General features: G+C 31.2%; 63 protein-coding genes and 2 riboswitches (2 of these 65 cut by a window edge). Of the genes, 52 read left to right on the forward strand and 11 right to left on the reverse strand.

Annotated elements, in window-relative coordinates:
• From ABDZ69_RS05205 to ABDZ69_RS05255, 11 genes are all read left to right on the forward strand, one after another.
• Positions 1–496, forward strand: partial view of an anti-sigma factor domain-containing protein gene (locus tag ABDZ69_RS05205; RefSeq protein ID WP_343767358.1) — the 3' portion only. It extends 494 nt beyond the left edge of the window; 496 of the gene's 990 nt are visible here — the last part of the coding sequence; the start codon falls outside the window, past its left edge; it ends in the stop codon at positions 494–496.
• Positions 497–600: 104 nt separating this feature from the next.
• Entirely contained in the window at positions 601–1,821 is a 1,221-nt protein-coding gene (locus ABDZ69_RS05210) for a hypothetical protein (RefSeq protein WP_343767360.1), read from the forward strand.
• Between the two features lie 133 nt (positions 1,822–1,954).
• Positions 1,955–3,145, forward strand: coding sequence for a PucR family transcriptional regulator (locus tag ABDZ69_RS05215; RefSeq protein ID WP_343767362.1), 1,191 nt, complete (start codon positions 1,955–1,957; stop codon positions 3,143–3,145).
• A gap of 93 nt (positions 3,146–3,238) precedes the next feature.
• Positions 3,239–4,453 (forward strand): allantoate amidohydrolase, encoded by a 1,215-nt coding sequence (locus ABDZ69_RS05220; RefSeq protein WP_343767364.1) that lies wholly within the window; start codon positions 3,239–3,241, stop codon positions 4,451–4,453.
• Positions 4,454–5,719: a dihydroorotase gene (locus ABDZ69_RS05225; RefSeq protein ID WP_343767366.1), complete on the forward strand. Its 1,266-nt coding sequence runs from the start codon at positions 4,454–4,456 to the stop codon at positions 5,717–5,719.
• Between the two features lie 26 nt (positions 5,720–5,745).
• Positions 5,746–5,967 carry a hypothetical protein gene (locus ABDZ69_RS05230; RefSeq protein ID WP_343767368.1) on the forward strand — a complete coding sequence of 74 codons (222 nt, stop codon included), beginning with the start codon at positions 5,746–5,748 and terminating at the stop codon, positions 5,965–5,967.
• Entirely contained in the window at positions 5,967–7,421 is a 1,455-nt protein-coding gene (locus ABDZ69_RS05235) for a sodium/pantothenate symporter (RefSeq protein ID WP_343767370.1), read from the forward strand. Before ABDZ69_RS05230 ends, ABDZ69_RS05235 begins: the two co-directional genes overlap by 1 nt.
• Before the next feature lie 21 nt (positions 7,422–7,442).
• Positions 7,443–8,159 (forward strand): dihydroorotate dehydrogenase electron transfer subunit, encoded by a 717-nt coding sequence (locus ABDZ69_RS05240; RefSeq protein ID WP_425544625.1) that lies wholly within the window; start codon positions 7,443–7,445, stop codon positions 8,157–8,159.
• A complete protein-coding gene (locus tag ABDZ69_RS05245; protein WP_343767375.1) occupies positions 8,160–9,065 on the forward strand; it encodes a dihydroorotate dehydrogenase in 906 nt (301 codons plus the stop codon).
• On the forward strand, positions 9,062–10,474 hold the full coding sequence (locus tag ABDZ69_RS05250; RefSeq protein ID WP_343767377.1) for an aspartate ammonia-lyase: 1,413 nt from the start codon (positions 9,062–9,064) through the stop codon (positions 10,472–10,474). The genes ABDZ69_RS05245 and ABDZ69_RS05250 overlap by 4 nt, the downstream gene beginning before the upstream one ends.
• 21 nt (positions 10,475–10,495) lie before the next feature.
• Entirely contained in the window at positions 10,496–11,671 is a 1,176-nt protein-coding gene (locus tag ABDZ69_RS05255; RefSeq protein WP_343767380.1) for an NAD(P)-dependent malic enzyme, read from the forward strand.
• A 76-nt stretch (positions 11,672–11,747) separates the two neighbouring features.
• On the opposite strand, the gene ABDZ69_RS05260 is transcribed toward ABDZ69_RS05255, so the two are convergent.
• Positions 11,748–12,662: a DMT family transporter gene (locus ABDZ69_RS05260; protein ID WP_343767381.1), complete on the reverse strand. Its 915-nt coding sequence runs from the start codon at positions 12,660–12,662 to the stop codon at positions 11,748–11,750.
• 277 nt (positions 12,663–12,939) lie between these two features.
• Here ABDZ69_RS05260 and ABDZ69_RS05265 point away from each other — a divergent pair, with 277 nt between their 5' ends.
• On the forward strand, positions 12,940–13,623 hold the full coding sequence (locus ABDZ69_RS05265; RefSeq protein WP_343767383.1) for a phosphoribosylaminoimidazolesuccinocarboxamide synthase: 684 nt from the start codon (positions 12,940–12,942) through the stop codon (positions 13,621–13,623).
• A gap of 56 nt (positions 13,624–13,679) precedes the next feature.
• Here ABDZ69_RS05265 and ABDZ69_RS05270 read toward each other — a convergent pair whose 3' ends face one another.
• Positions 13,680–15,080, reverse strand: coding sequence for a M20/M25/M40 family metallo-hydrolase (locus ABDZ69_RS05270; RefSeq protein ID WP_343767385.1), 1,401 nt, complete (start codon positions 15,078–15,080; stop codon positions 13,680–13,682).
• Positions 15,081–15,232: 152 nt separating this feature from the next.
• Positions 15,233–15,637 carry a DUF2871 domain-containing protein gene (locus ABDZ69_RS05275; RefSeq protein WP_343767387.1) on the reverse strand — a complete coding sequence of 135 codons (405 nt, stop codon included), beginning with the start codon at positions 15,635–15,637 and terminating at the stop codon, positions 15,233–15,235.
• A 318-nt stretch (positions 15,638–15,955) separates the two neighbouring features.
• On the opposite strand from ABDZ69_RS05275, the gene ABDZ69_RS05280 reads away from it, so the two are divergent.
• The 12 genes from ABDZ69_RS05280 (at position 15,956) to ABDZ69_RS05335 (ending at position 28,796) form a co-directional block, all read left to right on the forward strand.
• On the forward strand, positions 15,956–16,660 hold the full coding sequence (locus tag ABDZ69_RS05280) for a response regulator transcription factor (RefSeq protein ID WP_343767389.1): 705 nt from the start codon (positions 15,956–15,958) through the stop codon (positions 16,658–16,660).
• On the forward strand, positions 16,657–18,099 hold the full coding sequence (locus tag ABDZ69_RS05285; protein WP_343767391.1) for a sensor histidine kinase: 1,443 nt from the start codon (positions 16,657–16,659) through the stop codon (positions 18,097–18,099). Before ABDZ69_RS05280 ends, ABDZ69_RS05285 begins: the two co-directional genes overlap by 4 nt.
• A 9-nt stretch (positions 18,100–18,108) precedes the next feature.
• Positions 18,109–19,215, forward strand: a complete 1,107-nt coding sequence (locus ABDZ69_RS05290; RefSeq protein ID WP_343767393.1) for a LolA family protein — start codon at positions 18,109–18,111, stop codon at positions 19,213–19,215.
• Positions 19,216–19,369: 154 nt separating this feature from the next.
• Positions 19,370–20,065: a FadR/GntR family transcriptional regulator gene (locus ABDZ69_RS05295; protein WP_343767395.1), complete on the forward strand. Its 696-nt coding sequence runs from the start codon at positions 19,370–19,372 to the stop codon at positions 20,063–20,065.
• 12 nt (positions 20,066–20,077) lie between these two features.
• Positions 20,078–21,439, forward strand: a complete 1,362-nt coding sequence (locus ABDZ69_RS05300) for an acyclic terpene utilization AtuA family protein (protein ID WP_343767398.1) — start codon at positions 20,078–20,080, stop codon at positions 21,437–21,439.
• A 2-nt stretch (positions 21,440–21,441) separates the two neighbouring features.
• Positions 21,442–21,750, forward strand: coding sequence for a DUF4387 domain-containing protein (locus tag ABDZ69_RS05305; protein ID WP_343767400.1), 309 nt, complete (start codon positions 21,442–21,444; stop codon positions 21,748–21,750).
• A 13-nt stretch (positions 21,751–21,763) separates the two neighbouring features.
• Positions 21,764–22,666 carry an ABC transporter permease gene (locus ABDZ69_RS05310; protein ID WP_343767402.1) on the forward strand — a complete coding sequence of 301 codons (903 nt, stop codon included), beginning with the start codon at positions 21,764–21,766 and terminating at the stop codon, positions 22,664–22,666.
• 10 nt (positions 22,667–22,676) lie between these two features.
• The gene (locus ABDZ69_RS05315) at positions 22,677–23,555 is read left to right on the forward strand and encodes a carbohydrate ABC transporter permease (RefSeq protein WP_343767404.1); all 879 of its coding nucleotides are present in this window, start codon (positions 22,677–22,679) and stop codon (positions 23,553–23,555) included.
• Positions 23,556–23,614: 59 nt separating this feature from the next.
• Complete coding sequence (locus tag ABDZ69_RS05320; protein ID WP_343767406.1) at positions 23,615–25,078, forward strand: extracellular solute-binding protein; 1,464 nt, start codon at positions 23,615–23,617, stop codon at positions 25,076–25,078.
• Between the two features lie 21 nt (positions 25,079–25,099).
• Positions 25,100–26,260, forward strand: a complete 1,161-nt coding sequence (locus ABDZ69_RS05325; protein WP_343767408.1) for an ADP-ribosylglycohydrolase family protein — start codon at positions 25,100–25,102, stop codon at positions 26,258–26,260.
• A gap of 10 nt (positions 26,261–26,270) precedes the next feature.
• Entirely contained in the window at positions 26,271–28,373 is a 2,103-nt protein-coding gene (locus ABDZ69_RS05330; RefSeq protein ID WP_343767410.1) for an ADP-ribosylglycohydrolase family protein, read from the forward strand.
• Positions 28,374–28,484: 111 nt separating this feature from the next.
• Positions 28,485–28,796, forward strand: coding sequence for a hypothetical protein (locus ABDZ69_RS05335; protein WP_343767412.1), 312 nt, complete (start codon positions 28,485–28,487; stop codon positions 28,794–28,796).
• A 67-nt stretch (positions 28,797–28,863) separates the two neighbouring features.
• On the opposite strand, the gene ABDZ69_RS05340 is transcribed toward ABDZ69_RS05335, so the two are convergent.
• The gene (locus ABDZ69_RS05340) at positions 28,864–29,673 is read right to left on the reverse strand and encodes a vanadium-dependent haloperoxidase (RefSeq protein ID WP_343767415.1); all 810 of its coding nucleotides are present in this window, start codon (positions 29,671–29,673) and stop codon (positions 28,864–28,866) included.
• Positions 29,674–29,970: 297 nt separating this feature from the next.
• Here ABDZ69_RS05340 and ABDZ69_RS05345 point away from each other — a divergent pair, with 297 nt between their 5' ends.
• Positions 29,971–30,138 carry a zinc-ribbon domain-containing protein gene (locus ABDZ69_RS05345; RefSeq protein ID WP_343767417.1) on the forward strand — a complete coding sequence of 56 codons (168 nt, stop codon included), beginning with the start codon at positions 29,971–29,973 and terminating at the stop codon, positions 30,136–30,138.
• A 170-nt stretch (positions 30,139–30,308) separates the two neighbouring features.
• Positions 30,309–32,132 carry a DUF2207 domain-containing protein gene (locus ABDZ69_RS05350; protein ID WP_343767419.1) on the forward strand — a complete coding sequence of 608 codons (1,824 nt, stop codon included), beginning with the start codon at positions 30,309–30,311 and terminating at the stop codon, positions 32,130–32,132.
• Positions 32,133–32,173: 41 nt separating this feature from the next.
• Here ABDZ69_RS05350 and ABDZ69_RS05355 read toward each other — a convergent pair whose 3' ends face one another.
• A complete protein-coding gene (locus ABDZ69_RS05355; RefSeq protein WP_343767421.1) occupies positions 32,174–33,001 on the reverse strand; it encodes a DUF1189 domain-containing protein in 828 nt (275 codons plus the stop codon).
• A gap of 160 nt (positions 33,002–33,161) precedes the next feature.
• On the opposite strand from ABDZ69_RS05355, the gene ABDZ69_RS05360 reads away from it, so the two are divergent.
• The 4 genes from ABDZ69_RS05360 to ABDZ69_RS05375 all read left to right on the forward strand — a co-directional run bounded on the left by ABDZ69_RS05360 (position 33,162) and on the right by ABDZ69_RS05375 (position 34,524).
• Entirely contained in the window at positions 33,162–33,701 is a 540-nt protein-coding gene (locus ABDZ69_RS05360) for a nitroreductase family protein (RefSeq protein WP_343767423.1), read from the forward strand.
• 136 nt (positions 33,702–33,837) lie between these two features.
• Positions 33,838–34,053: a hypothetical protein gene (locus ABDZ69_RS05365; protein WP_343767425.1), complete on the forward strand. Its 216-nt coding sequence runs from the start codon at positions 33,838–33,840 to the stop codon at positions 34,051–34,053.
• 3 nt (positions 34,054–34,056) lie between these two features.
• The gene (locus tag ABDZ69_RS05370; protein ID WP_343767427.1) at positions 34,057–34,362 is read left to right on the forward strand and encodes a spore coat protein; all 306 of its coding nucleotides are present in this window, start codon (positions 34,057–34,059) and stop codon (positions 34,360–34,362) included.
• 75 nt (positions 34,363–34,437) lie between these two features.
• A complete protein-coding gene (locus ABDZ69_RS05375) occupies positions 34,438–34,524 on the forward strand; it encodes an IS3 family transposase (protein ID WP_425544642.1) in 87 nt (28 codons plus the stop codon).
• Positions 34,525–34,552: 28 nt separating this feature from the next.
• Here ABDZ69_RS05375 and ABDZ69_RS05380 read toward each other — a convergent pair whose 3' ends face one another.
• Positions 34,553–35,014: a YgaP-like transmembrane domain gene (locus ABDZ69_RS05380; protein WP_343767429.1), complete on the reverse strand. Its 462-nt coding sequence runs from the start codon at positions 35,012–35,014 to the stop codon at positions 34,553–34,555.
• Between the two features lie 162 nt (positions 35,015–35,176).
• Between ABDZ69_RS05380 and ABDZ69_RS05385 the strand changes: the two genes are divergently transcribed.
• On the forward strand, positions 35,177–35,503 hold the full coding sequence (locus ABDZ69_RS05385) for a hypothetical protein (protein ID WP_343767431.1): 327 nt from the start codon (positions 35,177–35,179) through the stop codon (positions 35,501–35,503).
• A 54-nt stretch (positions 35,504–35,557) separates the two neighbouring features.
• On the opposite strand, the gene ABDZ69_RS05390 is transcribed toward ABDZ69_RS05385, so the two are convergent.
• A complete protein-coding gene (locus ABDZ69_RS05390) occupies positions 35,558–36,541 on the reverse strand; it encodes a resuscitation-promoting factor (protein WP_343767433.1) in 984 nt (327 codons plus the stop codon).
• Between the two features lie 187 nt (positions 36,542–36,728).
• Here ABDZ69_RS05390 and nagA point away from each other — a divergent pair, with 187 nt between their 5' ends.
• The 4 genes from nagA to speE all read left to right on the forward strand — a co-directional run bounded on the left by nagA (position 36,729) and on the right by speE (position 41,040).
• On the forward strand, positions 36,729–37,889 hold the full coding sequence (nagA, locus tag ABDZ69_RS05395; protein ID WP_343767436.1) for an N-acetylglucosamine-6-phosphate deacetylase: 1,161 nt from the start codon (positions 36,729–36,731) through the stop codon (positions 37,887–37,889).
• Positions 37,890–37,921: 32 nt separating this feature from the next.
• A riboswitch (purine riboswitch) is annotated at positions 37,922–38,021 on the forward strand.
• A 65-nt stretch (positions 38,022–38,086) separates the two neighbouring features.
• Positions 38,087–39,082: an adenosine deaminase gene (gene add / locus ABDZ69_RS05400; RefSeq protein WP_343767438.1), complete on the forward strand. Its 996-nt coding sequence runs from the start codon at positions 38,087–38,089 to the stop codon at positions 39,080–39,082.
• 246 nt (positions 39,083–39,328) lie between these two features.
• Positions 39,329–40,144, forward strand: a complete 816-nt coding sequence (gene speD, locus ABDZ69_RS05405) for an adenosylmethionine decarboxylase (protein WP_343767440.1) — start codon at positions 39,329–39,331, stop codon at positions 40,142–40,144.
• Between the two features lie 41 nt (positions 40,145–40,185).
• Positions 40,186–41,040, forward strand: coding sequence for a polyamine aminopropyltransferase (speE, locus tag ABDZ69_RS05410; RefSeq protein ID WP_343767442.1), 855 nt, complete (start codon positions 40,186–40,188; stop codon positions 41,038–41,040).
• A 46-nt stretch (positions 41,041–41,086) separates the two neighbouring features.
• Here the strand turns inward: speE and ABDZ69_RS05415 are convergent, their stop codons facing one another.
• Both ABDZ69_RS05415 and ABDZ69_RS05420 read right to left on the reverse strand, forming a co-directional pair.
• Complete coding sequence (locus ABDZ69_RS05415; protein ID WP_343767444.1) at positions 41,087–42,364, reverse strand: glycoside hydrolase family 18 protein; 1,278 nt, start codon at positions 42,362–42,364, stop codon at positions 41,087–41,089.
• Between the two features lie 90 nt (positions 42,365–42,454).
• Positions 42,455–42,910 carry a helix-turn-helix domain-containing protein gene (locus ABDZ69_RS05420; RefSeq protein ID WP_343767446.1) on the reverse strand — a complete coding sequence of 152 codons (456 nt, stop codon included), beginning with the start codon at positions 42,908–42,910 and terminating at the stop codon, positions 42,455–42,457.
• 481 nt (positions 42,911–43,391) lie between these two features.
• Between ABDZ69_RS05420 and ABDZ69_RS05425 the strand changes: the two genes are divergently transcribed.
• The 12 genes from ABDZ69_RS05425 (at position 43,392) to ABDZ69_RS05480 (ending at position 53,071) form a co-directional block, all read left to right on the forward strand.
• Positions 43,392–44,345: an ABC transporter permease gene (locus tag ABDZ69_RS05425; RefSeq protein ID WP_343767448.1), complete on the forward strand. Its 954-nt coding sequence runs from the start codon at positions 43,392–43,394 to the stop codon at positions 44,343–44,345.
• On the forward strand, positions 44,335–45,285 hold the full coding sequence (locus tag ABDZ69_RS05430; RefSeq protein WP_343767451.1) for an iron chelate uptake ABC transporter family permease subunit: 951 nt from the start codon (positions 44,335–44,337) through the stop codon (positions 45,283–45,285). Before ABDZ69_RS05425 ends, ABDZ69_RS05430 begins: the two co-directional genes overlap by 11 nt.
• On the forward strand, positions 45,282–46,040 hold the full coding sequence (locus tag ABDZ69_RS05435; protein ID WP_343767453.1) for an iron ABC transporter ATP-binding protein: 759 nt from the start codon (positions 45,282–45,284) through the stop codon (positions 46,038–46,040). The genes ABDZ69_RS05430 and ABDZ69_RS05435 overlap by 4 nt, the downstream gene beginning before the upstream one ends.
• A gap of 25 nt (positions 46,041–46,065) precedes the next feature.
• Positions 46,066–47,004 (forward strand): siderophore ABC transporter substrate-binding protein, encoded by a 939-nt coding sequence (locus ABDZ69_RS05440; protein ID WP_343767455.1) that lies wholly within the window; start codon positions 46,066–46,068, stop codon positions 47,002–47,004.
• Between the two features lie 88 nt (positions 47,005–47,092).
• Positions 47,093–47,194, forward strand: a riboswitch (TPP riboswitch).
• A 67-nt stretch (positions 47,195–47,261) separates the two neighbouring features.
• A complete protein-coding gene (locus tag ABDZ69_RS05445) occupies positions 47,262–47,999 on the forward strand; it encodes a TatD family hydrolase (protein WP_343767457.1) in 738 nt (245 codons plus the stop codon).
• A 23-nt stretch (positions 48,000–48,022) separates the two neighbouring features.
• On the forward strand, positions 48,023–48,310 hold the full coding sequence (locus ABDZ69_RS05450; RefSeq protein WP_343767460.1) for a thiamine-binding protein: 288 nt from the start codon (positions 48,023–48,025) through the stop codon (positions 48,308–48,310).
• Positions 48,285–49,037 (forward strand): ABC transporter permease, encoded by a 753-nt coding sequence (locus ABDZ69_RS05455; RefSeq protein WP_343767463.1) that lies wholly within the window; start codon positions 48,285–48,287, stop codon positions 49,035–49,037. The genes ABDZ69_RS05450 and ABDZ69_RS05455 overlap by 26 nt, the downstream gene beginning before the upstream one ends.
• A 19-nt stretch (positions 49,038–49,056) precedes the next feature.
• Positions 49,057–50,061: an ABC transporter substrate-binding protein gene (locus tag ABDZ69_RS05460; protein ID WP_343767465.1), complete on the forward strand. Its 1,005-nt coding sequence runs from the start codon at positions 49,057–49,059 to the stop codon at positions 50,059–50,061.
• Positions 50,030–50,782, forward strand: a complete 753-nt coding sequence (locus ABDZ69_RS05465; RefSeq protein WP_343769589.1) for an ABC transporter ATP-binding protein — start codon at positions 50,030–50,032, stop codon at positions 50,780–50,782. The genes ABDZ69_RS05460 and ABDZ69_RS05465 overlap by 32 nt, the downstream gene beginning before the upstream one ends.
• Positions 50,783–50,854: 72 nt before the next feature.
• Complete coding sequence (locus ABDZ69_RS05470) at positions 50,855–52,324, forward strand: flotillin family protein (RefSeq protein WP_343767467.1); 1,470 nt, start codon at positions 50,855–50,857, stop codon at positions 52,322–52,324.
• A 160-nt stretch (positions 52,325–52,484) separates the two neighbouring features.
• Positions 52,485–52,664 carry a hypothetical protein gene (locus ABDZ69_RS05475; protein WP_343767468.1) on the forward strand — a complete coding sequence of 60 codons (180 nt, stop codon included), beginning with the start codon at positions 52,485–52,487 and terminating at the stop codon, positions 52,662–52,664.
• A 41-nt stretch (positions 52,665–52,705) separates the two neighbouring features.
• On the forward strand, positions 52,706–53,071 hold the full coding sequence (locus tag ABDZ69_RS05480; RefSeq protein ID WP_343767471.1) for a hypothetical protein: 366 nt from the start codon (positions 52,706–52,708) through the stop codon (positions 53,069–53,071).
• Positions 53,072–53,187: 116 nt separating this feature from the next.
• On the opposite strand, the gene ABDZ69_RS05485 is transcribed toward ABDZ69_RS05480, so the two are convergent.
• Entirely contained in the window at positions 53,188–53,622 is a 435-nt protein-coding gene (locus ABDZ69_RS05485) for a GNAT family N-acetyltransferase (RefSeq protein ID WP_343769590.1), read from the reverse strand.
• 320 nt (positions 53,623–53,942) lie between these two features.
• Between ABDZ69_RS05485 and ABDZ69_RS05490 the strand changes: the two genes are divergently transcribed.
• Both ABDZ69_RS05490 and ABDZ69_RS05495 read left to right on the forward strand, forming a co-directional pair.
• Positions 53,943–54,425: a helix-turn-helix domain-containing protein gene (locus tag ABDZ69_RS05490; protein WP_343767473.1), complete on the forward strand. Its 483-nt coding sequence runs from the start codon at positions 53,943–53,945 to the stop codon at positions 54,423–54,425.
• A 20-nt stretch (positions 54,426–54,445) separates the two neighbouring features.
• Positions 54,446–54,817, forward strand: a complete 372-nt coding sequence (locus ABDZ69_RS05495; RefSeq protein WP_343767475.1) for a DUF4180 domain-containing protein — start codon at positions 54,446–54,448, stop codon at positions 54,815–54,817.
• Between the two features lie 73 nt (positions 54,818–54,890).
• On the opposite strand, the gene ABDZ69_RS05500 is transcribed toward ABDZ69_RS05495, so the two are convergent.
• Positions 54,891–55,517 (reverse strand): hypothetical protein, encoded by a 627-nt coding sequence (locus tag ABDZ69_RS05500; protein WP_343767477.1) that lies wholly within the window; start codon positions 55,515–55,517, stop codon positions 54,891–54,893.
• A 158-nt stretch (positions 55,518–55,675) separates the two neighbouring features.
• On the opposite strand from ABDZ69_RS05500, the gene ABDZ69_RS05505 reads away from it, so the two are divergent.
• The 3 genes from ABDZ69_RS05505 to ABDZ69_RS05515 form a co-directional block, all read left to right on the forward strand.
• A complete protein-coding gene (locus ABDZ69_RS05505) occupies positions 55,676–56,155 on the forward strand; it encodes a flavodoxin family protein (protein WP_343767478.1) in 480 nt (159 codons plus the stop codon).
• A 270-nt stretch (positions 56,156–56,425) separates the two neighbouring features.
• Positions 56,426–57,199 (forward strand): glycoside hydrolase family 16 protein, encoded by a 774-nt coding sequence (locus ABDZ69_RS05510; protein ID WP_343767480.1) that lies wholly within the window; start codon positions 56,426–56,428, stop codon positions 57,197–57,199.
• A gap of 6 nt (positions 57,200–57,205) precedes the next feature.
• Positions 57,206–57,671 carry the 5' portion of a glycosyltransferase family 2 protein gene (locus tag ABDZ69_RS05515; RefSeq protein ID WP_343767483.1) on the forward strand. It continues 821 nt past the right edge of the window, so the window shows 466 of its 1,287 coding nt (coding positions 1–466); the start codon lies at positions 57,206–57,208; its stop codon lies beyond the right edge, outside the window.

Here is a 57,671-nt window from a genome sequence, read left to right on the forward strand (position 1 = left end):
AAAAGAGGATAAGGTCTTAGAAGAAATACTCATAGAAGGAAAGAAAAAAATAGAAACTTTATATATTGAGAAGGGACAAAAAATTGAAGTTGTCACTATGGAATCTGATAAAGAAACATTAAGCAAAGCAAAGGAAGAACATATCTCAGTAGGTAAGATGGAAGTTTATGAAAAAACTAAGGAGAACTATAGAAATAAGGATAAAAATAAGGATGAAGATGAAGATAGAGAAAAAGATGAAGATAAGGATAAGAAAGAAATAAAGGAATTAAAAGATAAAAAGGTAAAAGAGATTATAAAGGAAATTGAGAAAAATAAAGACCAAAAGGTTAACAACGGTAAAGTAGATAAAAAGGAAAAACCTACAAAAGAAGACAAGGAAGATAGTAAGGATAAAGAAAAGAATTCTAATAAAGAAAATAAATACAAAGAAAAGGATAAAGAAAAAGACAAAAATAAAAATAAGAATAAGGATAAGAAGCCAAAGAAGCCCTAATTTTAGGGCTTTTTTTAATAGTAAATATAAATTTCCCATAAGGGTTCCCTAAAAATTTAGAATAGTCGTAATAATATAATATAAATAACAGGAGGTATGGTAAAATGAAAAAATTGATAAGCAAATTAACTATCTTATGTTTAGCATTTATACTAGGGAGCTCTACTGTAAGTGCTTCTACCCCACCAGGATTGGATAAAAAGGGAGGATTGCCCCCAGGAATACAAAAACGATTTATTCAACAAGAAAAAAACACAAAGGAATATTACACAGTTGTGAAGGACATATATGCAGAGCAAAGAAGAATAGTTATTGAGGACGGAACAGCAATTCTTAATTTGCTTGTAGCTGACAAAGCTAAAATAGAGATAAATAAGAAATCGGCAAAGTTTGAGGATATTAGGAAAAATGACGAAGTTTACTTTAAGCTAGATAAAAACAATACCATTACTGAGCTTAAGATTACTAGAGAAAAAGAAACCCTATATACTGTGGAAGGAACGTTGTTACTTGTTAATAAGGAGCAAAATCAATTATATATTTATGAAAACAATAAATTAGTTACCTATCAATTAAAATCTGATGTTGTTGTAAGAATTAATGGGGAAAGAAGAAAGCTTAGTGATTTAACTCCAGGAATGAAATTAAAACTTACCATAGAAGGAAATAAGGTAAAGTTAATTGAAGGAATTAAGGATGTTGAAACAAAAGTAAAAGGAACTATAATAGGAATTGACTATAATCGCTTAGAATTTGTACTTCAAGAAGGTACAAAGGTAACTTTATATAAGGCTAAAAGTAGCACACCTATAAAAATAGATGGTAAAATAAAAACCTTTAATGACCTAGTAGTTGGAATGGAAATAGAGGCATATACAATAGAGCAAAATATAGTGAGTCTAGAAGGCAAAGCTTTAGCCACAGAGATTCAAAAGGGTATTGTTCAATATATTAACGTAGATAGAAAAGAAATAATTTTAACACAAGGTAGTAAGGAAACTTTATTTAAAATAAATAACAATGTTACTGTTAAGATTAATGGTGTTTTAAAGACATTAAGAGATATTACAGTCAATATGGAAGCTCAATTAACTGTTCAAAGTGGAGAGGTTATTGAAATAAATATTAACCCATCAGTAACATCAGTTGAAGGAAGAATTATTGCAAAGGATGTAAGCAGTAAACCTTCAATAACAATTCAAATAGGAAATGAAATTAAAGTATTTACAGTTAGAAATGATGTAAATATTGTTGCGGTTCAAGTCGGTAAAGAGGCTATCATTAATATAAAAGACAACCAAGTTATATCTATCGTAATTAAATAAATAAAAACCAGGTAAGGAAATGGGGCCCTTACCTGGTTTTTATTTGTTTTAAAAAAGTTTATCAAAAAATATCTGATATTGGTGATATTATATAAATAACAGATAATTTATATTGGATAGAGGAGGAATTAATATGGCTTCAGTAAAGGATATTTTAAAAATACCTAAGTTCAGAAACTCAAAAGTAGTAGCAGGACATAAAGGATTGGATAAAAACATAAGGTATGTAACTGTTATGGAGGTTCCAAATATAGTTAAGTGGCTTAAAGGAGACGATCTTTTAATTACTAGCTTATACTCCATAAAAGATGATATAGAAAAACAATGCAACCTTATAAGAGAATTATCAAAATCGTCCTGTTCATGTGTGGCTATAAAAGTAGGAGAGTATGTAGACAAAATTCCAGAGGAGTTAAAACGCATTGCAGATGAATGTGAACTACCACTAATAGAAATACCATATGATCTGATATATATAGATATTATAATGAGTGTTATGAATTTAATATTTGAAGAAAGAGACTCTGACTCCATAGCCCAAAAGTATATAAAAGATATAATATTTGATATTTATGAAGATGAAAAAATCATGATGGAAAAAGGTAAATTATTAGGTATAGATGTGAATAGAGACTGGTTTTTAGCAATAACATTAAGTTTTAATGAGGATGAAGAAATAGATGAAAATCAAGTGGGTTCTTTAAAAAGGGTAGCTAAAGGAATTTCAAAATATGCTACGAATAATAATGAATTTGAATTAAATCCATATATTAGTACAGATAAAAGTGTATCAATAATTTTTCAATCACAATCAAAGGACAGTATTGAAAAAATGTTACCATACATAGAAAAAGAATGTTTAATACAAGTGGACAAGTATTTAAAGAATAAAAAAGTATTTATAGGTATTGGAACTATAGAAACTAATATAAATGGAATAAAAAATTCTTATTTTAATTCCGTAAAAGCTATAGAATCAGGGCAAATATTTAAGGAAGAAAACAAAATATTTTATTATAAGGACATGGAGATGTTTTGTATTTTAAATGAGGTCATTGGTGAGTCTAGGGAAAGTTTAAACAATATAGTATTAAAAAATGTAAATGATAAAGAACTATTAAATACTCTAATAAAATACTATGAATGTAATGCTAACTTAGATGAAACTGCAGCTAAGTTATTTGTACATAAAAACACTGTTAAGTATAGACTACAAAAGATAAAAGAGATAACAGGATTGGATGTAAAGGTTCATGAAGATAGCTTTAAGTTATATTTAGCCGTGATCGCAAATAAAATGTTGTTAAATTCAACAAAAAAATGAGTGAATATTTAATCAATAGGACATTGGAAAGTATTTTTTTGATTGTTAAAATATAGATAATACAAACTTAAAAAAAGAAAAGAGGTGATAAAAGTGACTTCGAAAAGAAAAGACATAAAGTATTTGGAATACGTATTCAATAAGTTTTATGAAATTGGATCTACTAATTCTGGGGGAGTAACTAGATTAGGGTATTCTAAAGAAGAAGATGAAATGCATAATATTTTTAAGTGTTTTGGACAAGAGGAAAATTTTGAAATCTATGTAGATGAAGTTGGAAATACCTATGTTGCTAATGATATTACATGCAAAGAGCATTATTTAATTGGCTCTCACTTAGATTCTGTAGTTAATGGTGGAAGATATGATGGGGTTGCAGGAATAATAGCGGGGCTTATGATTTTAAAATGGGCAAAGGAAGACAAGGTAAAAATTCCTATAAGAGTAGTTGCGTTCAGATGCGAAGAATCTAGTAACTTTGGATTATGCACCATAGGAAGTGGACTTATTACAAAGAAAATAGACAAAAAAGATATTGAAAATTTAGTAGCTAAAAATGGAGAAGAATTAAAAGAAGTTTTTAAAGAAAAAGGATATAATCTAAGTCCTAAAAAAATATCTAATGTAAAGCAATATTTAGAACTTCATATTGAACAGGGCAAAGTACTTGAAGAATTTGATGTGAAAGTAGGTATAGTGTCAGATATAGCAGGACCAAGAAGATTTAATATATACATACAAGGAGAAGCAGAACACTCAGGTGCAACACCTATGAATATGAGATTTGATGCTTTATGTGCAGCTTCTGAATTTATATTAGAACTAGAGAAAATAGGTCAGCACGAAGGGGATAAAAAGTCTGTTGCTACAGTTGGGGTTGTGAATAATTTACCAAATGTTATAAATGTTATACCAGGGGAAGTTAAGTTGGGAGTGGATATAAGGGGAATAGATACAAATAGCTTAGATACTATGGAAAAAAGAATGAAAGAAGTAATAGAATATATATCTAAAACAAGAAGTGTAAAGATATTTATCGAAAAAACTAGCCAGTTACCCCCAGTAAAAATGAGTTTACATATGCAAAAAAAATTATCGGAATGTTCTGAAAAGTTAAAAATATCGCATAAAGTAATGCCTAGTGGGGCAGGGCATGATGCTATGGCTTTTCCAGAAATATGTGATACAGCCTTAGTGTTTATACCATGTTATAAAGGAATAAGTCATAATAAAAATGAGTTTGCATCATTAGATAGCATTTTTGATGGTGCTAGAGTTATGTATGAATATCTGAAAGGAGAAGTATAAATGATACTGATCAAAGATGGTAGGTTATTAGATCCAAAAAGTAAAAGAGATGAAATTTTAGATATAGTTATAAAAGAGAATAAAATTTATAAAATAGGTAAATTTCAAGTCAGTGATGAGTATGAAACTATTATAGATGCAAATGGAAAAATAGTAGCACCAGGATTGATTGATATACATGTACACTTCAGAGATCCAGGATTTACCTACAAAGAAGATATACAAACAGGTTCACACTCAGCTGCAAGAGGGGGATTTACTACAGTTGTTTGTATGGCAAATACTAATCCCATAGTGGATAACGAAGAAACTCTTAGTTATATAAATGAAGAAGCTAAAAAAGCTAATATAAATGTATTACAAGTGGCAGCGATAACAAAAGGGTTTAAGGGAAAAGAATTAGTAGATATGGAGTACTTGAAATCAATAGGCGCTGTTGGATTTAGTGATGATGGAATTCCAATAATGGATAGCAAATTAGTTATGGAAGCCATGGTTAAAGCTAAAGAACTTGATGTACCAGTAAGTTTCCATGAAGAAGATCCTTCTTTAATAGGTAGTTTTGGGGTAAACCAAGGAAAAATATCAGATGAACTTGGTGTAGCTGGAGCACCTAATGTGGCCGAAGATGTTATGGTAGCTAGAGATTGTATGCTGGCTATTAAAACAGGAGCAAAGGTTAATATACAACATATAAGTTCTGGAAATTCTGTCGACATGGTAAGACTTGCGAAATCTTTGGGGGCTAACGTGGTAGCGGAAGCATCACCACACCACTTCTCCTTAACTGAAGAAGCAGTATTAAAATACAAGGCTTATGCTAAAATGAACCCTCCTCTTAGAACTGAAGATGACAAATATAAAATAATTGAGGGATTAAAGGATGATACTATTGAGATAATAGCAACGGACCATGCACCTCATAGTAGTGAAGAAAAGGATAAGAATTTAATGCAAGCTCCTAGTGGAATAATTGGGCTTGAGACATCTTTGGCTTTAGGTATAACAAACTTAGTTAGAAAAGGTCATCTTACTACTATGAAGCTATTAGAAAAAATGACTATAAACCCGTCTAACCTATACAATCTAGATGTAGGCTTTATAGAAGAAGGGAGAAAAGCAGATTTAGTAATCTTCGACGAAGGGGAAAAATGGGTTGTTTCGGAATTCTCTTCAAAATCCTCAAACTCTCCTTTTAAAGGACAAGGCCTCTATGGGAAAGTTAAATACACTATATGCAATGGGAATATAGTGTATAAAGATTAAAACAATAAATTTAAGGGGGAAAAAATATGAATAACAAATTAATATTAACCATATTTGCAGTTTTATTGGGCGCAGCAATAATTCCATTTGGTTTCACATCAGTACAAGGACCATATATATTTGGATGGTTACCTTTTACATTATTATATTGGTGGATATTGATGTTTTTGAATCTTATTTTTATATTTTGGGTATGTAATGCATTTGTAAAAAACGCTGAGAAAAATAAAGAGGGGGAAATAAAATAATGAATACAGGATTATTAAGTTTTCTTATAATAATTGGATATTTGGCATTAATGCTTGGAATATCAATATATGATTCAAGAAAAACTAAAACTGATAATGCAGAAGGATTTTTCCTTGCGAATAGAGGAGTAAACTCAGTACTGCTACCACTTACTATGATAGCTGCTATGCAAAGTACCTTTGCATTTCTAGGAGCTCCAGGAATGTATTATACTCATGGTATTTCATACATGGTACTAGTTTTGAGTCAGGTATGGGTTGCCTTAATGGTAATTTATTTTGGAAATAAAATATCTAAATTAGGTAGAAAATATGGATATTTATCAATAGGTGATTTTTTTCAAGATAGGTATGAAAGCGATTACTTAAAAGTATTGTCATCTTGTATATCAGTGCTTATGACTATTGTATTTTTAGCTATGCAATATGTTGGAAACTCAAGAGCTATATCTGTTATAAGCGGTGGTATTGTGTCTTATAAAACCGCTATATTAATTTCGGCGTTATTCTCATTACTTTACGTTATAATTGGGGGAGCAGGTGGATTAATTTTAATAGATGCTATACAAGCCGTAATACTTTTAACAGGTATAGTACTAGCAGCTGCAGTTGCTATAATTCCTAGTGGTGGAATAGTAAATTTATTTAAAACAGCCATAGAAACTACTCCAGAATTATTATCTAGACCTGGGCCCAAAGGACTATACAACGCAAAGTATTGGGTAATGCAATTTATAGTATTACCATTTGGTATATGGTTATGTCCGCATGTTTGGATGAAATCTCTAATGGCGAAGGATGAAAAAGCTTTATCAAGATCAGCTTTAAGTATACCAGTATCTCAAGTGCTAATATATGGATTCTCTACATTGTTTATTGGAATTGCAGGACATCGATTACTAGGAAAAGTTGATGCAGCAGATAATGTATTACCATTATTGATGAATAATTACGCCAATTGGTTCTTGGCAGCTCTTATAATGGCAGCGGCAGTAGCGGCTGGAATGTCTACTATAAATTCAATGATACTTGTTTCATCGCAAATAGTATCTCAAGATTTAATACTTATGAAGAGAAAGGTAACAGACAAGCAAAATCTAATACTATCAAGAACTATAATATTAACAATAGTTATCATAGGAGCAATAATAGCTTTAAGACCGCCTAAAACCTTAGTTCAAGTTGTACAAGACGTTGCTTACACTGGTCTTGCTCAAATGGCACCAGCTTTTGTTTTAGGATTGTACTGGAAAGATGCAAGAAAAGAAGGGGCAATAGTTGGTATGACAGCAGGAACAGTGATACTTTTTGCTACAAGAATATTAAAAGTATCCCCATTAGGATATCCAGGATTCATATGGGCATTCATCATTAATATAATTTGTATGGTTGGAATTTCTATGGCACTTAAATCAAAAGATAACACTAGGGCAATAGAAAGATTCTTTGTTTAACATAAAAAACTATATTTTAAAGTGACGGAGGGGAATAGCTTGTCAAAAATAATTTATAATAAACAATTATCAAAAGACTTTTATATTATGAAGGTGGATGGAAAGTTTGATTGCGAAATAGGGCAATTTTGCATGCTAAGAGCGTGGGATAAGTACCCAACACTATCAAGGCCAATAAGTATATATGATGCAGATAAGGAAGGAATAACTTTTTTATATAAAGTAGTAGGTGAGGGAACTGAAATTTTTTCAAACCTTGAAAAGGGAGACGAAATAAAGGTAGATGGTCCCTATGGAAATGGCTTCCCTAAGGTTCATGGAAAAGTAGCTCTTGTTGGAGGAGGAGTGGGAATAGCTCCGTTTTACTTAACTTCTAAAGTGCTAAAAAAAATAGATAAAGATACTACAGTAGACATATTCCTTGGTTTTAGTGACGAAGCTTTATTAGAAGAAGAATTTAAAAAGGTAGCGGACAAGGTTGTTATTAATGTAGGGGGATATATAACTGATAATATAAATCCAGAGGACTATGATTATATATTTACTTGTGGTCCAGAGATAATGATGAAGGTTTTGTACAACAAGGTTAAAGGTTCAAAAGCTAAATTATATGTATCTATGGAAAATAGAATGGCCTGCGGAGTTGGAGTTTGCTTAGTCTGTACTTGTAAAACTAAAAATGGAAATAGGAGAGCTTGTAAAGAAGGCCCAGTATTTTTAGGAGAAGAGGTGTTTTAAATGAGTAAACTAGGTGTAGAATTCGCTGGAGTGAAATTTAAAAATCCTGTAGTATTAGCTTCTGGAACTTGTGGATTTGGTAGAGAATATAGTGAGATGTTTTCAATAGAAAAACTAGGGGGATTGTCTTCGAAAGGTCTTACATTAAATCCAAGGGGAGGGAATGATGGAATAAGAATATGGGAAACTTCTAGTGGAATAATGAACAGTGTGGGCCTTGAAAATCCAGGAGTAAAAGCTTTTATAGAAAGAGATTTACATTGGGTAAATAGCTTAGAACTTGTAAACATAGTTAATTTAGGTGGACATTCTATGGAGGATTATTTACAAGGAGTAGAACTATTAAACAAGGAAAAAATAGATTTATTAGAGTTAAATATATCCTGTCCTAATGTAAAGCAAGGTGGAATGAACTTTGGTGTTAAAACAGAGTTTGCTAGAGAAGTTGTAAGAGAAATAAGAAAGGTTTGTAAACATAAATTAGTAGTGAAGCTATCTCCAAATGCTGAAGATATAGTAGGAATAGCTAAAGCTTGCGAGGAAGAAGGGGCAGATGGAGTATCACTTGTAAATACTTTCTTAGGACTTGCTATAGATATAAATAAGAAAAAACCAGTATTTAATAATGGTTATGCTGGGCTTTCAGGTCCTGCTATAAAGCCTATAGCTCTTAGAATGGTAAATCAAGTAGCTAAAGAATTATCTATACCTATTATGGGACTGGGAGGAATAACCACATGGCAAGATGCTATAGAATTTATAATGGCAGGCGCTACTGTTGTTCAAGTAGGTACCGCATCCTTTATGAAACCTGATATTTCATTAGATATAATAGAGGGTATGGAAAAATATATGATAGATAACAATATTGAAAGTTTAGATGAAATAAGAGGTGTTATAAAATGAATTATAGATTAGAAAGTGATTCAATTGGAGAAAAACAGGTGGCAAAGGATGCTTATTATGGGGTGCAATCCTTAAGAGCAGCAGAAAACTTTAAAATAACAGGACTTACAATCCACAAAGAATTTATAAAAAGTCTTGCAGAAATAAAAAAAGCAACAGCTATAACCAATAATGAAGTTGAGCTTTTAGATAAAAATATTGAACAGGCAATTATAAAGGCTTGCGATGAAATAATAGAGGGCAAACTCCATGGTGAATTTATAGTTGATCCTATACAAGGTGGAGCTGGTACCTCTATGAACATGAATGCCAACGAAGTCATTGCTAACAGGGCTATAGAAATTCTAGGTGGAGAAAAGGGGGACTATGGCATAGTGCATCCTAATGATCATGTAAATTATGGACAATCTACAAATGATGTTATTCCAACAGCAGGTAAAATGACTTCATTAAGACTTCTTACAAAGGCTATAGGAGAGTTAACAAAACTTTATGAAGCATTAGAAGAAAAGTCCAAGGAATTTGATAATGTTATAAAAATGGGAAGAACTCAAATGCAAGATGCAGTTCCTATTAGATTAGGGCAAGAGTTTAAAGCATATAGTGCAGTAATAAAGAGAGATATTTTAAGACTTAAAAAGGTAACAGAGGAACTAAAAGTTGTAAATATGGGTGGCACTGCCATAGGGACAGGTATAAATGCTGATAAAGAATACCTAGATAAGATAGTCCCTAATCTTTCAGATGTATCAGGATTAGAATTAAAACAAGCATCAGATTTAATAGATGCTACACAAAATTTAGATGGTTTTGTAGCAGTATCTTCAGTAATTAAGACCTGTGCAGTTAACTTATCAAAAATAGCAAATGATCTAAGACTTATGTCATCAGGACCAAGAACAGGATTTGGGGAAATAAATTTACCAGAAAAGCAAAATGGTTCTTCTATAATGCCAGGAAAGATTAATCCTGTAATACCAGAAGTAATCAACCAAGTAGCTTTTAATATTATAGGAAATGATATAACCATAACTATGGCAGCAGAAGCTGGGCAGTTAGAGTTAAATGCCTTTGAACCTGTTATATTTTACAATTTATTTCAGTCTATGGAGACACTAGCTAATGGAGTAAGCACCTTTGTGGAAAATTGCGTTTTAGGAATAACTGCTAATGAAGAAAGATGTAAGCATTTAGTAGATAATAGTGTTGGAATTATTACAGCAATTTGTCCTCATGTAGGATATAAAAAGGCTGCTAAAGTTGCTAAAACTGCTATAAAAACTGGAGAGTCAGTGAAGGAACTTATATTAAAAGATGGAGTTTTACAAGAAAAAGAACTTGATGAGATATTAAATACAGTATCAATGACAGAACCAGGGATATCAGCAAAGCATTTACTTCATAAATAATGAAAAGGCGAGGGGAAAATTATGAACTACTTTGAAGAAGCGTTAAAAGTCCATAAGGAAAAAAAGGGGAAAATCGAAGTTGTAAGCAAAGTGAATATTGAAAATAGAGATGATTTAAGCGTTGCTTATAGCCCAGGAGTAGCAGAGCCTTGTAAAGAAATTTACAAGAATAAAGAAGAGGTTTATAATTATACAGCTAAGGGAAACCTAGTTGCAGTTATAAGCGATGGCACAGCGGTTTTAGGTCTCGGCAATATAGGGCCAGAAGCAGCAATTCCTGTAATGGAAGGAAAGGCAGTATTATTAAAGAAATTTGGTAATGTAGATGCTATCCCAATATGCTTAGATACTAAAGACACTGAGGAAATAATTAAAACAGTTAAATATTTAGCACCTAATTTTGGTGGAATAAATTTAGAAGATATAAATTCACCAAAATGTTTTGAAATAGAAAGAAGATTGGAAGAAGAGTTAGATATACCTGTTTTCCATGATGACCAGCATGGAACAGCAATAGTTGTAACAGCAGCATTAATTAATGCTTTGAAAATAGTAAATAAGTCTATTGAAAGTATAAAGGTAGTTTTAAATGGACCTGGAGCAGCAGGAACTGCCATAATTAAAATGCTTTTACACTTAGGTGTTAAAAATATAATAGCTTGTGATGAATATGGAATTTTATATAAAGACAGAGGAGTAGGTATTGTAGACCACAAAAAAGAATTATGTGAAATAACTAATAAAGAAAACTTGGTTGGAGATTTAAGCGAAGCAGTTAAAAATGCTGATGTGTTTATTGGGGTTTCTATTGGAAATGCTTTAACTAAAAACATGGCAAAAACTATGAATAAGGATTCTATAGTTTTCGCTATGGCTAACCCTATTCCGGAAATAATGTACGAGGATGCCATAGAAGCTGGAGTTAAAGTAATGGGAACAGGAAGATCTGATTATCCTAACCAAATAAATAACGTGTTAGCTTTTCCAGGAATATTTAGAGGTGCTTTAGATGTTAGAGCAAGAAATATTAATTATGATATGAAGCTTGCAGCAGCCTATGCCATAGCAGAGCTAGTAAGTGAAGAAGAATTAAAACCTGAGTATATAATACCTAATGTTTTTGACAATAGAGTAGCATCGAAGGTAGCTTCTGCGGTAGCAAAAGTTGCCATAGATACTGGAGTTGGAAAAAAATAGAATAAAGATATTAATAATCTAAAAACCAGGTAAGGAAATGGGGCCCTTACCTGGTTTTTATTTGTTTTAATGTATTCTAATCTTCTGTTTTTTTATTTAAGAAGTTTGTCCCAATTATACCGAGAAGAATCATTATTGCTCCAATAATATGAAAGTACTCTAACTTTTCGTTTAGAAATATTACACCAGCTACCATAGTTATTAATGTGGAAAGATTGCTAAAAACACTCATCTTAGAGGCCTCTATTTTAGATAGTGCATAGTTTGATAATAGTGATGTAATAAGTGAAGATAATACACCAAGATAAATTATTGAAATCACAAATAATGGACTTGTGAAGGGTTTAAAGTAATACTTAACAGTGCCTTTCAAGCTATGATTAATAAGAGACATGAGATTAAAAGCTAAAAATCCTATAGCAGTCATTATATAAGTTAAGTCTATGAGAGCATATTTCTTTGTCATTTTTCTTGCTAATACATTATAGCTAGCAAAGGAAAGAGAAGACAAAAAAATAAATAATATTCCAATGAAAGTATTGTTTTTAAAGCTTATACCTTTCATGAAAAAAATATATATAACTCCTATTACAGATAAAAATAGTGATGCTTTTTGCAATCCACTGGAACGTTCCTTCAGAAAAAACGTTGCAAGTATCATTGTAAAAATAGGAGTTGTTGCTTGAATAATTCCAGCTTCAGAAGAGGACACATAAACTAGTCCCAAAATTTGAAAAGCAAAAAACATAGCGGGATAAAAGAGTGCTAACGGTAAAATATTAGCTATATCTTTTTTGGATATATCTAGCCTTATCCATTTAAATAAAACAGGAATGGAAGCAAAAACAAAGGAGATTGTAAAGCGATGAGCAAGTGTATCAAGGGGTGTGGCTACAGTAAGAGTTAGTTTTATGAATAAAAATGAGAACCCTATTATGAAGGCATACAATATAGCAGCAAAGTAGGGTTTGCTTTTATCAGAAATCTCCATTTACATATTCCTCCTAAAGATAATGTTTTAAACTTATCATTTATTATATATACTTATATGTTAATATACTGGAAGAGATTATACAATACAAATAAATATTATGAATTTTAACTATTTTATGAAATTCATAGAACAATAAAATCCGTACAATAAATATAGATTATTGAAAAATATTTGATTTAATACGAATATTTATATTGATTTATATAAAAATGTTGGTGTATAATATACATATAAAATATTCCGCCAAAATTTTATATGATAGGGAGTGGATTTCATGAAACTTATTTATACTGGTAAAACAAAAAATGTATATGCTTTGGAGGATGGAAATTATCTACTTAAATTTAAAGATGATGTGACAGGAGAGAATGGTGTTTTTGACCCAGGTGCAAATACCGTTGGATTAACAATTGAAGGAGCAGGTAGAGCAGGACTTAGATTGACAAAGTTATTCTTTGAAATATTAAAAGAAAAAGGAATACCTACTCATTATGTAGATGCAAATATCGAAGAGGCAACAATGACAGTAAAACCTGCTACATTGTTTGGAAATGGATTAGAAGTAATATGTCGTCATAGAGCCGTAGGAAGTTTCATGCGCCGTTATGGAATGTATGCAAAAGAAGGACAAGAATTAGATGCTTTTGTAGAAGTTACTTTAAAAGATGATGGACGTGAAGATCCACCAATTAATGAAGATGCTTTAGATATGTTAGGAATATTAAACTTAGATGAATATAAAATATTAAAAGAGCTTACTAAGAAAATAAGCTATGTAGTAAAAGAAGAATTAGCTAAAAAAGATATAGAACTCTACGACATTAAATTCGAATTTGGTAGAGTTGGAGAAGATAAACATATTGCGTTGATAGACGAAATTTCTGGCGGAAACATGAGAGCTTATAAAAATGGTGAGTATATAGAGCCATTAAAATTAGAGAAATTAATGTTAGAATAATAATTTGATTTTTGAGAAAGCTCTATGCACAGTTTTGCATAGAGCTTTTATTAAATTTATTGTGTAACTCCAAAGTCATAATGCTTATTAGTGTTTATTTTAACAGGGGTATTTTTAAGATTTGGAGTTTGTACTCTTAATGCATCGTATAAAGCTGAGCCAACAATTTCTCCAGCCTGCTGCAATCTATCTAAGCTGAGATTTGTATTAATTGTATCATCAGGTGTATGGTACCAAGGTTCTAGCTTGCCATTTTCATCTCCCCAGATGAAACATGCTGCGGGAATACCTAAGTCGCCAAAAGGAGCGTGATCGGATGAGCTTCCTGGGCTTATGCTTAAAATGTTATTTCCTAGTCTTGCACCAGCGGCAACTGCATAATCAGTTACTAAGTTAGGTTCTCCAGTAACTGTGTCTGCATACAATATGTTGCAAGCTTCATAACTAGTAGCGATCATATCCATGTTAAAGTTAGCAAAACTTCTAGAAAGTTCATCTTCAGATAATTTGCTAACATAATATCTTGAGCCTAATAAGCCAATTTCTTCTGCTCCGCAAGCTATAAATCTAACTTCTTTATCAATTGGGTATGCTTTTAATATTCTAGCAAATTCAAGAAGCATAGCTGTACCAGAGGCATTATCATTTGCTCCAGGAGCATAAGGAACGCTGTCGTAGTGAGCTGTTACATAAATAATCTTATCAGTAGCCTTATTCTTATTTTTGGGCTCTCTTTTGGCAATAACATTCCATGATTTTGTGTAAAGAGGTGCTTTTATTGTAGCTTGTATTTCTTTATCAGCTACTTCGTTAGCTAATAAATCACCATCAGCTTTTGAGATTGCTAATACAGGAATTGGGCTAACATATGTGCCTAATGTAGGATTTAATATTCCATCTACATTATTGTAAAGAATAACGCCAACTGCTCCAGCAGCAACTGCATTAATGGCCTTGTCAGAAAAGGATATTGCTCCTCTTTGTATTAATGCTATATTACCTTTAACTTCTTCAGGAAAGTTAGAGGAATCTAAGCCTAATCCACAGTTTATAATATTAGCTGTAACCCCATTTTCACCAGTATTTCCTGAGCCAGTTGCAGCATTGGATTTCAATTCTTTATTATTTAAAGAATCTATTGTTAATTTTGGTATTACATTTTTAATATCAAATTCTTGAATTTCAGCATCATATCCATACCTATTTAGTTCCCTTTTTACATATTCAGCAGCTTGCCTTTCTTCCTTTGTACCTGCTATTCTAGGACCTATTCCTTCGCTTAGATTCTCAATGTGTTTAAGTGCTCTTTCAGCATCAATTCTAGCTAGAACTTTTTTGTCAAAAGCCGTTGAAGAATTTTCATTAGGTGCGGCAAAGGTAACAGTAGAAGAGAACACCATTAAAGCTAGTACCAACACCAGAAATCTTAGTCTTTTGAATTTCATTATTCTTTTCATAAATAAACCTCCTATTAATAATAGTCATAGTATTAAATTTATTATGATATAAGTAAATTTATGACATAAACTAATATTATGCTATTATTTTGTAAATTAAGAAGGTATAGGAGATATAAAGGTATAAATAAAAAACATGTAGTCAGCAATGGCTACATGTTTTTTTCTAAAGCTTTTCTAAGTATAATCATAAACCATATTAAGGATGCTCCTAATACAGCATGTCCTAATCCCGCTATATGATTAAGTCCTTTAAAGTTTAATCCTTGTACTTGTAAAATCCCTCTCCATAAAAAAGTAATACCTGTAAATAGCAGCCCAAGGTTATAAGTTATATACCATTTGTTAAAGCCTTTAATTTGAGATAAATTTAAATTAAAGGATGCTAAAGTTAATATAAGAAAAAATAAAAAACCTAAAATCAAGAAATGGGGATGAAGTGCTTTTAAGGTTGTAACTCCATTAAAGTTATTAAATTTTGTGAACTCCCTATAAAAAACACCTCCAATTAAGCCTAATATTAAGTAGAAAAATGAAGTTTGATAAAGTTTTTTCATAATTACCTCCAAATGATATAATTAATAAATTATATTAGTTAATATTTATTATTAATTATATCATTAAATTTCCATTTGTTCAATAAATATATTACTTGCTTCCATTTATTATTTGGATAGTAAATAAATATATTATATAATTTGATTGTTATACAATTAAACTATATAACTAATAAATCACATCAGCTTTTGAAATTGCTAATACAGGAATTGGGCTAACAATAGAGACTATTACTCTGTAAATATAAAGAAATTATAAAGTTTTATAAAAGCACTCTAGATATGATTTATAATTAGAAGCGTAGGAGGGACCTTTCTATGAATGAGAAGATATTAATTGTTGAGGATGATGAAGAAATTGCTTTATGTATAAAAGAGTATATTGAGAAGAATGGTTATTTAGCCATATGGTCATCTACAGGGAAAGAGGGGAATGAAGAATTTAAAAGAGATGAATTTCAACTTTTAATAATAGATATTATGATGCCTGAAATGGATGGATTAACCCTTTGTAAGAATGTAAGACTCACAAGTGATGTGCCTATAATCATTCTTAGCGCAAAGAGTGAAGATTATGATAAGGTTAGGGGGTTAAATTTAGGAGCTGATGATTATATTACAAAGCCCTTTAGTTTGATTGAACTTCATGCAAGAATAGAGTCTAATTTAAGAAGGTATAGGAAGTATATGGGGATAACTGAAAATACTAATCTTTTAACATACGAAAATGGACTTGCTATAAATGAAAGAGATAAATATGTAGAAATTAATGACAGGAATGTTCACTTAACTTCTAAGGAGTTTGAATTACTTATATTGATGGCTCAAAATCCAAAGAAAGCTTTTAGTAAAAAAGAACTCTATGAAATTATATGGGGAGAAGAAGACGTAGATGGAAATAATACGGTAACTGTCCATATAAAACAAATTAGAGAAAAGTTAAAGGATGACCTGAAAAAGCCAAAGTTCATTGAAACAGTATGGGGTACTGGATATAGGTTTGTAGGAGATAGGATGATATGAAGATAAAAAAATGGCTTACTCTATCTTATATAACAGTAATGCTTATTCCTATAGTAACTAGTCTCATGCTTTTCTTTTGGATGCAACATTACAACAAGCAAAGAGAAATGGATGATTATGTAAGTAGCATAAAAAAGTTTGAAAAATACGATAAACTATTAAGTGATAAAGAGTTGTTTAATAATTATCCTTTTAAGAAGATTGATTTGATTGAAGAAGAGGATAGAAATAGTACTAAGATAGAGATATATGATAAAAATGGAGTTAGATTATATGCATCTATTAATGATAATGCATCCTACATCTACCCAATTTCTAGAGAACAGCTTTATTCAAAGCTTTATGAAATAAATCATGGGTTTAGAGTAGATACCTTAAAAAAACCTGTTTTTCACGAAGGAGATTTAATTGGATTTTATCAAATAACCATAGTAAGAAGCAAATTAATTCAAGGAATAAACAAAGGTACTATTATAGCTATGAGCATATTTATTACTGTGTTTATTGTAGTGCTAATGATTATAATTAAATTAATGGACAGAAAGTTTAATAAACCCCTTTTATTGTTAATAGATTCTATAAAGGATTTTGCAAAAGGAGAAGAAACTTCTATAAATTATAAATCAAAGGATGAAATTGGGGAACTTATAAATCATTTTAATAATATGAAGATGGCAATTAAAGAAAAAGACTATGAAATAGAAAAAGAGCAAAAGTCAAAGGAATATATGACAGCGGCAATTTCACACGATTTAAAAACACCTTTAACCTCCATAAGAGCTTATGCAGAATTAATTAGTTCTCAAAGGGAAGAGGATAATGAAAGATATGTTTTAGGAATATTGAATAAATGTGACTACATGAGCAATATGCTAGAAGATTTGCTAATGTATACAATACTTTCTTCAAGCTATACTATGAATTTCGTAGATGTAGATGGAGAAGAGTTCTTTCAAATGCTTCTTTCTGGTTATGAGGAAATTTGTGAAAAAAGCAATATCAATTATAAGACAGAGATAAAGGTTAAGGGAAACTACGGGGTTGATGTTAAGCAATTGATAAGGGTAATTGATAATCTTATGAGCAATGCTATTACACATACAGAAGAAGGACAGTCAATTTACATGGGGGCTTTTTCTGAGGAATTCTCCCTTCCACATTGGATAAGTGGAGAGGAAGAAAACAGGCTTAAAGAACTTAGAAAAAACAATGTAGTATTATTAGTTAAAAATCAAGGAGAAGAAATACCAAAGGAAGATATGGAGAGAATCATGGAGCCTTTTTATAAGGTGGATAATTCAAGAAATAAAAAGATTGGAACTGGTCTTGGATTAAGTATAGTAAAGTTAATTATGGACAAGCATAATGGAAAAATCGTCATTTCATCAAGTAAGGAAAGAGGTACATTAATTGCTTGTTTTATTAAGAAAGGAAAGTGAAAAGTTATTATGATTAAAAGAAAAATTGTTTCTATAATTATGGGAGGAATACTAAGCGTTATTGCATTTTCAGGGTGTGGAACAGAAAAGAGTATTTTACCAGAGACAATAGTAGCTCACGCTATGGAATCAGAAGACAATGTTAAATCCTATTATGGAGAGTCAAGAATTCGTATATATGATAAAGATAATAAGGTTGTTGAAGATAATATTATGAAGGAATGGCAGGACCTTACCCAAGGGAAGATAAAGGTTAGAATGGAGTCTTATTCTAATAAGAATGAGCTTGAAACTGTATCTACAAACGATGGAAATAATGTTGTATCCTATATGATTAAAGATAAAAAAGCCTTCACTATGAAAAGTTTAAATGAGTCAGATATACCAATAAGAACCCAAAGAGAACAAACTAAAATATTTTTAGAAAGTATAAGAAAAAGCCATGATATAAGCACTGTAGGAGAAGAAAAGATAAATGGTATTGACACCTATCATATAAAAGCAGTACCGAAAGAAAAGAATAGTATACTTTCAGAACAGGACATGTGGATAGATAAAAAGAATTGGTTTGTAATTAAGAGTATTTCTCATGCTGCAGACTCAAGAATAGAATACGAATATACAAAAATTGATTTTTCACCTAAAATCCAGGAGGAAATATTTACTCAAAAAATTCCAGAAGGTGTAAAAATAGAAAATCTTAATAATGCTGGTCCTAAGACAAAAACTATGACTTTAAAAGAAGTAAAAGATTATTTGGGAAAGCCTTTCGCATACTTTTTAGAATCATCTTCTTATAAAATTAAAAGTATTCAGCTTCTACAATATGGAAGTAAAGTAGTTGATGATGAAATAATTATGGAGTATCAAAAGGATAATAAATCTTATTTTAAAATGAGCCTTAGGAAAGGAAACGAAGTTGATTCAAAATCTAGTAAAATTCCAGGTAAAGAAGAGATTACTATAAGAGGACAAAGGGGAACTATTCTTAAAGATGTCATTTCCATTATTGCTTGGTCAGAAGGAGATGTAAGATATAGCATAATTCCTCATGAAAATGTTGAAAAAGTAGAGGATTTTATAAAAGAATTAGATAAGATGGTATTGTTTAAATAATATAGGTTTCAAGAGAATCTCGAATTGGGATTCTCTTATTTCTTACAGCCATTTACCATAAAATGGTTGAATAGTAAATAAATATATTATATAATATAATTGTTAAACAATTAAACTATATAACTAATAAAATTAGAGTTTTAGAGGTGAAATTATGCAGTTTAAAGCTATAAAACCTGTGAAATTATATGATCAGGTAGCTCAAGATATAATTGCCATGATAGAAAAGGGAGAGCTCAAACCTGGTGATAAATTACCTACAGAAATGGTTTTAGCTAGTAAGCTAGGTATAAGTAGAGGAATGTTAAGGGAAGCTTTAACTATTCTACAATATAAAGGCTATATAAGTAGAAAACCCAAGGATGGTACATATATAAGAGAGCTTTCAGAAATTAATTCTATAAATGATTCTCTAATCAATTCATTTAAGAAAGCTTCTTACAGAGAGTTATTAGAAATGAGAGAAGCCCTTGAACAAAAAATTGTGGAATTAGCTATAAAAAATTCAAGTGACGAAGAAATTCAACAGCTGTTAGATAGTTTGAATACTAGTGATGAAAAAGAATCACTGCTAGACTATGATTTTCATTTAAGGCTTGCAGAGCTTTCAAAAAATATACTTTTGATTAATTTTATTGATATCTATTATGACCTTATCCGTGAATTGGGAGAGAACAGCTCTAAAAATAAAAATAGGAAAATAAAAGTGTTAGAAGAGCACAAAAGAATAGTACTTGCCATTCTGTTGAGAAATGAGGAAATGGCAAAAGAAGAAATTTTAAATCACTTAAATATGGTTAGGAAATCTATAGATTCAATTACTATGAATAAAAATATTGATTTAAAGTAGGAGTGGGTTTATTTGGAGAAGGAGATTAAAATACTTTCACCCTGTGGAATGCTTGGATATGGATTCCCTAAAGAATCCTTTATGAGAGGAATTTTAGAGAAGCCAAATGCTATTGTTGTGGATGCTGGTTCTACAGATGCGGGGCCCCATAAACTTGGAGAAGGTGTGGCTATAGTAAGCAGAAGAGCGGCAAAAAAAGATATAGAATTAATAATAACAGAAGGACTAAAAAATAAAATACCTGTAATAATAGGATCTGCTGGAGGCGCTGGAGCTAAGCCTCATGTGGAATGGACCCTAAATATTATTGACGAAATATTAGAAGAAAGAAATTTAAAGGTGAAAATAGCAGTTATATGGGCAGATTTTTCTCATGAAGAAGTAGGAAAGGCTTTAAAAGAAGGAAAGGTTATACCTTTAGGAAAAGGAGTTCCTCCTCTTATTGAAGATATACTTTATGAAACCAATAGTATAGTAGCTCAAATGGGACATGAACCCATAGTAGAAGCTCTTAGAAATGAAAGCCAAATCATTGTATGTGGACGAGCATATGATCCATCTCCCTTTGCAGCAGTGGGAATATATAATGGCATGGACATAGGATTATCCTATCATCTAGGAAAAATCTTAGAATGTGGTGCACTATGTGCAGAGCCAGGAACCACAAAGGATTGTATTATGGGAATACTTACTGAAAGTTCCTTTAAAGTAAAATCCCTAAATTCCATAAGAAAATGTAGTGAAATTAGTGTTGCAGCTCATACTTTTTATGAAAAGGACCATCCATACATCCTTCATGGGCCAGGATTTATTTTAGACTTGAGTAAGTGTAGTTTTGTAGAGATAGAACCTGGAGTAATTGAAGTTAAGAACAGTAAATTAATAAAGAATAGCGATTATTTTATAAAGCTAGAAGGAGCAAGAAAGGTAAGTTATAGAACCTTTGTTATAGCTGGAGTTAGAGATCCTTTATTACTTCAGAATATAGAAGAGGTAGAAAGCCTTGTATCAAATCAAGTATATGAATACTATAAAGAAATTCCTAGAGAAAAGTATAAAATTAATTTTTATAATTATGGTAAAAACGGAGTTTTAGGAGAGAAAGAAAAAGAAGCTTTTACAGGACACGAAATAGGGGTATTGTTTGAAGTTATAGCAGAAACTCAGGAACTGGCTAATAGTCTATGTTCTACGGTAAGATCAACTTTTCTTCATTATGGATACGAAGGAAGAAAATCTACCGCTGGTAATTTAGCTTTTCCCTTTGCTCCAAGCGATGTGGAATTTGGCCCAGTTTATGAATTTTCTATATATCATCTCATGAAGGTGGAGGATGGATTAAAACCCTTTAAAATAGAGTACTTATGGAGGTAGCTATGGCATATTTATTTGAATTATCAAAGGTTTTAAGAAGTAAAAATTCAGGTCCTTTTGAAATTACTTTGGATGTTTTATTTGATAGTGAAGAAAACTATTATAAAGTGAAAAATTCAGGAAAGATAAATGAAAACACTATTTGTAGTTTGTATAATATTACACCTGAGAAGATATGTAGCATAGTATTTTTCGATCCAGCCTTAGGATTTAAAATTACAATTTTAAGGGAAGTGTCTTCGGGAACTAGTGGCGATAGAGATGTATACGGTGCACAGCAACATGCTCCTTTAATAAATTTAGAGATATAGGGGGAGTTATAAAATGGAGAATAGAAGTAGTCTCAAAAAAATCAAAGACAACTGGATTTTATACCTTATGATAATGCCTGCACTAATATATTTTATAGTGTTTCACATAATACCTCTCTTTGGTATGATACTTGCTTTTCAGGATTATAGGATTCTTGAAGATAATATATTTGTAGGGTTAAAACATTTTAGACTGCTATTTAGCTCTCCAGCGTTTTATACCGTTCTTAAAAATACTATTATCATAAGTGCTATGAAAATATTAATTTGCTTTCCTATACCTATTATATTATCGCTAATGATAAATGAAGTAAGAAGCATAGGATATAGAAAATATGTACAATCCGTTGTTTATTTACCACACTTTTTATCTTGGGTAGTAATTGCAGGTATTTGGATTAGTTTATTAAATCCTGCAGGGGGAGGAATAAATAATATATTAAGTTTCTTTAAAATTCCCTCAGTGGACTTTTTAACGAGTAAACAGCATATAAGATGGGTATTGGTTTTTTCGGAAATGTGGAGAAGTGCTGGTTGGGACTCTATTATATACTTGGCAGCTATTATGAAAATAAATCCATTCTTATACGAAGCTGCACATATCGATGGTGCTAATAGGTTTCAGCAGATGAAATATATTACTTTTCCAGAACTTAAGACAACCATAGTAACAGTTTTTATTTTAAATTTAGGATTTTTTATGAATGCAGGTTTTGATCAGGTTTTGAATCTAATGAATGATTCAGTGATTAGCGTTGTTGACATATTAGATACCTATGTTTATAGAATTGGATTGCTAAATGGCCAATATTCCTATGCCACTGCAGCAAGTTTATTTAAAGGAGTTATTGGAATGGTATTGATACTGGGTACTCACTTTGCATCGAAAAAGATTACTGGAAAAGGATTATGGTAGGGTGATTAATATGAAAAAAATAAGATTTTCTTCAATTGTCATATATGGGATTTTGTTTATTATTACACTTACAATGTTAATACCTATACTGAATCTAGTGGCAATATCTTTAACTAATCCTTCAAATGTACACAAAATGAATGGGTTAAGCATAATACCAAAGGGATTTTCTATGATTAATTATAAAGTGCTATTATCCAATCCCCAAATAGGTAAAAGCATTCTAAATTCTATATTTATTACTGTAGTAGGCACATCTCTAAATTTGATTTTCACAGCATTAGCAGCCTATACATTAACTAGACCTAAGTTTGTAGGGAAAAATTTCTTTATGATACTTTTAATTATTATCATGGTATTCGAACCAGGATTGATACAGGAATATTTAGTGGTTATGAAACTAGGGTTACTGGATTCCTATGCTTCAGTCATACTATATAAATGCGTAAACGTTTATTATTTAATTATATTGATGAGATTTTTTGAAGATGTTCCAGATAGCATTTTAGAAGCCGCAAGGGTGGATGGAGCAGGGCATTTTACAATATTCACTAAAATTATGCTTCCTTTATCTAAACCAGCTTTAGCAACATTGGGTTTATTTTATGGAGTTTTTCACTGGAATGAATTTTTTAGATCTTCTATTTATCTTAGTAGTCAATGGAAATGGCCACTACAGCTAGTTCTAAGACAATTTGTGGTGGTAAAAGATACGACTTCAATGCTTGGTGTAAACAGTTTGCTTTCTTATAGCGAAATATCAAATTTGGACTATGGCTCACTTCAAGCAGGGACAATAATAATTGCTATTATTCCACTCCTAGCGCTATATCCTATAATACTTAAGTATTATGTAAAAGGTAATTTAGAGGGAGGGGTTAAGGAGTAAAACTATGTTCTCTAATAATATTTCATATAAATTAATTTTAAAGTTAAAGGGGGAGAATTATGAAAAAGACATTAATTAGTGTTATTACTTCTGTTGCTCTCGTGACTAGCTTGATAGGATGCAAAAAGGATACAAAGCCAGTGGATGTTAAGCCAGGAGGACCAGTAACGTTGCGACTCGTTATGAAGGATGAAGGGAATTCAAATCCAGTTGCAGTTAACTACTTTAAGGCTTTAGAAAAGGGATTGAAGGAAGATGAAGGATTAGACGTAAAGATTGAGCTGGTAGATATGCCAGAAGGAAACTATGCTGAGAAATTAAATTTAATGATTCTAGGAGGAACTATTCCAGACATTATATACTTCCAGGGAGGAGACCAGCAAATTTCTCAACAAGGATTGCTAGAAGATTTAAAGCCTTATATTGAGAAATCAAAGAATTTAAAAAGCAGCATGTTCGCACATAATACAGAAAGAATAAATAACTATCCTTATTTATTATGGGTAAAACCTCTTTCACAAAAGGCTCCTGTTATAAGACAGGATTGGTTTGATAAAATGAAAACCTCTAAAGCTTTAGCTGAAAATCCTACTATTGAAAATTACTACAATTTCTTGAAGGAATTAAAAGACAACCCTCCAGGAGGAGCGGGAAAGCCAGCTTATGGAATAACTGTAGCGGGGAGTATACTAGAAATTGATAATATATTTGACATGGCTTTTGGTAATACTTCAACTTGGCTTAAGGATGGAAGCGGTAAATATGTATATTCAAAAATAACTTCCAATGAAAAAGAAAAATTAGAGTTTTATAGCAAATTATATAAAGAAGGGATTTTAGATCCTCAGTTTGCAACAAAGAAATGGGATACTAAGGAGAAAGCTTTCTTCAGTGGTGAAGCTGGAGTAATTTCAGGAACAGCAGGTAAGGTTATAGATATTTATGAAGGAAAAATGAAGAAAGCTGATGAAGGAAGTAAAGGACTTGTAGTTCTACCTCCAGCTAAAGGAAAGGGACAAGGTCTTGGAGCTACAGATGTAACAAAGGAAACAAGAGGTGTAGCTATTTATTCGAAATCTCAAAACAAAGAAACTGCATTTAAAGTATTAGATTACCTTGCAAGTCCAAAAGGACAAATGCTTGATAGATTAGGGTTTGAAAATGAGCATTATAAGGTTGTTGATGGAAAAATTGAATTAACAGATAAATCTCAAGAATGGTATGCACGATTCTGGGAACCAAGTGAATTCAAACCTTCAACTCCATTGAAATCTTCTCTTTTAGGTGCTCCAGGAGAAAAATCTTTAAAAATGACAGAAGAATATTACGCTAAAGATATAAATATTTTAATTCCAGAACAGTTTACAGCTAAATGGGATGCTATGCAAAATCTCTATAAAGAATATTCAGCGGATATAATTACTGGAAAGAAACCTATAAGTTCCTTTGATGACTTTGTTAAGGAATGGAATAAAGCTGGGGGCGAAGAAATAACTAAATATGCAAATGAAAATATAAAATAAAATATTTAGGGAGGACGAATAATGGTTACTTTTCAAGAAAGGGTAAGAGGTGTGGTTTTAGCTACTGCCCTAGGTGATGCTATGGGAGCTCCCATAGAAAAGCTTAGCTACGATGAAATTAAAGCTAAATATGGTAGGGTAGAAGGATTAAATACAAAGTGGTATAAGGAAGATTATCCACCAGAACAAAGGCTTAATAGAATGAGAGGAAGAGGGATTATAACAGATGATACATTGATGACCTTGGCTCTCATGAGGGTATATAATGCAAAGAAAAGACATTTAGATGCCTATGATATGGGGGAGGAATTCCTTAAAGAGATTGCATTTAGAACCACCTTTATACCTGAGTTTGCAAAAGAAGCTTTGATAATTGATAGACTTTTTTATCCTGAAAAGTACATCTTTATGCGTCACACACTTTCCAATTGTGATCCAAGGGAAGGAGGCATTGGCAACATGGTAAACTGCGGTGCAGCAATGTATATTGCACCAATAGGGGTTGTCAATGCCTGCAACCCTAAGGCTGCATATGATGAAGCCATAGCTTTTGCTATGGGTCATCAATGTAGTTATGGATTGGAGGCAGCGGGGGTTTTAGCAGCCTGTGTGGCAAAAGCCTTTGAACCAGGTGTACTTATTGAGGATATAGTTAACACTGCTATAAAACTTGCAAAGGATGGAACGAAAAATGCCATAAGGGATTTAGTTAATATAGCAAATAACTTAAAGGAATATAAAGAGGATAAGGATAGAATAGTCAATGCTTTCCACGAAGCATTATTAAAATATTCTCCTATGGGAAATGATGTAGGAAGACATATAGACAAGGTTGGAAAACCCTCAAATCATTATACCCCAAGCAGATTATTTAGCATAGAAGAGTTGCCACTTGCTCTGGCCTATATTTTATTAAATGAAGGGGAGTTTTATGAATCGCTGCTTGATGGAATAAACTCTGGAAGAGATACAGACTCCATAGGGGTAATGATAGGGGTAATACTATGTGCTATGAAAGGTTACAAGGTTATTAAAGAAAGTGACATAGAATTGTTAGAAGGAGTAAATAAACTCAATCTCATGGAAAGTGCAGATGGGTTTTACATTACTGCTAAAGAAATAATAAATAAAGATTTAGAGAAATATGAGAAAAGAAAAGAGTTATTAAAAAGTATAAGTTAAGGAGGAAAGTATGATACCAATAGACTATTTACAAAAAGTTTATGCTGGTTTTCTAGGGATGAATGTAGGAATAAGGCTAGGGGCATGTGTGGAACCTTCCTCCTGGACTTATGAAAGAATAAAATTAATGTATGGTGACATTAAGGGATATGTAAAAGACTATAAAAATTTTGCCGCAGATGATGATGCCAATGGTCCAGTTTTTTTTATAAGAGCTCTCTACGACGATGCAATCCATAGGGAACTTACACCAGAGGATGTGGGAAGGGCTTGGCTTAATTATACAAGAGAAGGCATTGGAATGTTTTGGTGGGGAGGGGAAGGTGTTAGTACTGAGCATACTGCATTTTTGAATTTGAAAAAAGGAATTAAAGCCCCTCAATCAGGGTCTATTGAAGAAAATGGAATTGTACTAGCAGAGCAAATTGGAGGTCAAATATTTATCGACACTTGGGGACTACTTTTCCCGAGTAGCATTGAAAAGGCTGCTAAATATGCTGAGGTAGCTGCTAGTGTATCTCATGATAAAAATGGCCTATATGGAGCAAGGTTTATATCAGCTTGTATTTCTAAAGCGTTCTCTGCTAAAAATATAGAGGAAATAATAGAAGTAGGTTTGTCTGTTATACCAAAGGACAGTACCTATGCCCAAGTAGTAAATGGGGTTTTAAATTTTTATAAAGAATCCCCAGAGGATTTTGCATCTTGCAGAAAATACTTAGAAGATTATTGGGGATATGATAGATATCCAGGAATATGTCATATAATACCTAATGCTGGAGTATGTGTATTAGCTCTAATTTATGGACAAGGTAATTTTGCAAGAACTGTTGAAATAGCTACTATGTGTGGTTGGGATACAGATTGTAATGCAGGAAATGTAGGGACTATTTTAGGGGTGTTTAATGGTATAGAAGGAATAGAGGAACATTATAGAGGGCCAATTAATGATTTTATTGTAGCATCTAGTGTTTCAGGGTATCTTAATATAATTGATATACCAACCTTTTCAAAGGAGCTAGCTTTATTAGGGTATAGATTATCAAATAATGAAGCACCTAAAGATTTAATAGATAGCTATAAAGAAGGAGAGTTATATTTCGATTTTGAACTAGCTGGAACTACCCACGGTTTTAGAGTATCCAATGGTTTTAAGACTAGAATAAGGCATAGCTATGAAAAGGGATATAATAGTAAGGGTTCCCTTGAAGTATTGTTTGATAGAATGGTAGAAAATGATAGTAGCAAAATATTTTATAAGCCCTTTTATAGAAGAAGTGATTTTGAGGATGAGCGTTATAAGCCTACCCTAGCAACTAAAGCCTATTCAGGTCAAAAGGTTTCCTTAGAAGTATTCTTAGATAAATGGGAGGGTGAGGATATGATAGTGACTCCCTATGTTAGAAATACTTTTAATCAAGAAGAAATTCTTTTGAAGAAGCATGTACTTGAAAATAATCTATGGCAACATATTGAGTTTATAATTCCAGATGTGGATGGAGCTCTTATTGATGAAGTAGGGATAATTTTAGAAAGTCCTTCAAAGCTAGCTAACAGAGCTCTAGGTAGGTTATTTATTGATAATTTCCATGTTAGTGGTAAAAGCAAATATACCATAGACTTTTCTAAACAAGCCATAGAATTTCTATGTGTTACCCCATTTTCTCATAATAGAGGGGAATGGAGTATAGAAGATAAGGCTATGAAATGTATTTCTAAGGATGGCACTTCTGCCTATACTGGAAACTATTACTCTAAAGATATAAGTTTAAAAGCAGAGATAAAGCCTCTAAAGGGATATGAGCATAGTTTAATAGTTAGGGGTAAAGGAATTTATAGAAATTATTCAGCTGGGTTTTATAGAGAAGATAAGGTAGCCATAATTTTAAATGACTTTGAATATAAAATCTTATCTTCTACTGAATTTAAGTGGGAATTTGGAAGGGGATATGATTTTCAAGTAGAAGCAATAGGGGATAATATTACATTATATATTGATGGTTCTAAGATTTTAGAAGCAAAGGATGATAGTATTGAAAATGGGATGATTGGTTTTGCGTGTGGCAAAGAAGGAGAAAGTATCTTATATTACTTTGAAGTAGAAGAAAAATAAAGTTTAACTCACAATTGAACTAAAAGTCTCATACTCATCAGAAGGGAAAAGTATATTTTTGTAGAATATAAACTAAAGAAGTAAAATGTTGCAGAAAGGTAGATGGGACACATGAAAAAGGAATTTGAGTTTAAATACGGAGATTTGGAACAAATCATAGAATATAATTCAGGAGATGAAATGTATTTTAATTTTCCGACAGGAGCGGTTTTCTTTGTGGGAAGTAATGAGGGTATGGTTTTGTGTAATAAAATAAGTGTATTTAAAGAAGAAATTAGCCATCAAGTGCATACTAAAATTTCTTTATTTAATGATGAAGCATTAATAGGAGTTTTCTTTGCTGATGTTGAAAAGAATCTTCAAATAATATTGTCCTCCGACGACACGTTATTTAAAGCAGTATTTATTTATAATGCATTTTAAATTTAATAATTAAGGATTGCCTATGGTTATTTAATTAGCCATAGGCAATTTTATTAGCTAATTATTTTTATTTAAATTTAAAAGTTTGGATATAAGGCGGTGGCATTAAATTGGCATCTTTATGATTAGTATAAACTTTATCTATTATAGAGCCATAAATGTCCTTAGAATTTTTAATTTCATTCAATATTCTATTGCCAACATCTACTCCTAGATTATATCCTTCTGATAAGTCAAGAGGATAATGGACTCCAGCATAAAGTCTAGAAATACTACATTCATGAGCAAGGTCGGTTAATTTTTCTTTTTCTGTAGGGAAAAAGTGAGATAATACCGTTGCAAAGCATGCTGCACAAACAGAGTGACCAGCAGGATAACTTGGGTGCTCAGGAGTTTTTAAATAGGGAGTAAAATTAGGATCATATTGAACAGGTCTTGGTATTTGATAGGCATATTTATAATACCAGCATATAACCATAGCATCATTAATAACAGAGGAAACAATGCTATAAAGTCTTGAAGCTGATACTGCTGGAACACCGTATACATTAATAAGAGTTTGGAGAATTGGTATAAGCTGATTATGAGGTACTCCAGCTCCCCAATAACTAGCAATGGTTTTTTCAATATCTGTCAAATTATAATAGGTTTCAATTACTGTATCTAATTCACTATTAGGAAAGTCCATTGAGATGTCAGGGGTTTTTATATTAAAGGCAATATCATTGCCATTCAAATCTGTAAAGCCACCTTCAGAAGAACGTTTGAAATAATACAAAGGGCAACTGCCTCCTGAAGGGGTTTCGCCTAAAGAAGTAAACTTATTTTTAGGATAAGAAATTTCGGACCAGTTGTTTTCTATACTGCAGTGAGACATATAATTCTCCTCCTAATATTGAGAATTTAATAAGGGAAAACTCCCTTATCTATATACTATGTGAATTGAGTAATAGTGCTATTTAATTAATACCTTTTAGTTTCTTCAATATATATATAATTTTATAAAAATAACTCTTGCATATGTATTATTAGTATGATATGATTATCCATGTTGTAGTAATAATATTACAGCATTCAGAGTATAACAGTGATTAAAACATTCCCTTTTTAGGTTATAGAGTAGATCAGTTGTAAATCTGAAAAAAATATATAAATAAAAAGGAGAAATGTTTAAATGGATAAGAATTTAACATGTAAAGATTGCGGAAAAGAGTTTGTATTCACAGAAGGAGAACAAGCTTTTTACAAAGAAAAAGGATTCGAAAACGAACCACAAAGATGTGCTGATTGCAGAAGAGCTAAGAAGCAACAAAACAACAGCAACAGAGGATTCAGAAGATAATACTTACTGAAATAACCAACCTATAGGAGAGAAATTTCCTATAGGTTTTTTGTTTTTTTTGAAAACTTAAGCATTCTCTTAAATCATTCTTAATTATGGATAAACAATTAACAATTTAATCCACCATATGATACAATAATAGATAATATATGATTTAGGAGGCAGTTTGAATGAAGAAATATATAAAAATTATTACACTGCTTTTGATATTTACTTTTATATTTACTGGGAAGGTAGAGGCCAAAGATAATATAGAAATTACAAATTGGAATGTAAAGGCCGATGTTTTAGATGAGGGATCTATTGTTATAAGTGAATATATAACCTTTAAGTTTTCAGGAAGCTATAATGGAGTTTTTAGAGAAATAAAAACCCAGGATACTGATGGCATTGAAAATCTAATTGTATCAGAGCAAGGGTCTATTAGTAATTTTAAAGAAGTTAAGAAGGGCAAAAATGGGGATGAAGGTATTTATGAAGTTGATAAGAGCAAAGATGGAGTAAATATAAAAATATATTCTCCTTCTAAGAATACAGAAAAAACCTTTATATTATCCTATAAAGTTAAGAATGTATGCAAAAAATACAACGATGCAGGAGAGCTTTATTATAGCTTTTTAGGAAAGGAAAATAAAACATTAATTCATAGCTTCAATGTAAATATAAATTTCCCCTATAATTTCCATAAAGATGAGGTCAGCATATTTGCTCATGGTCCATTAAATGGAGAAATAAAATTTGTAAATAATAGTACAATAAATTTAAATGTAAAAAATGTAAGTGAGGGAAATCTAGTTGCAGGAAGAATAGTATTTCCTAAAGAGTATATAAAAAACTCTACCAATATAGTTAATAAAAATGGCTATAATGATATTGTTGAAGAAGAAAAGGGTTATGCTAGAAAGATTGAAGAAAACAAAGTAAAAAAAGAGAAAAATAAGATTTTTGGAAAATATATATCACAATTTTTAAGTTTATTAGCTTTTTTTATATTTGTAATCTCAAAATTAAAGTATAGAAGGGAAAAGTTCTCAGAGGACTATATAAGCTACGGGTTGCCAGAAGAATGTACTCCAGCGGTATTAGGGTATTTTTATAATTTTGCTGTAAACTCTAATACTATACTAGCTACTATACTGGACTTAAATAGAAAAGGATATTTAAACTTAGAAGAAATAGGTGGAGAAGAAAATTCTAAAGGTAGAAAAAAATCAAAGACAAAAATTTATAAAATAAGTAGGATTAGGCAAGATGCAGAACTTTTAGAACATGAAAGATTTTTTATGAATTGGATAATAGATGAAGTAGGAGACGGATATTACGCCACTACAGAGGGGATAAAAAAATATAGTGAAAAGCATGTTTCAGAGTTTATTAATAAAAATACTGAATGGACTAAACTTATAAAGGAAGAAGTTAATAATAGAGGTTACTACGATTTATCTGCAAGAAAATATTCTATAAAACTTATGATAATATCTGCGGTAATGTTTGCTTTAAGTATTCCATTAATAGTAATTAGTGGGGGCTATGGGGTTTTATCCTTTGCGTTATTTTTAGTGCTTTTCTTATGGAGCGCTATAGGTTTATACAATAAAAAAACCCCTCGTGGAGAAAGACAATACGAAAAATGGAAGAGATTTAAAGAGAGTATTGAAAAAGAAAGAAAGAGCGAGTTGTTTTCAGATTATCCTATGGATAAGTATTTTATATATTCTTTGGTATTAGGCATAGATGATAGAAAAATTAATGGATACAAGGATTATATAGAAAACAATAGTAATTATAATAATGGCTATTACAATACAAATAGTTTTTTATGGTTTTATTTTTATGCAGGTATGTTCAACAACAAAACTGGTAAAAATGAATTCAGCAGCTCTATAGGTTCTGCCTTTAGCTCATCAACACCATCCACAGGCTCTGGAGGAGGATTCTCAGGAGGCGGTGGCTTTGGCGGCGGAGCTGGAGGAGGAGGAGCAGGAGGCTTCTAAGTTAATATTAAAAGGACAGGTGAATGCCTGTCCTTTTATACTTAGTTCTGAGAATAAATTAATTGATTATTGTTATCTTCATTATCTTTTACTTTTAATAGCTTTAGAGCTAAAACTATATAAACAATGGTTATAATAAACTTTAAAAATTTAAAATATGGAATTGGTAAAGCAAAGCCTGAGGCTAATATCCCAAGTATAGTTGGCAGGGTAAGGGCATATACACATATAGTCCATAGCTTATCAAAAATTAAATCTACTTTCATAATTTTGCCAATCACAAAAGATACTATTGCATAAAAAATTGATAGGAATAAAAGGCTTATGGCTTTATAAATAAAGTAAACTATAAAAATTATTACATATAAATAAGCTTTAATCTTTTCAAACATAGGGAAAAGGTCTTTTAAATCCTCTTTTGTAAAATAATTATATCCTATACTAGAATTAAATTCATTATAGTTATAGGTTGAAATCGTACGCCCATTATCTTTTATTGCTATAGCCTGCTCTTTGAAGATAAACAATCCACTATTATATTCCTCTACAATGGTTTTGTCAGCACCATCTCTAGTATCAATAAATAAAATCTCGCCTGTTTCTTCATCTTGAAGAATATATGGCATATTTACATCTACATTTAAAGTACCATAATTAAATTGAAATTCTGGGAAATCATTATTATAAAGGGTTACAAGATAGTTGTAGCCTTTATTTAAAGACAATCCAGTTTTTATGGCAATAAAAGTAGAGAATATGAGAGATAATATAGTAAGATACAATAAAGATTTACCAAACTTTTCGTTAACAAGTTCCTTGTAGGAATTAATAGAAAAAATACTGTTTTTAAAGGTTTTGAAAAAATTCATAACTGCCCTCGCTTATATTTTGATTTACAATTTAAGTATATCAGAATATTAATTTCTGCTCTATAGTATATTTAAGGTTTGTAATGATTTCTAATATTGTATACAATAAGTATATAATATAGAACGAAATAATATAAAAACTAAAAATGGAGGGTTTTTAATGTTAGAGTTAGTAAAAAAGAGAAGAAGCATAAGAAAGTATAAGGACATAAAAATTGAAAAGGATAAGATTGAAAAATTAATAGAATGTGCGTTACTTTCTCCTACATCAAAGAATTCTATGCCTTGGGAATTTATAATTGTAGATGACAAAAATATTTTAGAAGAGTTATCTAAAGCTAAGCAAGCTGGAGGAGCATTTTTAAAAGATGCAGCACTGGCAATTGTTATTCTTGGGGATCCAAGCAAGAGCAATGTTTGGATAGAAGATACAGCCATTGCTACTACAGTTCTTCACTTAGCTTCAGAGGATATGGGACTTGGCTCCTGCTGGATTCAAATTAGAGAAAGAAACCATGATGAAAATACTAAATCAGAAGACTTTGTACGTAAGGTTTTAAATATTCCAGAAAATATTATGGTGGAAGCTATTGTGGCCATAGGATATCCGGATGAAGTAAAGGCTCCTCATGATGAAGAGACATTAAAATATGAAAAGGTGTTTTTAAACGGTTATAATAACAAATATTATACTAAATAGAACTTATAAAATAACGGTTACTTTTGTAAGTGTTATTTTTATTTAAATAAAGAAGAAGGTAATATTTTCATGGTTAATGATTTTAAAATAGTCACATAATAAAGCAATAAATAAATTATTTCATGGAGGGAAAAAAATGAGAAAACTTTCAGAAGGAGAATTATTAACCTTAAAAGCTTTATTGGAAATGGAAAGAGATGGCTTAGTTGTTCAAAGAACTATAAATGGGCTAATATCAGATGAGGATTTAAAAAGGCAAGGTGAGTCCAGTGAATTAGCTACAGAGGGTAGAATAAAAGGAATACAACAATTTATCAGCGAAAATAATATTATGAATACAAAGGAGGTATAAAATATGGCAAATATAATTACAAATATGATTAAAAGTAGTACAGAATTAAATGATGAAACTTTGTCTACAAATATGCTTGCTTCAGGAATGATGGCAGCTGATGCCTATTTAAAAGCTACATTGACAGCTCCTACTCCTGAATTAAGAGCTGTGTATTCTGGTTCTTTAAATGCAATAATTGGAGGGCATACAGCACTTACTGAGCTATCTATAAAGCGTGGTTGGATCAACCCTTATAATCCACCTATACAACAATTAAGTAAAATTTATAATGAAGCGAAAACTGTTGTGGAAGAAGTGAGGGAATAATACTTAAAAGTGAGGCGTTATGAAGTGCACCTTAGATATCAGAGATGAATCTGGTATTTAGAGGTGCATTTTATTATGGATAAACAAATTGAAGAAGATTATATACATTACTATAGCAACAAACGTATAAAGAACAAATTAAAAGGACTAAGCCCTGTCTAATACGGTATTCAGTCCTTAGGACTCTTTTTTAACATTTATTTTGTAGGTTTAAAACCTTTAACGCTATAATCTCGGTAAATATTTCATAGGGAGTTTTTATACATAGCTTTCTTAATGGAGCTACAGGAGGACACCATCCTTGTATTGAGTGTTGTAATAGGAATGCTCCTGCCAAAGCAGAAATCAAAAAGAATTTTTTATTTATCCACGTTCCAAAAATTAATCCAACTAAAATTATTATAGATGCATTTAATTCTAATATTCTTTCAATATCCCACTCCACACTTAACTCATTTAATCTTCTTTCTATGGCTTCTTCATCTTTATCCTTATAGTAATTAATTTTAGTTATAATATCATTTGCTATTTTTAAGTTGTCTTTATAATTAGTATTTTTCTTAACTCTTTCAACACTGCTGGGTATAAAGCCATTGCTACTAGTATCTTTTAAAAGTAATTCTCTTATTATATCCACTGAATCTATTTGCATAAAAAATCCTCCAATCATTTATTTACTAAATATTATTTGCAAAAATAATTAATAAATTCTTCAAAGATTTCTGTATCTATAAAATAAACATATGGATTGTCACAATCATAGCAATGTTCAATATAATGGTAAAAGAGTTAAAAATGTTATAGGAGGATACTTATGTATCGTAATTGTCCATACTATGCTCCCATAGTAAATTACCCATTGAAAATAGGGTGTAGGCAGGGACCGCCAACAACTCCACCGCCTAATATCACACCACAATTGACACAAACTCCTGATGTAGAGCTACAAGCAGTTGATCCAGGAGCAATAAAACCTTGTGTGTACAGGTTCTCATATATATGGATGAAAAATGGTAAATCCTTTTGGGCTTATCTTATTTATGTAGGAAGGACTTCTGCTTCAGGATGGAGATACCAAGGTAATCGATGGGTGTATTTTGGTGTAGATTTAAAGGACATCAAGAGCTTTACTTGTTACTAAAGGAAGGTAAATATAAAGCATGGTATGCAATTGAATTGCATACCATGCTTTTATTTATTTCAAAATATGCACATTTACATATTTTACTCCCCAGTTACAAGCCTCTTTATAAGTGTTGAAGAAAACATCTATAAACTTTCCTTTTACAGCAGAGCCTGTATCTGCAGCTATGGCATAACCATAACCTTCTACATACATTTTAGTTCCCATAGGAATAACTCGAGGGTCTACAGCGATGGTACTATATCCTTCGGGGTTTCTTACGGCTTTTTTCCCAGAAGCAGTATAGGTGCTTCCTACTCCATAAACTGCCCAGTAAGCAGTGGCCTTAACTTTTAGTACCTGTGAGCTTCCGTTGATATCTCCTCTAGAAGCGGATAGGGTTTGTAAGGTACCTTGAGCTACAATTTTATCCCTAGGCTTTTTAGTTACAATTTCTTTAATTACTTTTTTAGAAACTTCAGCGCCATTTTCGTAAATTGTTTCTAAAGTAACTTCCTTTTGGCCGGTTTGTCCCTCTTGCAAAACCTTTGTCTTTGATTTCAATAAATTATCATCCTTTTGGGTTATGGTTTTAAATTGTATTGGTGCTGATTCTGTGGTTAATTTCTTCTCAACCTTTATAATCTCTACTTCCATACCTTCAGATAATTCTGAACTTAATGATGGTAAAATTTTGTCTTCAGGCCTAAAAGTTATTTTTTCTGCATTTAACATATCATTTACATTGTCTTCAGCAGATTTTACTGTAAAGTCTTCATCATACATTGTAATTTTAACATCTACGGCTCGTTTAATGGCTATACTTTCATTTTTAGCTATTTTTGAATTTAAATCCTTATTAATCTTATCTTTTTCATGAAGCTCTATATTTGCACTTTTTAATGCTTTTCCAAGGGTAGTTTGATAGGTGGTAAATTTTTTTTCTTCACCATCTACAGTTACTGTAATATCTTTTTTTGCTGAGTATACAAATATGAGTGATATAAAGATTGTCGCAATTATTATTAATTTCGCTAAAGATCTTTCCTTTTTCATATTTCCTCCTATATTTTGGATGTTAGTCCAATAGTTATACTATGATATTATATCATATGTTAAGTGGGGTTGAGAAGTTTAATAAAATATGTTGACTTTAACCTTATAAAATATATTATAAAACACTTGTAATAAAATAAGTGGTGTAATATATTGAAATTAAGAAAGGCTTTGGGGGCGAATAGTTGTGAGGGTTATTGTTAATGGAAAGATTATTACAAAGGATTGCGTATTAAAAGGAAAAGGACTACTATTTGATGAGAAAATTAGAGAAATAATAGATGCAAATGAGTTTAGGGATATTGCGGAAAAAAACGTAAATGAAAAAATAGAAATAATTGATGCTAAAGAAAATTATATTTCACCAGGTTTTATAGATTTACATATTCATGGGTCTGGCGGAAGTGATACCATGGATGGCTCCATTGAAGACTTAAAAGTTATAAGCAAGGTAATATCTAAAAATGGTGTTACGGGCTTTCTGCCAACCACTATGACTATGAGTAGAGAAAAAATCTATAGAGCATTGGATATTATTAAAGAAGGAATGAATATGGAGCTCGGCGGGGCAAAGATATTTGGAACCCACTTGGAAGGGCCTTTTATAAATGAAAAATTTAAGGGGGCACAAAAGGAAGAGTACATAATATCCCCTGATATTGATTTTGTAAAGGGATACGAAGATGTAATAAAAATTATAACCTTAGCTCCAGAAAAAGATAATAATTTTAATTTTATAAGTAAGGTGAAAGAAGAAACCAATATTGTATTATCTATAGGTCATTCAAATGCAACTTACGAAGAAGCAATGAAAGCTGTAGATATGGGAATAAGCTATGGTACGCATACTTTTAATGCAATGACCCCACTAAATCATAGAAAACCTGGAGTTGTTGGCGCTATTTTTAGCAGTAAAATAAGTTGTGAGCTTATAGCTGATAAAATACATGTTCATCCAGGCATATTTCAAATGTTTGTTGATATAAAGGGAAAAGAGAAAGTTATACTAATCACTGATTCCATGAGAGCTGGATGTATGAAAGATGGTATATCTGAATTAGGAGAACAAAAGGTTATAGTTAAAGATAATTCAGCTAGATTAGAGGATGGTACACTGGCGGGAAGTATTTTAACTTTAAACAAGGCAGTAAGAAATGTGTTAGAAAATACAAAGCTTCAGCTTCACGAGGTCATAGCTATGGCAACATTAAACCCTGCGAGAGTTATACACATGGATAGCAAAAAAGGAAGCATAGAAGTTGGAAAAGATGCGGATATTATTATATTTGATGATGAGCTTAATATAAAGCATACTATTATTGAAGGTAAAACTATATTTCAGCTTTAAACTTGACTATTATCTTGTATATGATATAATTATTTAAAAATTTATTAAAACTTCGTATAACTCCAATGATACGGTTTGGGGGTCTCTACCAGGAACCAATAATTTCTGATTACGAAGAGGATACCTTACGGGTATTTTCTTCGTAATCAGAAATTTTTTGCTTTTGGAAATCATAAAATATAAAAAGGAGGAATGTTATGGATTTCGTAAAGTTGCCTAAAATTGAGTTGCATTGCCACTTAGATGGAAGTTTAAGACCTGAAACAGTAATTGATATTGCAAAAATGGAAAAAGTAGATATTCCAAGCTATGATATAGAAACTATTAAAAATATAATGATTGCACCATTAGAATGTAATTCTCTTGTGGAATATTTAAAAACCTTTGCAATACCTGTAGATATTATGCAATCTAAGGAAAGCTTAAGAAGAGTTGCTTACGAACTTTTAGAAGATGCAGCAAAAGAAAATGTAAAGTATATTGAGGTGAGATTTGCACCATTACTTCACATAAAAAAGGGATTAACTGTTGAAGAAGTGATTCAAAGTGTACTCCTTGGAATTAAAGATGCAGAAAAGAAACATGATATAAAAGGGAATTTAATAATAGGTTGTTTAAGAAGCACGTCTTTGGATAATGTTTACCATGTAATAGAATCAGGAAGAAAGTTTCTTCAAAAGGGGGTAGTGGCCATAGACCTATGTGGAAGTGAAGGAGAAGGTTTTTCTAAAAAATTTATAGAGCCTATTGCCTTAGCTAGAGAATATGGTTATAGGGTAACTATTCATGCAGGTGAAACAGGTATTGGTAAAAATGTATTAGAAGCTGTGGAAATGCTTAAAGCTGAAAGGATTGGTCATGGAGTTTTTATAAAAGATTGCATAGAGGCCTATCATATTGTAAAAAGCAAAAAAATTATCCTTGAAATGTGCCCAACAAGTAATGTGCAAACTAAAGCTGTAAATAATTATAAAGAGCACCCAATTTATGATTTTTATAAGGATGGAATTAAAGTAACAGTTAATACGGATAATAGAACGGTATCGAATACGAATTTAAATAATGAATATGATATTATTTTCAAGGAGTTTAATTTAACTTACGAAGATTATAAAGAGATTTATTTTAATAGTATACATGCCTCCTTTGCCACTGAAGAGGAAAAAGAAAGATTAAGATCCTACTTTATATAATATACTTTGAATTCCTGGTTATATAGAGAATACAATTTGTATTTTCTTTATAACTAGGAACTTTTTTATTTTTGGAAATTAATAGGCGTGGACAGCTAGTCCTATAGAAAAATTGAGAGTTTAAGAGGTTTTGATGGTTAAAATGAGATTAAATTCCATAGTACATGGATTATGACGAAATATATTGACATTTAGCCGATTTTGCCGTATTATTTCGATTAGATATTTATTTATGAAAGGATCGTGATGTTTGAATTGAACGAAAAGCTGAAACTTTATGGCTTTAATAACCTCACAAAAACACTTAGTTTTAACATTTATGATGTTTGCTACGCGAAAAGCGAGCGTGAGCAAAAGGATTATATTGAATATATCGATGAGCAGTATAACTCTGAAAGGCTTACGAAAATTTTATGTGATGTTACAGAAATGATTGGAGCACATGTGCTTAATATTTCAAAGCAGGATTATGACCCTCAAGGTGCAAGTGTTACCTTGCTTATAAGTGAAGAGGCTTTACCTGAGCATTTGATTGATAAGTCCTGTAGTAAAAGTGGGCTTACGGTTTTAGAAACTCGTGAAACCGTTGTGGCACATCTTGATAAAAGTCATGTTACGGTGCACACATATCCAGAATTTCACCCGGAAAATGCAATAACAACTTTTAGAGTGGATATCGATGTTTCTACCTGTGGACGAATATCACCCCTAAATGCTTTAAATTATTTAATAGGAAGTTTTGATTCTGACATTATTACAATTGATTATCGTGTAAGAGGATTCACTCGAGATGTTGATGGTAAGAAATGTTTTATAGATCATGATATAAATTCAATACAAAATTATATAGAACCTGAGACGCTAACAAAATATGATGCAATTGATGTGAATGTTTATCAATCTAATATTTTTCACACTAAAATGCTGATAAAAGAGATAGATCTTCAAAATTATCTTTTTAATACAGATACCTATGAGCTTTCGCCAAAAGAAAGACGTGCAATAAAAGATAGTTTAAGTAAAGAAATGATAGAAATATTTAGTGGAATGAACATCTATTAATTTACAAGGGTTGGAAGTATAAAATTATTGGAGGGAAAGTAATGGAATTATGGTTTACAGAAAAGCACACAGAGGATGTGCATTTTTCTATAAAGGTTGACAAACAAATATATAGTGGTAAAAGTGATTTTCAAAGAATTGATGTGTTTGAGACAAAGGAATTTGGTAGGGTTTTAACCATTGATGGATTTATAATGTTAACGGAAAAAGATGAATTTATTTATCACGACATGATAGTACATGTTCCAATGGCAACAAATCCAAATATAAAAAATGTCCTTGTAATTGGAGCAGGTGACGGGGGGACGGTTCGCGAACTTACACGATATGAAACCATAGAGAAAATAGATATGGTAGAAATCGATAAGCTAGTGGTGGATGTGTGTAAAGAGTATTTACCACAAACAGCATGCAAATTCGATGATAGCCGTGTTAATCTATATTTTGAAGATGGGATTAAGTTCGTTAAAGCTACTGAAAATCAATATGATTTAATCATTGTTGACTCTACGGATCCTATTGGTCCAGGAGAGGGACTTTTCACAAGAGATTTTTATAGAGATTGTTTTAAAGCCTTAAAAGAAGATGGTATACTTGTTAACCAACATGAAAGTCCTTATTATGATTATAATGCAAATGCAATGAAAAGGGCTCATTCAAGAATTAAAGAGCTTTTCCCTATAGCTAAAGTGTATCAGGCATTTATTCCAACATATGCATCAGGACACTGGCTATTTGGGTATGCGTCTAAGAAATATGATGCTAGTGAAGATTTAAATGAAAAGGCTTGGAATGATTTGGGATTAAAAACACGTTATTATAATACAGAATTGCACAAGGCATCTTTTGTATTACCTAATTACGTGAAGGAACTTCTAAAAAATATTAATGAATAGAGCAAAAAGAGTCTACTTTAATAAGTAGGCTCTTTTAAATTTCTGGTTATAAAAGCTTTTTTATTCTAAAATTATCAGCCAGTAGAACCCAGTTTTGCGGGAAGGGGAAACCTAGTGCCCAATAACTTATTCCAGGTAATTTATAGGCTTTTACCATATCAAATTTTGCTTGAGCACTTCTAGCATCCTCAAACCATACCTCATGTCTTACTCCTTTTTCATCTGTATATCTAAAGAATGGTGATTGAGTTCTAGTATCATATTGAATTACTGCATTGTATTGTGTTGCTCGTCGTATTGCTTCTTGCATACTAAAGGTTTCTGCTTGTTGTCCTTGAACATGGGGAATGACCCAATCTCTAGCATAGAGTTGGAATCCGAAGTAAATTTTATCTCTAGGGATAACAGTTACAGCATAATCTAGCACTCTTTTAATTTGATCTATTGGAGAAATTGCTTGAGGGGAACCAAATCTATATCCCCATTCATAGGTCATTAAGATTACAAAATCAACTATTCTACCGTGAGCTGCGTAATCATGCGCTTCATAAAGAGTTCCTGGTTGTTCTGCGCTTACCTTTGGTGCTACAGCGGTGGAAACAAAAAATCCCTGTGGGTGCAATCTGTCTACAGTAAGCTGAAGGAAACGATTATAATTTTCGCGGTCAGCAGGAAGAACATTTTCAAAGTCTATATTTACTCCCTTATAATCTTTTTCTCTCATTATAGCAAGTATATTGTCTATTACTTTATTACTAATTTCCAGGCTGCTAAGAACAGTATGTGCAAGATTTCCTCCAAGTTCAGTGGAAGTAAAATTAGTTACAGACATCATTGGAACTACGTTGTGAGCATAGGCAGCTTTTATTGCAGGTACATCATCAATAGGTTCTAGGCCTCCATCTTCTTTAATCCTGTAAGCAAATGGGGCTAGATAGGTTAAAAAAGGACCATCTTCATTAACAATAGGAACTGCATCTTGTCCATATTCGTATATATATCCATTTACGCTAACTTCAGGTCTAGGCTTAGGGGCAGAAATTAATAATCTTTGACCAACAGAAATGGATGATGGATTAGGAATATCATTATTCATCAAAATAGCTTGAACAGTAGTATTATAGGTTTGAGCAATCTTCCAAAGTGATTCCCCAGGACGTACTATGTGATAAGTTCCTTCAACGGGAACTAGAATTGCCTGTCCGATCAATAGTTTACTTGGATTAGGCAACTGGTTAACTTCTAATGTTCTTTGAAAGGATGCCCCATAAGAACTTGCTATCTTCCAAAGGGTATCACCTGGCTTTACAACATGTATAATCATGTATAACCTCCTAAAAAAGTATATATAGTTAGTTTATGAAAAAAAACTAAATAAGGGAGGGATTGTTCAACGCAATTTCTGTCATTTTTCTTAGGAGATTTTGCTCCTGTATTCCAGGGGAGTCATATTAGTAATTTTTTTAAAAACTGTATTGTAGTAATTTTGATTATTAAAACCAACAGAAAGGGATACCTCTAATATAGATAAAGTCTCCTTTAGTAAAAGAGATTTGCTTTTTTCTATTCTTACTTCATTCAAAAAGTGAGAAAAAGATTTTCCAGTTTCTTTTTTAAACATACTACAAAAATAACATCTGTTAATATTTAAATAATGAGAAATATTTGATAGTGTTATAGGTTGGCTATAGCGCTCATTTATATAATCTATAGCTTTTGTTATATGTAAACTATAGGACGTATTATAGCTATTATCTTTTATCATACTGTAGAGCAATGAAACTAAATGAGGTATACAAGCTGCAGGCTTATATAAAATATTTATTCCATTTGCCATATTTATATTATTGGAAGTATAAGGTCCCATCATAAATATTCCTTTTTTAATATTTTTAGGACAAATATTGAAAGCTGTAAAATTAATATTATTTAAATAGGTTGTGTTTGCTATGGAAGTAAAATCTTTTTTATTTAACTCATCTCTTGAAAATTTATAAACATCATTATTAATAAATAGATCCTCAAAATCTTTACTATATCCTTCGGAATGAATTAAAGTTCCATCATAATCAAAGGCTTTTATTGGAATATGAGTACATAGAAAAAAGTTCCTTACAGTGTCGCAAATATGTTTTTTATTGAAACAGATAAAACATCACTCCTTAAAATTATATAAATATATTTACAAAGATATAAATATATTTAAAGACTAAACTAATAAAAAGTTATATAATAACCATAGACAAATGAATATGATAATCATTATCAATTAATCCATAGTGTTAATTATATCATCATAAAATACAGGGTGTCAAACTATAGAAAAAAGTTATTCATATGGAGGAGGGAACATGAAGAAACGATACTTGTTTTTAACGTTAATGATTTTATCATTAATTTCAATATTTATTGGAGTAAAAGAAATATCTCCATTGGATATACTTCGATTTAATGAAGAGAAGGTTCAAATAGTATTGATTAGTAGAATACCGCGAGTAATCAGTATTGTCATAGCAGGGGCAAGCATGAGTATAAGTGGCCTAATCATGCAGCAGATAAGTCGTAATAAGTTTATATCACCAACTACAGCGGCAACAGTAGATTGTGCTAAATTAGGAATTTTAGTTTCTTTAATAGTATTTACAGAAGCTAGTTCTTTGCAAAAAATGTTAATTTCTTTTGCATTTTCCTTAGCAGGGACAGTTCTATTCATGAAAATAGTTAAAAGAGTAAAACTGAAAAATACTATATTCATACCCCTTGTTGGTATAATGCTTGGAAATATCATTGATTCTGTAACAACTTTTTTAGCATATAAGTACAATCTTGTTCAAAATGTTTCTTCTTGGTTACAAGGAAATTTTTCTATGGTAATCAAAGGCAGATATGAACTTTTATACTTAAGTGTTCCTCTTTTAATTATTGCTTTTTTATATGCAAATAAGTTTACCGTTGCAGGAATGGGAGAGGATTTTTCTACAAACTTAGGACTCAACTATAATAAGGTAGTAAATATGGGAATTGCTATTGTTGCTTTAGTATCATCCTTGGTTGTAATTACGGTAGGTAAAATACCATTTTTAGGTCTTATTATTCCTAATATAGTGACCATTTATCTAGGTGATAATATGAAAAAGGGAATTTCTCATGTGGGATTATTAGGAGCAGTATTTGTTTTATTTTGTGATATATTAGGACGAGTAATTATATACCCTTACGAAATATCCATTGGACTTACTGTTGGGATAATAGGTAGTATATTATTTCTTTATTTGCTGATGAGGAGGAATGCATATGAAATGTAAAAGAAAAATAATTTTCCTTTCAGCCATATCAATAGTTCTAGTTATGCTGTTTATATGCCTTGGTATAAATTCAAATAACTGGCAGTATATACTTTCCAGGCGAGTACCAACGGTAATTGCAATGATTTTAACGGGAGGAACTATAGCTTTTTCCTCAATGATATTTCAAACAATCACTAATAATCGTATACTGACGCCTAATGTATTAGGATTAGATTTTCTTTATATGTTTATTCAGACCGCTGTAGTTTTTCTATTAGGCTCTACTAATATAAATATTACGAACAATAATATTAATTTTGTAATATCTGTAAGTTTAATGGTGATTTTTTCAATAGTTTTATTTAAAGTATTGTTTAAGAGAGAAAGTAATAATATTTTCTTTTTACTTTTGGTAGGTTTGATATTTGGAACTTTATTTCAAAGTTTATCTTCTTTTATGCAGATGTTAATAGATCCTAATGAATTTGCCATTGTGCAAGGTAAAATGTTTGCTAGTTTTAATAATATTAATACAGAGATATTGCTTATATCTATAGTAATTGTACTTCTAATAATAGTTTATGCCTATGATTATATGAAAATTTTAGATGTACTATCTTTAGGAAGAGAACAAGCTATAAATCTAGGAGTAGATTATGACAAAGTTACCCAAAAGATGTTAATTATAATATCTATATTGGTTTCAGTATCTACGGCATTAGTTGGTCCCATAACCTTTTTAGGATTACTAGTAGTAAATCTTGCTCGAGAATTTATAAATACATATAAGCATAGATACTTGATTATAGCTTCTGTGTTAATAAGTATAATTGCTCTAATTGGAGGGCAGTTAGTTATTGAAAGAGTTATAAATTTCAACACAACTTTAAGCGTTATTATAAATTTTGTTGGTGGAGTGTATTTTATATATTTGCTTTTAAAGGAGAATAGAACATGATTGAAATAAAAAATGTAGTAAAAAAATATGGGAACAAAAATGTTGTAGATAATGTATCTATGAAAATATTAGATGGGAAAATTACTTCTTTTATTGGTCCTAATGGAGCGGGAAAGAGTACTTTATTATCCATGATAAGTCGCCTAGTTAAAAGAGATGGAGGAGAAATTTTTATTGATGGTAAGGAGGTTTCTAACTGGGACAATGATAATTTAGCAAAAAAATTATCTATATTAAAGCAATCAAATCACATAAACATAAGATTAACTATTAGAGAACTGGTGAGCTTTGGAAGGTTCCCTTATTCTCAAGGGAAGCTTACTAAAGAGGATTTAAAATATATAGATGAAGCCATAGAATACATGAAGCTTTCAGATATAGAAAATAAATATCTTGATCAATTAAGTGGTGGACAAAGGCAAAGGGCTTATATTGCAATGGTTATTGCTCAAAATACAGATTATATTCTTTTAGATGAGCCTCTTAACAATTTGGATATGAAGCATTCAGTCCAGATTATGAAAATTTTAAGATCCCTAGTAGATGATCTTGGAAAGACCATTATCTTAGTTATACATGATATTAATTTTGCATCCTGCTATTCAGATTATATAGTAGCCTTAAAGGACGGAAAACTAATAAGCCATGGTGATGCTGATGAAATTATTGACAAGCCAGTACTAGAGAAAATATATAACATGGACTTTGAAATAAAAAACATAGATAACAATAAAATATGTGTTTATTACAATTAATTAAAAAATATAGAGGTGGTAAAAAATGAATAAAAAAGTAAGTATGATGATAACAATTTTAATAATAGCAGCTATTTCAGCCTTTGGGTTAGTAAAGTTTAAAGAGAGTAATTCCAATAAGGGGAGTGGAGAACTTACCATTACCCATGAACTAGGAGAAACTATATTAAATAAGAATCCTAAAAAAGTAGTGGTTTTTGACTATGGTATATTAGATTCCCTTGATAAAATAGGTATAGACGTAATTGCGCTACCAAAATCAAACATTCCTTCTCATCTTGAAAAATATAAGGATGATAAATATATTAATGTAGGAACTTTACAGGAGCCGAATTTTGAAAAAATAAATGAACTTAAGCCTGATTTAGTTATTATTTCTGCAAGACAAGCTAAATTATATGAGGAATTTAAAAAGATTTCTCCAACTGTTTATCTTACTATAAGCAATGAAAACTACATTGATTCATTTAATAGTAATATGAGAGTACTGGGCAAAATATTTGATAAAGAAGCGTTTGTAGATAAAGAACTTAAAAAAACTCATGATAATATTAAAATGCTAAAAGAAGATATAGAATCCAGTGGAAAAAATGCGTTAATTCTTATGGTGAATGAAGGATCATTAAGTGCCTATGGGGAAGACTCAAGGTTTGGTATTATACACAAGGGATTTGGATTTACTCCTGCCGATAAGAATATAAAAACATCTACTCATGGACAAAATGTTTCCTTTGAATATGTAGTAGAAAAGAATCCAGATTATATATTTGTTATAGATAGAGGTGCTGTTGTAGGTAATAACACTACTGCTAAACAGGTTTTGGAAAATGATTTAATTAAGACTACATCAGCCTATAAGAATAATAAAATTATATATCTTAATTCTCATATTTGGTATGTATCTGTAGGTGGCTTTAACTCGACTAATATGATGGCGGATGAAATACAAGGAGCTATTAAATAATATATTAGTTAATAAAATTAAAAATACCTTTATTTTATAACCTATTAGTGATACAATAACTTAGAAAGATTTTAATTTTAAATTTAATATCTAGTGCTGGGGGTGCCTTATGGCTGAGAGAAGTTTAAAACTTTAACCCTTCGAACCTGATGCGGATAAAACCGACGTAGGAAAGCGAACATAATTAAAAGGTATACCTAAGCACTGTTTTATAGCAGTGCTTTTTATTTTTTAATATGCTCAGAGGAGATGTATAAATGTATGTTGATGCTCATAACCATTTAGAACTTTATGGAGATAAATTAAATGAAGCTTTAAAGGATATAAGAGAAAATCATATTATAACTTTAGCTTGTTCTATGGATGAGGAAAGTTATTTATTTGCAAGAAGCCTTAGCAAAGACAATCAAATTATAATTCCATGCTTTGGAGTTCACCCTTGGAGAGCTCATAATAATTATAAGGATTTGGACAGGTTTGAAAAATATATAAAGGAAACTCCTATAATCGGGGAGATTGGCCTTGATTTTCATTGGGTTCTAGAAAGAGAAAGATATCCTAATCAATTAAAGGTGTTGAAATATTTTTTAGAAAAAGCTAGGGAGTATAATAAAGTAACAAATTTACATACTAAGGGTGCTGAAAGAGAAATACTAGATTTAATAAAACAGTACAATTTAAGAACGCCAATAATCCACTGGTACAGTGGCCCCGTGGACTTAATATCAAAATTCATAGAATATGGATGCTATTTTACTATTAGTGTAGATATTGGGTATTCAAAACTTACGGAGGAAATAGTGAAAACAATTCCTATAGATAGGATTTTAACGGAAACAGATGGTCCCACTGCCCTAGAATGGGTAAATGGAGAATATGGTTATCCAAGCTACATTAAAAATATAGTCAATAAAATTTCAACAATAAAAAACCTTCCTGAAAAGGAAGTTAAAAAAGCTATAGAAGATAATTTAAAAACATTAATTAATATTTAAAATGAAGAAAGAAGGTGAAACATATGGCTAATGTTAATTTAAGTATTCAAGTTATACCAAGCGTTCCAGAGGAAAAAATTTATCCGGTAGTGGATAAGGTTATAGAATATATAGCTTCTATGGGAGTAAAATACGAAGTTGGACCTATGGAGACAACTATGGAGGGTGAGCTAGACACTTTACTACAAATTGTTAAAAGGGCACAGGAAATATGTGTAGAAGAAGGAGCAGCAAGGGTTTGCTCTGTAGTAAAGATTGACTACAAAAGTGAAGGGGTAACTATGGATGAAAAAATCTACAAATATAGATAGTAAGTTATATCCTATAGGCACTATACTACTCATAACTTTACTTTGGCAGATTATAGTGGAAGTAAATAAAGTTCCAAACTATATTGTTCCATCGCCTACGGATATAGTAGAAGCTTTAAAGGGCGATTTTAATTTAATTATAACCCACACAAAGGTAACTTTATATGAGGCCTTTGTAGGGTTTGGATTATCATTAGTATTTGCCTTTATACTTGCTATTTTAATGGATAGTTTTCAAATTATTAAAAAGTCCTTCTATCCAATACTGGTTATATCACAAACTATTCCAACCATTGCCATAGCGCCTTTATTTATAATATGGTTTGGTTTTGGCACTTTGCCTAAAATAGTTATGGTAATTATGGTGTGCTTTTTCCCCATAGTAATAAGTTTAATAGACGGTCTTGATAAGATAGATGAAGATTATTTAAGGCTATTTAAAACAATGAAAGCTTCAAAGCTACAAGTCTTTTGTCATCTAAAACTACCTTATGCCATGGTAAATTTATTATCGGGAGTAAAAATTGCAGGAACCTACATGATTATGTCTGCAGTAGTTGGCGAATGGCTTGCAGGGGACAAGGGTATTGGAGTTTACATGGTAAGGGCTAAAAATGCCTATGCATTAGATAAGGTATTTGCTTCAATATTAGTAATTATTTTAGTTAGCATATTAATAATTTATTTAATTGATTTAATAGGAAATAAGTTAATTCATTGGAAGTAAAAGAGAGGAGTTTTAAATTATGAGAAGAAAGAAAATATTATCATTAATAAGCATTGTAAGTACAGTGGTATTAGCCTTTTCAGGTTGCGCTACACAAAAAAGTGAGGATAAGGGGAAAACAGAATTAGAAAAAACAAAGGTAATACTTGATTGGACACCTAATACAAATCACACAGGATTATATGTAGCTCTAGAAAAAGGATACTTTAAAGAAGAGGGATTAGATGTAGAAATTATTCAACCTTCAGAGGGGTCATCCGCAACTTTAATTGCAACAGGTCAAGGAGACTTTGGAGTTAGTTATCAAGAGGATGTAACCTATGCACTAACAAGTAAAGACCCACTACCAATTAAAGCTATAGCTACAATTATACAAGACAACACTTCAGGTTTTGCTTCACCAAAAAGCAAAAATATAGCTAAGGTTAAAGATTTCGAAGGAAAAATTTATGGAGGATGGGGTTCACCTTCAGAAGAAGCAGTACTTAAGGCTGTTATGAGCAAAAATGGTGCAGATTATACCAAGATTAGAAATGTAAGTATTGGTAACGATGATTTCTTTGCTGCTACTGAAAAAAATATAGATATTGCTTGGATATTTGAAGGTTGGACAGGAATTGAAGCAAAGCTAAGAGGAGTTGAATTAAACTATATAGCAGTTAAGGATTTAGACCCTGCTTTAAATTACTATACTCCAATACTTATTGCTGGAAATAAAACAATTAAGGAAAACCCTGAAAAGGTTAAAAAGTTCTTAAAAGCTACAGAAAAAGGTTATAAATTTGCTATTGAAAATCCAGAAGAAAGTGCTAAAATACTTTTAAAGTATGCTCCGGAGCTGGAAGAAAAGCTTGTAGTGGAAAGTCAAAAGTTTTTAGCCCCTAAATATACAGGAAATGCTGCAAAGTGGGGAGTAATGAAATCAGAGGTTTGGAGCAACTATGCTAAATTTATGAAGGACAATGGATTGATAGATAAGGAGTTAATGGTTGATGATGCATTTACCAACAGTTTCTTACCATAAGGAAGAGGAGAACCCTCTTATAACACTAAATAGAATAGAGAAAAAATATGGTAATGTGGAAGTTTTAAAGGATATTTCAATTCACATAAATAAAGGTGAATTTGTATCCATATTGGGACCTAGTGGTTGTGGTAAAAGTACCTTGTTTAATATAGTTACGGGACTAATTCCTCAAGATGGAGGAGAGATTAAGGTAAATGGAACCATAGGGTATATGCAACAAAAGGATCTGCTACTTCCTTGGAAAACTATCATGGAAAATGTGGCACTTCCTTTAATACTAAAGAGAGTAGATAAGAAGATATGGGAAGAAAAGGTTAGAAAATACCTTCCTATAGTAGGTCTTGAAGGATATGAAGATAAATATCCTTCAGAGCTTTCCGGAGGTATGAAGCAAAGGGCAAGTTTTTTAAGAACTCTTATGGCCTCAGAGGATATAATGCTACTGGATGAACCTTTTGCATCACTAGACTCCATCACAAAGGGAAATATGCAAAAATGGCTTTTAGAAATGAAAAGTAAACTAAACAACACCATACTTTTAATAACCCATGATATAGATGAAGCTTTGTTTTTATCTGATAGAATTTATGTGTTGTCTTCAAAGCCTGCTGAAATTAAGACAGAAATGTTTGTGGGTTTTCATCAGCATAGTAAGTTAGAAAGACTGCTGTCACCGGAGCTTTTAAAATTGAAAGAAAAAATAATTAAACTACTGTAGATGGTTAAAAAGGTAACAAATTGGAAATTTTATGGTATAATGTTAATGGAGTGAAAACAAGGGGGGATTATATTGTTAAGTGAGATGTTAGGTACTGTAGGTAAAGGACTATATGTTGTTTTTCCTATAGTTGTTGTGATTCTAATTATTATAGTTTGTTGGAAAAGGGTTCCGGCGGATAAAGCTATGGTTATTACAGGATTAAAGAAGAGGGTTTTATCAGGTCGAGGAGGTATAATGATACCTTTCTTAGAAACATCCTGTTCTATTTCTTTAGAAAACATATCCATGACTACAGATGTTAATGAAGCGCCTTCAAAGCAAGGGATTTTTGTTAATATTGTTGGTACTGCAGTAGTAAAGGTTGAAAATGAAACTGATAGTATACTAAAAGCTGTAGAGCAGTTTTGTAGTGGAAATTCCACTAACACTGTTAAAGTTATAAGAGATATTGTAGAGCAGATACTTGAGGGGAAATTAAGAGGTATTATTTCTACATTAACTGTTGAGCAAATCAACGAAGATAGAGCTACTTTTGAGGAAAGAATTGAAGATGATATAAGAAAAGAGTTAGATTCTATGGGATTACTTCTTATATCCTATAGTATATTAAAAATTTCAACTCAAGGTGGATACTTAGAAAGTCGTGCCACTCCTCAAATTGCTCAAGCAAAGTCTGATGCAGATGTAGCTACAGCAGAAAGAAAAAGAGATACAGACATTAAGACCGCTAATGCCAACAGAGAAGGTCAAAAGGCGAAACTAAATGCTGAGGCAGAAATTGCTGAAAGCGAAAGAGATAAAGAGATAAAATTACAAGGTTATCGTGCAGAGCAAGATAAAGCAAAGGCTAATGCAGACGTTGCATACAAGCTTCAGGAAATAGAGAATAATGGTAAGGTAGCAGACCAAAATGCTGCACTAGCTGAGAAAAATGCCTTAGTTGTTGAAAAAGAATTAATTGCTAAGATTAAAAAACCTGCTGATGCAAGGAAATATGAAACAGAGGTAAATGCAGAAGCTGATAAGATTAAGGCTATTAAAGAGGCTGAAGCTGAGGCTGAGGCAATTAAAATTAAGGCTATTGCAGAGGCTGAAGCTAAGAAGATTGAAGCGCAAGCAGAAGCAGAGGCTATAAGGTTAAAAGGTATGGCAGAAGCAGACACCATTAAAGCTAAAGGTCTTGCAGAAGCAGAAACAAAAGATAAGATTGCAGAGGCTATGGCTAAATATGGTGAAGCTGCAGTAGTGGAATTAATTGTAAGTAAATTACCTGAAATTATGAGTTCAGTTGCTAAGCCTATGGAACAAGTGGACAAAATTACTATTATAGATAATGGAGGAACGCAAGGTGCTTCAAAGGTATCAAAAATAGTAACAGATGTAGCTGCTAATGGTTTTGAAGTGTTAAAGGATTTAACTGGCTTAAATATATCCGAATTAATAGGAAGTCTTGGTAATAAAGAGACTGTTAAAAAACCAGAGAGTGAACCTTTAGAAGACTTAGAGTCTGAGGAAGTTGAAATTTCTCATAAAGAGTAAAAGAAGAATAGCGTTGCAAAATTTGCAGCGCTATTTTAGTATTAAAGATTATTTCTACTTTAGATTGCAACAGTGAAATAATGTGATACATGAATTATTTATAGATAATGGTACAAATAGTAATTTGACTACTCGTAGATAGAGAGGAGAGAAAGAAACTATGAAGATTAACAAGGGAGCAAAGGTTGGAATCATGATTGAGATTATAGTACTTGTCATCATGATTCTTCTTGCGCTGTTTAATAAGACTATTCCGTCTGTACTGAGTTGGATTTTCGTCGTAGGTTTAGTGATTGCATTGGCTGGAACATTAGTCGCCTTATCAAAAAGGAATAATTAAAGATGAAAGTGATATAAATCCCAAACTGTGAGGTGGGGAAAATGGATAAATTTCAAAGAGGTATTGTTGTAATTACTTTTGCTTCATTGGCAATATATATAGTTCTTTCAATAGTAAATGTTGAAAAATCCTCTAAGTGGATAAAGTGGTATTGGCAAATGGATGTGGATGAACAGAGAAAATATGACCCTAGAATTGCTATATGCCGTTTGAAAAAAATGCTTGTTATAATGTTAGCAGTGGGTATGTGTGGATTTTTGTTCTCTTGGTTTATTAAACCTGTAATTTCAATTATAACGTTGGGAGTGATTATGGTTATACTTGTTTTTTCTATTAGTTATATTGGACCAAAGAATTGCTTACTATCAGAAAAAAATAAGATTATAATCACGAAATTTCATATTTAGAAATTATAATAAAAATAGGATAATCTTAATTTATCATTAAAAACAAAAGTGTAAAAAAGACTTAGTAAAGAAAATCAGATATAAGATTAACTGTCTTATATCTGATTTTCTATGAACTATAAATCTTTTATCATATCTACATGAGGAATGGTCTTATAATCACGGGGCTCACTAATAGTCTTATATCCTAACTTTTTATAGAAGTCTTCCACTGAAACTCTACCCATAAGGACGGCTTTAGTATATCCTCTTTCTATGGCAATGTTTTCTATAAAGTCCATTAAGTATCTTCCCAGTCCCGTTCCTCTATATTCTTTTAATATAGCTACATTTTTAATTCTAGCTTTTTCTTTATCATCTTCTGTTAAGAAAACTGTAGCAATCAATTTACCCTCTAAGAAGGCACCGTACATATCCATGTCCTTGTCAGGGCTTAAATCATCATTTTTAATATCAAGGCCCCAAGGCTTACGAAAGACTTCATTTCTAAGATCAACAGAATCTTCATATTCTTTTGAACCATAAGCAATATTTTTCATAATTATATTCATCACTTGTCCCATCTCCTTCATAAATATCGTTATTATTTTAATTATATCAGCCTTAAGCTCAACTATACAAGGAAGTAAATAGTTTTTTATTTTGTTTTTTAAAATTGTAATATCAACAGTACAGGAAAGGCTATATGCTCAATTAAGTAAAATTGCTCCAGTAGTAATGATTAAATATTTCCCTAACAACATTGCAAGCTAATATCAATAAAGGGTAATGAAATATAATTAATTATAATAAAATGCAATAAAATGATTGACGGAGGAAAAGAAGTTTATTATACTTTAGGAATAAAGCAATTAAGAAAGGATAGAACTTTATGGAGAATAAGTTTTATACAATAGATCAAATCGCGGAACTATTAGGCATGCATCATAAAACTATAAGAAAATTTATAAATGAAGGTACACTTGGAGCAAGTAAAGTTGGAAAGCAGTGGAGAATTTCAAGACATGATTTAAACGTCTTTATGGAAAAAAATAATGTTAGAATGGGCAATGAAAAAGTAGAGGAAGAGTTAAAGATTGAGTACTCCACTGTAACAGAAGAGGCGGCAGCTATATCACAGCGAATAAATGTATCAACTGTAATAGATATTAATGAAGTCGAAAAGGATGAATATTTAAGAATATCAAATACAATTATAGCTATAGCGAACTGCAAGAATGAAGAAATAGGAAAATCAACCACTCATGTAAAATATGATGAGAAGTATAAAAGATTAAGAGTAATTCTTTGGGGAAGTGTGAAATTTATAGAGAACATGTTAAATGTAATTACAGTGCTAATTGAGCAGAAATAATAATAAATTGGAGGACGAATATGAAAATAACTACCATAAAACAAAAAGATATAGAGATTGCTATTGTCAGTAGTAGCGAGATGATTATAACTGATCTTCAGTCAGCGTTGGATTTTATTGCAACAGTAAGCTTTGAAGCGGGTTGCAACAGTATAGTTTTAAATAAATCCGCAATTTGTGAAGAGTTTTTTCAATTAAAAACACAACTTGCAGGAGAAATATTACAAAAGTTCATTAATTATCGCGTTAAAATTGCTATAGTTGGTGATTTTTCAGTGTATTCAAGCAAGAGTTTGAAAGATTTTATTTATGAGTGTAACAAAGGAAAGGATATATTTTTCTTAGAAAATGAAAAAGAGGCTGTTGAAAAATTAATATTGGCTAACTCATAATATTTAGAAAGTGTAAAGAAAATCAGAACCCTTGGCAGAAGTTCTACTAAAGAAATTTCCACCAAGGGGTATTTTATTCTTCCTCTGTCTCTAAACTTATATTTTCTAAATTAGCTTTTCTATTATCTAAGGTGTTGAGATTTATATGGTTAGTAATCATGTCCTCAGGAGTATCCATGATAAATCTATTTAAAAAGATTCTTCCAAAAGGGGTGTTTGCTACAGCGTAAGGCTTTGTTCCGATTTTATAAGGAACCCAAGCATAACCAAAGCTCATAACTTTATTTAAGTCTTCCTTATCAACTATAGTTTTACCATTTTCTCTGCCATAATTATCTCTTAATATTAAAGCAACGGTTTTATTATCTAGTTCTCTATAATCATTAGGGGTATTTTTATCATATATTTCTATGTTAGATTTTCTGTTATCTAAGGTATCCCCATTTATGTGTCTTATAGGAACTTTAGAATGGCTACTTAAAATAAATGAGTGTAGAGTTTGCTTTTCTCTACCCTTAGGTCCCTTGATATAATGCTGAACTAAATAACTATTAAAATCTTTATGCCATTCTGCAAACCAAAGACCATTATCTAATACATTTTGCAAGTCATCAATGTCTATTTTACAATCAATAGTTGAGCCGTCTTTTTTCTTTAATGCTACATAAGCTACATTTTCTTTAATTTTATATTCATTCAAGTTTTTTTCTATAATAATCAACCTCTTTCTTTTGTAATAGCAGTATATATTATAACACATAGTAAACTCATCTATGACAGAGAAAGTAAAAAAATTACTTCTTATTTTTTTACTATAAAGTATAATTATATATATAAAAAATGTGGGGAGAGTTCATAATGGGAGAGAAAAGAGTATTAATAGTTTACTACAGCAGGTCAGGAAATACAAAGAAAATTGCCAGTGAATTAGCTAAAAAGTTATCTGGTGATTTAGAAGAACTTATAGAAAATAAAAATAGGAATGGAGTAGTAGGATATATTAAATCAGGTTTAGATGCAGTTAAAAAAGTAAATACAAAAATCAACTCATCAAAGTTTGATGCCAAAGAATATGATATTGTAATTATTGCTACACCAATTTGGGCAGGCACTATGGCAAGTGCAGTTAGAACATATATAAGTGAAAATAAAGAAAAATTTTCAAAGGTTACATTTCTTTGTACCCATGGAGGAGGTGGAGGAGAAAAAGCTTTTAATGAGATGAGAGAACTTTCTAAAGCTTACCCAGTAGCAATATGTGATATTAGTAATAGTGAAATTAAAAAAGGGTCATGGATAGAAAAGATTGATAAATTGGTTAATGAAATAGATAAATAAAAAAAGTGATTAAGGATATTACAAGACAGAGTAACATACAATTACTAAAAAGTATATGGCGTGGAGTTATATTATAAATTTACTTAACATCCATATATGTGTAAACACATATATGGATGTTTTTATTTTAAAGGAATAGTTAAATTACAGTTAAAGTTTATATCTATCTATTTGGTAAATGTTTAAAAAAGATAATTTATTTTACAAAAATGTAATATGAGATTTGTATATAAAATATAAATATAGAAACTTATAATTACGGAGATATGTATGAAGATTAAGATTAAAATTTTTTTTGTTTTAATTATGGCTATTTTAGCCTGGAGCCTAAATAGAGTAATAATTTCAATGGATTCAGCAGAGATAAATGAGAATGAGGTATCGGAAAAGGTGAATATACAGAATAACACAGAAAACATTGATAAAAGCAATGTATTATGGACAGCTATTGAAAGAAAAGAAAGCTACAACAACGAACTTCAATATTATTGTAAAGAAAACGTAACTATCAATGATAATGAGATAATCATCATATCTAAGAAAGAAGAAAAGGAAAACAAAAGTTACACCTCAGGCCTTGTTGAGAGCACTTATGGATATTTGTATGGCTATTTTGAATTTGATATTTGGATAAAGGAAGGTAAAGGACTATTTCCAGCTATATGGCTAATGCCTGTAGAAGATGCAAGCTTACCTGAAATAGATATCTTTGAAATGGTTGGCAGTGCACCTCAAGATTTTTCAGGAGTTTTCCACTATTTAGATGATAAAGGTATAAAACAGAAGACCTACTTTCAAAAAAAAGTGATAAAAAAAGATACATATAAAGTGGCACTTAGCTGGAGTGAAAATGAGCTTGCTTGGTATATTGACGGGGAACTAGTACATGTGTCAAAATCCTCTCCAAGTGAATATATGTATATTATTATAAATCAAGCGGTAGGTGGTAATTGGCCAGGTAGCCCTGATGATAAAACCTTATTTCCGTCAAGTTTTATTGTTAAAGCTTCTAAAATTAACCCAATAAATAAAAAAAGAAGGTAGTAGCCTATGTTATTTGCAGTAATAACATTTTTAAGTACATTTTTTTCGCTTTTTCACATGATTTGTGCAATAAAATATAAAATTCCTACCTATAACTACAAAAAGCCTGAAAAAGGAATAACAATACTTATACCTTGTTATAACGAAGCCCCTATTTTAAAGTATACAATAGAGGGCCTTAAAAAACTCCATTATGAAAATTATGAGGTAATATTTATTAATGATGGCTCAAGTGACAATACACTAGAAGTTTTAAATGATCAACTGCACCTAGAGGAGTTAAATGAAGATAATTCTACTGAATTATTAGGTGGAATCATAGGAATGTACAAGTCAAGCGTATACAACAACATGTATGTAATTGATAAAGAAAACAACGGTAAGGCAGAAAGCCTGAATGCAGGAGTTAGGTTCAGTAAAAATGAACTGGTTTTGACACTCGATGCAGACTGCATATTAAAGCAGGATGCAC

Origin of the sequence: Clostridium malenominatum (assembly GCF_039521365.1) — a bacterium.
Classification (GTDB): Bacteria; Bacillota; Clostridia; order Clostridiales; family Clostridiaceae; genus Clostridium_AW; species Clostridium_AW malenominatum.

Coding starts and splice junctions, on each gene's coding strand:
- ABDZ69_RS05210 (WP_343767360.1), top strand. CDS start 601: ATGAAAAAATTGATAAGCAAATTAACTATCTTATGTTTAGCATTTATA.
- ABDZ69_RS05215 (WP_343767362.1), top strand. CDS start 1,955: ATGGCTTCAGTAAAGGATATTTTAAAAATACCTAAGTTCAGAAACTCA.
- ABDZ69_RS05225 (WP_343767366.1), top strand. CDS start 4,454: ATGATACTGATCAAAGATGGTAGGTTATTAGATCCAAAAAGTAAAAGA.
- ABDZ69_RS05230 (WP_343767368.1), top strand. CDS start 5,746: ATGAATAACAAATTAATATTAACCATATTTGCAGTTTTATTGGGCGCA.
- ABDZ69_RS05235 (WP_343767370.1), top strand. CDS start 5,967: ATGAATACAGGATTATTAAGTTTTCTTATAATAATTGGATATTTGGCA.
- ABDZ69_RS05245 (WP_343767375.1), top strand. CDS start 8,160: ATGAGTAAACTAGGTGTAGAATTCGCTGGAGTGAAATTTAAAAATCCT.
- ABDZ69_RS05250 (WP_343767377.1), top strand. CDS start 9,062: ATGAATTATAGATTAGAAAGTGATTCAATTGGAGAAAAACAGGTGGCA.
- ABDZ69_RS05255 (WP_343767380.1), top strand. CDS start 10,496: ATGAACTACTTTGAAGAAGCGTTAAAAGTCCATAAGGAAAAAAAGGGG.
- ABDZ69_RS05260 (WP_343767381.1), bottom strand. CDS start 12,662: ATGGAGATTTCTGATAAAAGCAAACCCTACTTTGCTGCTATATTGTAT.
- ABDZ69_RS05265 (WP_343767383.1), top strand. CDS start 12,940: ATGAAACTTATTTATACTGGTAAAACAAAAAATGTATATGCTTTGGAG.
- ABDZ69_RS05270 (WP_343767385.1), bottom strand. CDS start 15,080: ATGAAAAGAATAATGAAATTCAAAAGACTAAGATTTCTGGTGTTGGTA.
- ABDZ69_RS05275 (WP_343767387.1), bottom strand. CDS start 15,637: ATGAAAAAACTTTATCAAACTTCATTTTTCTACTTAATATTAGGCTTA.
- ABDZ69_RS05280 (WP_343767389.1), top strand. CDS start 15,956: ATGAATGAGAAGATATTAATTGTTGAGGATGATGAAGAAATTGCTTTA.
- ABDZ69_RS05285 (WP_343767391.1), top strand. CDS start 16,657: ATGAAGATAAAAAAATGGCTTACTCTATCTTATATAACAGTAATGCTT.
- ABDZ69_RS05290 (WP_343767393.1), top strand. CDS start 18,109: ATGATTAAAAGAAAAATTGTTTCTATAATTATGGGAGGAATACTAAGC.
- ABDZ69_RS05295 (WP_343767395.1), top strand. CDS start 19,370: ATGCAGTTTAAAGCTATAAAACCTGTGAAATTATATGATCAGGTAGCT.
- ABDZ69_RS05305 (WP_343767400.1), top strand. CDS start 21,442: ATGGCATATTTATTTGAATTATCAAAGGTTTTAAGAAGTAAAAATTCA.
- ABDZ69_RS05310 (WP_343767402.1), top strand. CDS start 21,764: ATGGAGAATAGAAGTAGTCTCAAAAAAATCAAAGACAACTGGATTTTA.
- ABDZ69_RS05315 (WP_343767404.1), top strand. CDS start 22,677: ATGAAAAAAATAAGATTTTCTTCAATTGTCATATATGGGATTTTGTTT.
- ABDZ69_RS05320 (WP_343767406.1), top strand. CDS start 23,615: ATGAAAAAGACATTAATTAGTGTTATTACTTCTGTTGCTCTCGTGACT.
- ABDZ69_RS05325 (WP_343767408.1), top strand. CDS start 25,100: ATGGTTACTTTTCAAGAAAGGGTAAGAGGTGTGGTTTTAGCTACTGCC.
- ABDZ69_RS05330 (WP_343767410.1), top strand. CDS start 26,271: ATGATACCAATAGACTATTTACAAAAAGTTTATGCTGGTTTTCTAGGG.
- ABDZ69_RS05335 (WP_343767412.1), top strand. CDS start 28,485: ATGAAAAAGGAATTTGAGTTTAAATACGGAGATTTGGAACAAATCATA.
- ABDZ69_RS05340 (WP_343767415.1), bottom strand. CDS start 29,673: ATGTCTCACTGCAGTATAGAAAACAACTGGTCCGAAATTTCTTATCCT.
- ABDZ69_RS05345 (WP_343767417.1), top strand. CDS start 29,971: ATGGATAAGAATTTAACATGTAAAGATTGCGGAAAAGAGTTTGTATTC.
- ABDZ69_RS05350 (WP_343767419.1), top strand. CDS start 30,309: ATGAAGAAATATATAAAAATTATTACACTGCTTTTGATATTTACTTTT.
- ABDZ69_RS05355 (WP_343767421.1), bottom strand. CDS start 33,001: ATGAATTTTTTCAAAACCTTTAAAAACAGTATTTTTTCTATTAATTCC.
- ABDZ69_RS05360 (WP_343767423.1), top strand. CDS start 33,162: ATGTTAGAGTTAGTAAAAAAGAGAAGAAGCATAAGAAAGTATAAGGAC.
- ABDZ69_RS05365 (WP_343767425.1), top strand. CDS start 33,838: ATGAGAAAACTTTCAGAAGGAGAATTATTAACCTTAAAAGCTTTATTG.
- ABDZ69_RS05370 (WP_343767427.1), top strand. CDS start 34,057: ATGGCAAATATAATTACAAATATGATTAAAAGTAGTACAGAATTAAAT.
- ABDZ69_RS05375 (WP_425544642.1), top strand. CDS start 34,438: ATGGATAAACAAATTGAAGAAGATTATATACATTACTATAGCAACAAA.
- ABDZ69_RS05380 (WP_343767429.1), bottom strand. CDS start 35,014: ATGCAAATAGATTCAGTGGATATAATAAGAGAATTACTTTTAAAAGAT.
- ABDZ69_RS05385 (WP_343767431.1), top strand. CDS start 35,177: ATGTATCGTAATTGTCCATACTATGCTCCCATAGTAAATTACCCATTG.
- ABDZ69_RS05390 (WP_343767433.1), bottom strand. CDS start 36,541: ATGAAAAAGGAAAGATCTTTAGCGAAATTAATAATAATTGCGACAATC.
- add (WP_343767438.1), top strand. CDS start 38,087: ATGGATTTCGTAAAGTTGCCTAAAATTGAGTTGCATTGCCACTTAGAT.
- speD (WP_343767440.1), top strand. CDS start 39,329: ATGTTTGAATTGAACGAAAAGCTGAAACTTTATGGCTTTAATAACCTC.
- speE (WP_343767442.1), top strand. CDS start 40,186: ATGGAATTATGGTTTACAGAAAAGCACACAGAGGATGTGCATTTTTCT.
- ABDZ69_RS05415 (WP_343767444.1), bottom strand. CDS start 42,364: ATGATTATACATGTTGTAAAGCCAGGTGATACCCTTTGGAAGATAGCA.
- ABDZ69_RS05420 (WP_343767446.1), bottom strand. CDS start 42,910: ATGATGGGACCTTATACTTCCAATAATATAAATATGGCAAATGGAATA.
- ABDZ69_RS05425 (WP_343767448.1), top strand. CDS start 43,392: ATGAAGAAACGATACTTGTTTTTAACGTTAATGATTTTATCATTAATT.
- ABDZ69_RS05430 (WP_343767451.1), top strand. CDS start 44,335: ATGAAATGTAAAAGAAAAATAATTTTCCTTTCAGCCATATCAATAGTT.
- ABDZ69_RS05435 (WP_343767453.1), top strand. CDS start 45,282: ATGATTGAAATAAAAAATGTAGTAAAAAAATATGGGAACAAAAATGTT.
- ABDZ69_RS05440 (WP_343767455.1), top strand. CDS start 46,066: ATGAATAAAAAAGTAAGTATGATGATAACAATTTTAATAATAGCAGCT.
- ABDZ69_RS05445 (WP_343767457.1), top strand. CDS start 47,262: ATGTATGTTGATGCTCATAACCATTTAGAACTTTATGGAGATAAATTA.
- ABDZ69_RS05450 (WP_343767460.1), top strand. CDS start 48,023: ATGGCTAATGTTAATTTAAGTATTCAAGTTATACCAAGCGTTCCAGAG.
- ABDZ69_RS05455 (WP_343767463.1), top strand. CDS start 48,285: ATGAAAAAATCTACAAATATAGATAGTAAGTTATATCCTATAGGCACT.
- ABDZ69_RS05460 (WP_343767465.1), top strand. CDS start 49,057: ATGAGAAGAAAGAAAATATTATCATTAATAAGCATTGTAAGTACAGTG.
- ABDZ69_RS05465 (WP_343769589.1), top strand. CDS start 50,030: ATGATGCATTTACCAACAGTTTCTTACCATAAGGAAGAGGAGAACCCT.
- ABDZ69_RS05475 (WP_343767468.1), top strand. CDS start 52,485: ATGAAGATTAACAAGGGAGCAAAGGTTGGAATCATGATTGAGATTATA.
- ABDZ69_RS05480 (WP_343767471.1), top strand. CDS start 52,706: ATGGATAAATTTCAAAGAGGTATTGTTGTAATTACTTTTGCTTCATTG.
- ABDZ69_RS05485 (WP_343769590.1), bottom strand. CDS start 53,622: ATGAATATAATTATGAAAAATATTGCTTATGGTTCAAAAGAATATGAA.
- ABDZ69_RS05490 (WP_343767473.1), top strand. CDS start 53,943: ATGGAGAATAAGTTTTATACAATAGATCAAATCGCGGAACTATTAGGC.
- ABDZ69_RS05495 (WP_343767475.1), top strand. CDS start 54,446: ATGAAAATAACTACCATAAAACAAAAAGATATAGAGATTGCTATTGTC.
- ABDZ69_RS05505 (WP_343767478.1), top strand. CDS start 55,676: ATGGGAGAGAAAAGAGTATTAATAGTTTACTACAGCAGGTCAGGAAAT.
- ABDZ69_RS05510 (WP_343767480.1), top strand. CDS start 56,426: ATGAAGATTAAGATTAAAATTTTTTTTGTTTTAATTATGGCTATTTTA.